54 protein-coding genes and 1 pseudogene (1 of these 55 running past the window's edge) are annotated in these 55,118 nt (G+C 61.6%); 28 read left to right on the forward strand and 27 right to left on the reverse strand.

The features are described 5' to 3' along the window. Nucleotides 1-216 precede the first annotated feature (216 nt). Both gmk and ACIOMR_RS12595 read right to left on the reverse strand, forming a co-directional pair. The gene (gene gmk / locus ACIOMR_RS12590) at nucleotides 217-837 is read right to left on the reverse strand and encodes a guanylate kinase (RefSeq protein WP_003213284.1); all 621 of its coding nucleotides are present in this window, start codon (nucleotides 835-837) and stop codon (nucleotides 217-219) included. 11 nt (nucleotides 838-848) lie between these two features. Next, nucleotides 849-1,712 carry a YicC/YloC family endoribonuclease gene (locus ACIOMR_RS12595; protein ID WP_102604063.1) on the reverse strand — a complete coding sequence of 288 codons (864 nt, stop codon included), beginning with the start codon at nucleotides 1,710-1,712 and terminating at the stop codon, nucleotides 849-851. Between the two features lie 217 nt (nucleotides 1,713-1,929). On the opposite strand from ACIOMR_RS12595, the gene rph reads away from it, so the two are divergent. Both rph and ACIOMR_RS12605 read left to right on the forward strand, forming a co-directional pair. Next, nucleotides 1,930-2,652 carry a ribonuclease PH gene (gene rph / locus ACIOMR_RS12600; RefSeq protein WP_003213280.1) on the forward strand — a complete coding sequence of 241 codons (723 nt, stop codon included), beginning with the start codon at nucleotides 1,930-1,932 and terminating at the stop codon, nucleotides 2,650-2,652. 22 nt (nucleotides 2,653-2,674) lie between these two features. After that, entirely contained in the window at nucleotides 2,675-3,043 is a 369-nt protein-coding gene (locus tag ACIOMR_RS12605) for a DUF4870 domain-containing protein (RefSeq protein WP_003213278.1), read from the forward strand. A gap of 58 nt (nucleotides 3,044-3,101) precedes the next feature. Here the strand turns inward: ACIOMR_RS12605 and ACIOMR_RS12610 are convergent, their stop codons facing one another. Next, nucleotides 3,102-3,881: an exodeoxyribonuclease III gene (locus ACIOMR_RS12610; RefSeq protein ID WP_003176915.1), complete on the reverse strand. Its 780-nt coding sequence runs from the start codon at nucleotides 3,879-3,881 to the stop codon at nucleotides 3,102-3,104. Nucleotides 3,882-3,963: 82 nt separating this feature from the next. Here ACIOMR_RS12610 and pyrE point away from each other — a divergent pair, with 82 nt between their 5' ends. After that, a complete protein-coding gene (gene pyrE, locus ACIOMR_RS12615) occupies nucleotides 3,964-4,608 on the forward strand; it encodes an orotate phosphoribosyltransferase (protein WP_003213276.1) in 645 nt (214 codons plus the stop codon). 168 nt (nucleotides 4,609-4,776) lie between these two features. Here pyrE and argB read toward each other — a convergent pair whose 3' ends face one another. The 4 genes and pseudogenes from argB to coaBC form a co-directional block, all read right to left on the reverse strand. Beyond that, nucleotides 4,777-5,682: an acetylglutamate kinase gene (gene argB / locus ACIOMR_RS12620; protein WP_401194419.1), complete on the reverse strand. Its 906-nt coding sequence runs from the start codon at nucleotides 5,680-5,682 to the stop codon at nucleotides 4,777-4,779. Nucleotides 5,683-5,701: 19 nt separating this feature from the next. Next, nucleotides 5,702-7,123, reverse strand: a pseudogene (locus tag ACIOMR_RS12625) (phosphomannomutase/phosphoglucomutase); the annotation flags it as partial. Nucleotides 7,124-7,375: 252 nt separating this feature from the next. Beyond that, on the reverse strand, nucleotides 7,376-7,831 hold the full coding sequence (dut, locus tag ACIOMR_RS12630) for a dUTP diphosphatase (protein WP_003213270.1): 456 nt from the start codon (nucleotides 7,829-7,831) through the stop codon (nucleotides 7,376-7,378). A 5-nt stretch (nucleotides 7,832-7,836) separates the two neighbouring features. Further along, nucleotides 7,837-9,045, reverse strand: a complete 1,209-nt coding sequence (coaBC, locus tag ACIOMR_RS12635; protein WP_008439425.1) for a bifunctional phosphopantothenoylcysteine decarboxylase/phosphopantothenate--cysteine ligase CoaBC — start codon at nucleotides 9,043-9,045, stop codon at nucleotides 7,837-7,839. 130 nt (nucleotides 9,046-9,175) lie between these two features. On the opposite strand from coaBC, the gene radC reads away from it, so the two are divergent. Beyond that, entirely contained in the window at nucleotides 9,176-9,850 is a 675-nt protein-coding gene (gene radC, locus ACIOMR_RS12640) for a DNA repair protein RadC (RefSeq protein ID WP_087693709.1), read from the forward strand. Between the two features lie 28 nt (nucleotides 9,851-9,878). Here radC and ACIOMR_RS12645 read toward each other — a convergent pair whose 3' ends face one another. Then, a complete protein-coding gene (locus ACIOMR_RS12645; protein WP_008439424.1) occupies nucleotides 9,879-11,471 on the reverse strand; it encodes an ABC transporter substrate-binding protein in 1,593 nt (530 codons plus the stop codon). 458 nt (nucleotides 11,472-11,929) lie between these two features. On the opposite strand from ACIOMR_RS12645, the gene rpmB reads away from it, so the two are divergent. Together rpmB and rpmG are read left to right on the forward strand one after the other, a co-directional pair. Continuing rightward, the gene (rpmB, locus tag ACIOMR_RS12650; protein ID WP_003213263.1) at nucleotides 11,930-12,163 is read left to right on the forward strand and encodes a 50S ribosomal protein L28; all 234 of its coding nucleotides are present in this window, start codon (nucleotides 11,930-11,932) and stop codon (nucleotides 12,161-12,163) included. An 11-nt stretch (nucleotides 12,164-12,174) separates the two neighbouring features. Further along, on the forward strand, nucleotides 12,175-12,330 hold the full coding sequence (gene rpmG / locus ACIOMR_RS12655) for a 50S ribosomal protein L33 (RefSeq protein WP_003176906.1): 156 nt from the start codon (nucleotides 12,175-12,177) through the stop codon (nucleotides 12,328-12,330). Nucleotides 12,331-12,400: 70 nt separating this feature from the next. On the opposite strand, the gene ACIOMR_RS12660 is transcribed toward rpmG, so the two are convergent. After that, the gene (locus ACIOMR_RS12660; RefSeq protein ID WP_003213261.1) at nucleotides 12,401-12,763 is read right to left on the reverse strand and encodes a cupin domain-containing protein; all 363 of its coding nucleotides are present in this window, start codon (nucleotides 12,761-12,763) and stop codon (nucleotides 12,401-12,403) included. Between the two features lie 230 nt (nucleotides 12,764-12,993). On the opposite strand from ACIOMR_RS12660, the gene ACIOMR_RS12665 reads away from it, so the two are divergent. Both ACIOMR_RS12665 and ACIOMR_RS12670 read left to right on the forward strand, forming a co-directional pair. Beyond that, nucleotides 12,994-14,487 (forward strand): aldehyde dehydrogenase, encoded by a 1,494-nt coding sequence (locus ACIOMR_RS12665; RefSeq protein ID WP_003213259.1) that lies wholly within the window; start codon nucleotides 12,994-12,996, stop codon nucleotides 14,485-14,487. Between the two features lie 156 nt (nucleotides 14,488-14,643). Beyond that, a complete protein-coding gene (locus tag ACIOMR_RS12670; protein WP_102370161.1) occupies nucleotides 14,644-15,786 on the forward strand; it encodes an MFS transporter in 1,143 nt (380 codons plus the stop codon). Between the two features lie 124 nt (nucleotides 15,787-15,910). On the opposite strand, the gene ACIOMR_RS12675 is transcribed toward ACIOMR_RS12670, so the two are convergent. Together ACIOMR_RS12675 and ACIOMR_RS12680 are read right to left on the reverse strand one after the other, a co-directional pair. Next, a complete protein-coding gene (locus tag ACIOMR_RS12675; RefSeq protein ID WP_003208738.1) occupies nucleotides 15,911-17,473 on the reverse strand; it encodes a phospholipase D family protein in 1,563 nt (520 codons plus the stop codon). Between the two features lie 62 nt (nucleotides 17,474-17,535). Continuing rightward, nucleotides 17,536-18,960: a PLP-dependent aminotransferase family protein gene (locus ACIOMR_RS12680; protein WP_008439421.1), complete on the reverse strand. Its 1,425-nt coding sequence runs from the start codon at nucleotides 18,958-18,960 to the stop codon at nucleotides 17,536-17,538. Between the two features lie 165 nt (nucleotides 18,961-19,125). Here ACIOMR_RS12680 and ACIOMR_RS12685 point away from each other — a divergent pair, with 165 nt between their 5' ends. Beyond that, on the forward strand, nucleotides 19,126-19,362 hold the full coding sequence (locus ACIOMR_RS12685) for a DUF1127 domain-containing protein (RefSeq protein WP_401194429.1): 237 nt from the start codon (nucleotides 19,126-19,128) through the stop codon (nucleotides 19,360-19,362). Nucleotide 19,363: 1 nt separating this feature from the next. On the opposite strand, the gene ACIOMR_RS12690 is transcribed toward ACIOMR_RS12685, so the two are convergent. Next, complete coding sequence (locus ACIOMR_RS12690; RefSeq protein ID WP_003208746.1) at nucleotides 19,364-20,656, reverse strand: FAD-binding oxidoreductase; 1,293 nt, start codon at nucleotides 20,654-20,656, stop codon at nucleotides 19,364-19,366. A 115-nt stretch (nucleotides 20,657-20,771) separates the two neighbouring features. On the opposite strand from ACIOMR_RS12690, the gene ACIOMR_RS12695 reads away from it, so the two are divergent. After that, a complete protein-coding gene (locus ACIOMR_RS12695; RefSeq protein WP_003208747.1) occupies nucleotides 20,772-21,125 on the forward strand; it encodes a YkgJ family cysteine cluster protein in 354 nt (117 codons plus the stop codon). A 38-nt stretch (nucleotides 21,126-21,163) separates the two neighbouring features. Here ACIOMR_RS12695 and ACIOMR_RS12700 read toward each other — a convergent pair whose 3' ends face one another. After that, complete coding sequence (locus tag ACIOMR_RS12700) at nucleotides 21,164-21,652, reverse strand: Lrp/AsnC ligand binding domain-containing protein (protein ID WP_003206849.1); 489 nt, start codon at nucleotides 21,650-21,652, stop codon at nucleotides 21,164-21,166. A gap of 156 nt (nucleotides 21,653-21,808) precedes the next feature. Here ACIOMR_RS12700 and dadA point away from each other — a divergent pair, with 156 nt between their 5' ends. From dadA to ACIOMR_RS12730, 6 genes are all read left to right on the forward strand, one after another. After that, the gene (gene dadA / locus ACIOMR_RS12705) at nucleotides 21,809-23,110 is read left to right on the forward strand and encodes a D-amino acid dehydrogenase (protein WP_003208750.1); all 1,302 of its coding nucleotides are present in this window, start codon (nucleotides 21,809-21,811) and stop codon (nucleotides 23,108-23,110) included. Then, complete coding sequence (locus ACIOMR_RS12710) at nucleotides 23,082-23,435, forward strand: RidA family protein (protein ID WP_003208752.1); 354 nt, start codon at nucleotides 23,082-23,084, stop codon at nucleotides 23,433-23,435. The genes dadA and ACIOMR_RS12710 overlap by 29 nt, the downstream gene beginning before the upstream one ends. Before the next feature lie 80 nt (nucleotides 23,436-23,515). Continuing rightward, entirely contained in the window at nucleotides 23,516-24,592 is a 1,077-nt protein-coding gene (gene alr / locus ACIOMR_RS12715; RefSeq protein ID WP_003208753.1) for an alanine racemase, read from the forward strand. Between the two features lie 116 nt (nucleotides 24,593-24,708). Then, entirely contained in the window at nucleotides 24,709-25,257 is a 549-nt protein-coding gene (locus ACIOMR_RS12720; RefSeq protein WP_003208755.1) for a cupin domain-containing protein, read from the forward strand. A 182-nt stretch (nucleotides 25,258-25,439) separates the two neighbouring features. Then, on the forward strand, nucleotides 25,440-25,853 hold the full coding sequence (locus tag ACIOMR_RS12725; protein ID WP_305729269.1) for a cytochrome c5 family protein: 414 nt from the start codon (nucleotides 25,440-25,442) through the stop codon (nucleotides 25,851-25,853). 135 nt (nucleotides 25,854-25,988) lie between these two features. Beyond that, nucleotides 25,989-27,911, forward strand: coding sequence for an acetyl-CoA hydrolase/transferase C-terminal domain-containing protein (locus ACIOMR_RS12730; RefSeq protein ID WP_003208758.1), 1,923 nt, complete (start codon nucleotides 25,989-25,991; stop codon nucleotides 27,909-27,911). 130 nt (nucleotides 27,912-28,041) lie between these two features. Here the strand turns inward: ACIOMR_RS12730 and ACIOMR_RS12735 are convergent, their stop codons facing one another. Next, entirely contained in the window at nucleotides 28,042-28,614 is a 573-nt protein-coding gene (locus ACIOMR_RS12735; RefSeq protein WP_008439415.1) for a xanthine phosphoribosyltransferase, read from the reverse strand. A 57-nt stretch (nucleotides 28,615-28,671) separates the two neighbouring features. Then, entirely contained in the window at nucleotides 28,672-30,681 is a 2,010-nt protein-coding gene (gene rep, locus ACIOMR_RS12740; RefSeq protein WP_008439414.1) for a DNA helicase Rep, read from the reverse strand. A gap of 267 nt (nucleotides 30,682-30,948) precedes the next feature. On the opposite strand from rep, the gene ACIOMR_RS12745 reads away from it, so the two are divergent. Continuing rightward, the gene (locus ACIOMR_RS12745; RefSeq protein WP_008439412.1) at nucleotides 30,949-32,619 is read left to right on the forward strand and encodes a bifunctional diguanylate cyclase/phosphodiesterase; all 1,671 of its coding nucleotides are present in this window, start codon (nucleotides 30,949-30,951) and stop codon (nucleotides 32,617-32,619) included. Nucleotides 32,620-32,776: 157 nt separating this feature from the next. Here ACIOMR_RS12745 and ACIOMR_RS12750 read toward each other — a convergent pair whose 3' ends face one another. Then, nucleotides 32,777-34,180 (reverse strand): NorM family multidrug efflux MATE transporter, encoded by a 1,404-nt coding sequence (locus tag ACIOMR_RS12750; protein WP_008439410.1) that lies wholly within the window; start codon nucleotides 34,178-34,180, stop codon nucleotides 32,777-32,779. A gap of 152 nt (nucleotides 34,181-34,332) precedes the next feature. On the opposite strand from ACIOMR_RS12750, the gene ACIOMR_RS12755 reads away from it, so the two are divergent. Next, a complete protein-coding gene (locus tag ACIOMR_RS12755; protein WP_401194437.1) occupies nucleotides 34,333-35,253 on the forward strand; it encodes a LysR substrate-binding domain-containing protein in 921 nt (306 codons plus the stop codon). Between the two features lie 178 nt (nucleotides 35,254-35,431). Then, the gene (locus tag ACIOMR_RS12760) at nucleotides 35,432-37,408 is read left to right on the forward strand and encodes a methyl-accepting chemotaxis protein (RefSeq protein ID WP_401194440.1); all 1,977 of its coding nucleotides are present in this window, start codon (nucleotides 35,432-35,434) and stop codon (nucleotides 37,406-37,408) included. A gap of 116 nt (nucleotides 37,409-37,524) precedes the next feature. Here ACIOMR_RS12760 and ACIOMR_RS12765 read toward each other — a convergent pair whose 3' ends face one another. Continuing rightward, entirely contained in the window at nucleotides 37,525-38,448 is a 924-nt protein-coding gene (locus tag ACIOMR_RS12765; protein ID WP_401194443.1) for an ABC transporter six-transmembrane domain-containing protein, read from the reverse strand. Between the two features lie 114 nt (nucleotides 38,449-38,562). Between ACIOMR_RS12765 and ACIOMR_RS12770 the strand changes: the two genes are divergently transcribed. Beyond that, complete coding sequence (locus ACIOMR_RS12770; protein WP_177035333.1) at nucleotides 38,563-39,147, forward strand: TetR/AcrR family transcriptional regulator; 585 nt, start codon at nucleotides 38,563-38,565, stop codon at nucleotides 39,145-39,147. Here the strand turns inward: ACIOMR_RS12770 and ACIOMR_RS12775 are convergent. Continuing rightward, on the reverse strand, nucleotides 39,134-40,630 hold the full coding sequence (locus ACIOMR_RS12775) for a YifB family Mg chelatase-like AAA ATPase (RefSeq protein WP_087693705.1): 1,497 nt from the start codon (nucleotides 40,628-40,630) through the stop codon (nucleotides 39,134-39,136). The genes ACIOMR_RS12770 and ACIOMR_RS12775 overlap by 14 nt on opposite strands. Before the next feature lie 97 nt (nucleotides 40,631-40,727). Continuing rightward, nucleotides 40,728-41,636 carry a LysR family transcriptional regulator gene (locus tag ACIOMR_RS12780; RefSeq protein WP_003208779.1) on the reverse strand — a complete coding sequence of 303 codons (909 nt, stop codon included), beginning with the start codon at nucleotides 41,634-41,636 and terminating at the stop codon, nucleotides 40,728-40,730. Between the two features lie 263 nt (nucleotides 41,637-41,899). On the opposite strand from ACIOMR_RS12780, the gene cfa reads away from it, so the two are divergent. Beyond that, a complete protein-coding gene (gene cfa, locus ACIOMR_RS12785) occupies nucleotides 41,900-42,982 on the forward strand; it encodes a cyclopropane fatty acyl phospholipid synthase (RefSeq protein WP_401194554.1) in 1,083 nt (360 codons plus the stop codon). Nucleotides 42,983-43,034: 52 nt separating this feature from the next. On the opposite strand, the gene ACIOMR_RS12790 is transcribed toward cfa, so the two are convergent. Next, entirely contained in the window at nucleotides 43,035-43,244 is a 210-nt protein-coding gene (locus ACIOMR_RS12790; RefSeq protein ID WP_371857034.1) for an accessory factor UbiK family protein, read from the reverse strand. 473 nt (nucleotides 43,245-43,717) lie between these two features. Here ACIOMR_RS12790 and glnK point away from each other — a divergent pair, with 473 nt between their 5' ends. From glnK to sutA, 4 genes are all read left to right on the forward strand, one after another. Continuing rightward, nucleotides 43,718-44,056 carry a P-II family nitrogen regulator gene (glnK, locus tag ACIOMR_RS12795; protein WP_002555808.1) on the forward strand — a complete coding sequence of 113 codons (339 nt, stop codon included), beginning with the start codon at nucleotides 43,718-43,720 and terminating at the stop codon, nucleotides 44,054-44,056. Between the two features lie 34 nt (nucleotides 44,057-44,090). Then, a complete protein-coding gene (locus ACIOMR_RS12800; protein WP_008439352.1) occupies nucleotides 44,091-45,431 on the forward strand; it encodes an ammonium transporter in 1,341 nt (446 codons plus the stop codon). A 209-nt stretch (nucleotides 45,432-45,640) separates the two neighbouring features. Continuing rightward, nucleotides 45,641-46,066, forward strand: coding sequence for a secondary thiamine-phosphate synthase enzyme YjbQ (locus tag ACIOMR_RS12805; protein ID WP_003208787.1), 426 nt, complete (start codon nucleotides 45,641-45,643; stop codon nucleotides 46,064-46,066). 103 nt (nucleotides 46,067-46,169) lie between these two features. Continuing rightward, nucleotides 46,170-46,496: a transcriptional regulator SutA gene (gene sutA, locus ACIOMR_RS12810; RefSeq protein WP_003208791.1), complete on the forward strand. Its 327-nt coding sequence runs from the start codon at nucleotides 46,170-46,172 to the stop codon at nucleotides 46,494-46,496. A gap of 255 nt (nucleotides 46,497-46,751) precedes the next feature. Here the strand turns inward: sutA and ACIOMR_RS12815 are convergent, their stop codons facing one another. The 6 genes from ACIOMR_RS12815 to ACIOMR_RS12840 are packed head-to-tail and all read right to left on the reverse strand — an operon-like array spanning nucleotide 46,752 to nucleotide 51,332. Then, nucleotides 46,752-47,450, reverse strand: a complete 699-nt coding sequence (locus ACIOMR_RS12815; protein ID WP_401194450.1) for an HAD family hydrolase — start codon at nucleotides 47,448-47,450, stop codon at nucleotides 46,752-46,754. Further along, nucleotides 47,447-48,346 (reverse strand): tyrosine recombinase XerC, encoded by a 900-nt coding sequence (xerC, locus tag ACIOMR_RS12820; RefSeq protein WP_008439350.1) that lies wholly within the window; start codon nucleotides 48,344-48,346, stop codon nucleotides 47,447-47,449. The genes ACIOMR_RS12815 and xerC overlap by 4 nt, the downstream gene beginning before the upstream one ends. A 2-nt stretch (nucleotides 48,347-48,348) precedes the next feature. Next, entirely contained in the window at nucleotides 48,349-49,065 is a 717-nt protein-coding gene (locus ACIOMR_RS12825; RefSeq protein WP_003208796.1) for a DUF484 family protein, read from the reverse strand. 13 nt (nucleotides 49,066-49,078) lie between these two features. Next, nucleotides 49,079-49,909, reverse strand: coding sequence for a diaminopimelate epimerase (dapF, locus tag ACIOMR_RS12830; protein WP_008439347.1), 831 nt, complete (start codon nucleotides 49,907-49,909; stop codon nucleotides 49,079-49,081). A gap of 4 nt (nucleotides 49,910-49,913) precedes the next feature. Then, a complete protein-coding gene (gene lysA, locus ACIOMR_RS12835) occupies nucleotides 49,914-51,161 on the reverse strand; it encodes a diaminopimelate decarboxylase (protein ID WP_008439346.1) in 1,248 nt (415 codons plus the stop codon). 9 nt (nucleotides 51,162-51,170) lie between these two features. Beyond that, nucleotides 51,171-51,332: a lipoprotein gene (locus ACIOMR_RS12840; RefSeq protein WP_003208801.1), complete on the reverse strand. Its 162-nt coding sequence runs from the start codon at nucleotides 51,330-51,332 to the stop codon at nucleotides 51,171-51,173. A 239-nt stretch (nucleotides 51,333-51,571) separates the two neighbouring features. Here ACIOMR_RS12840 and cyaY point away from each other — a divergent pair, with 239 nt between their 5' ends. The 3 genes from cyaY to rnk all read left to right on the forward strand — a co-directional run bounded on the left by cyaY (nucleotide 51,572) and on the right by rnk (nucleotide 52,667). Then, entirely contained in the window at nucleotides 51,572-51,904 is a 333-nt protein-coding gene (cyaY, locus tag ACIOMR_RS12845) for an iron donor protein CyaY (RefSeq protein ID WP_003208803.1), read from the forward strand. Nucleotides 51,905-51,906: 2 nt separating this feature from the next. Next, nucleotides 51,907-52,125 (forward strand): DUF1289 domain-containing protein, encoded by a 219-nt coding sequence (locus ACIOMR_RS12850; protein WP_003208805.1) that lies wholly within the window; start codon nucleotides 51,907-51,909, stop codon nucleotides 52,123-52,125. Between the two features lie 131 nt (nucleotides 52,126-52,256). Continuing rightward, complete coding sequence (gene rnk / locus ACIOMR_RS12855; protein ID WP_401194457.1) at nucleotides 52,257-52,667, forward strand: nucleoside diphosphate kinase regulator; 411 nt, start codon at nucleotides 52,257-52,259, stop codon at nucleotides 52,665-52,667. An 11-nt stretch (nucleotides 52,668-52,678) separates the two neighbouring features. Here the strand turns inward: rnk and ACIOMR_RS12860 are convergent, their stop codons facing one another. Next, nucleotides 52,679-55,118, reverse strand: the 3' portion of a protein-coding gene (locus tag ACIOMR_RS12860; protein WP_008439344.1) for a class I adenylate cyclase. 398 nt of this gene lie beyond the right edge of the window; the window shows 2,440 of its 2,838 coding nt (coding positions 399-2,838); the start codon falls outside the window, past its right edge; it ends in the stop codon at nucleotides 52,679-52,681.

A 55,118-nucleotide genomic window follows, 5' to 3' on the forward strand; every position in this document is an offset into this window, starting at 1 on the left:
AGCGGTTATCCACGTGTTCTAGGCAGTCTTCAACGGTTACGCGGGCCATGGTATTCCTCGGAGCGAATGCAATATGCGCGCTGCCCGGTTGGGCGAGCGGACTGAACAGTTTAAAAAATCACCAGCGTTTAGGGAAGCGCTGATTTTTCGCAGGCCATCGCAAACGCGCTACAAGTGCCAATGTAAAGCCCCTGCAGCGGTTTTGGGAAGAGCCAATCAGCCGAGCAGTTCGGCCAATAATTTGCCGAAACGCTGCTGCTGACGCTTTTGCTGGAGCTGATTGGCGCGGAAAATCGCTTTCAGATCGTCCAGCGCGTGAGCGAAATCGTCGTTGATGATCAGGTAGTCGTAGTCGACGTAGTGGCTCATTTCACTGACGGCTTCACGCATGCGACCTTCGATGATCTCGTCGCTGTCCTGGCCACGATTGGTCAGGCGCTGGTGCAATGCTTCCAGCGAAGGCGGCAGGATGAAGATCGAGCGGGCTTTGGGCATCAGCTGGCGCACTTGCTCGGCGCCCTGCCAGTCGATTTCCAGGATCAGGTCGTGGCCTTCGTCCAGGGTCTGCTGCAGGTGGCTTTGGGAGGTGCCGTAGAGGTTGCCGAAGACCTCGGCGCGCTCCAGGAAATCACCGTGCTCGATCATCTTGACGAACTCGGTGCGCTCGACGAAGTGGTAGTGCACGCCGTTCACTTCACCCGGGCGCATGGCGCGGGTGGTGTGGGATACCGAGATGCGGATCTGCTCGTCAGCGTCGGTCAGGGCCTTGACCAGGCTGCTTTTGCCCGCGCCCGATGGGGCGGAAATGATGTACAGGGTGCCGGTGCTGTGGGTCATGTCAGGGTGCCTTACTCGATATTCTGTACTTGTTCGCGCATTTGCTCGATCAACACTTTGAGGTTGACCGCCGCCTGGGTACTGCGCGGATCAAAGGCTTTGGAGCCCAGTGTATTGGCTTCGCGGTTGAGTTCCTGCATCAGGAAGTCCAGGCGCCGACCGGCGGCACCGGCAGACTTGAGCACGCGGCGCACTTCCAGGATGTGGGTGCTCAGGCGGTCGAGTTCTTCGGCCACGTCGCTTTTTTGCGCCAGCAGGACCATCTCTTGCTCCAGGCGCACCGGATCCAGTTCGGCCTGCATGTCGGCGAAGCGGTCCAGGACCTTCTGGCGCTGGGTGGCAAGCATCTGCGGCACCAGTTCGCGCAGGGTCACCACGTCTTCTTCAATGGAGGTCAGGCGGTCGCTGATCAGGCGGGCCAGTTCGGCCCCTTCACGCTCGCGGCCGGCCTTGAGTTCTTTCAAGCCTTGGTTGAACAGGGTCAGCGCCTCGGCGTTCAACGCCTGTGGGTCAGTGGCATCGGCCACCAGCACGCCGGGCCAGGCCAGGACTTCCAGCGGGTTGATGGCGGCAGGCTGCTTGATCAGGCCGGCGATGGTTTCGGCGGCGGCGACCAATTGGGCGGCGCGCTCGCGATCCACCTGCAACGGCTTGCCGGTGGTTTCCTCGGTAAAGCGCAGGGTGCATTCCAGCTTGCCGCGGGAGATGCCCTGGCGCAGTGCCTCACGAACCGCGCCTTCGAGGTCGCGAAACGATTCCGGCAGGCGCAGGTGCGGCTCCAGGTAGCGGCTGTTGACCGAGCGCAATTCCCAGCTCAGGGTGCCTTGGACGCCGGCTTTTTCGACGCGGGCGAAGGCGGTCATGCTGTGCACCATGGAGGTACCTCGCGATGCAGTCCCGCAAACAGGCGGGCTGATGGGTAGATTGAAGCCGACAGGCTGCGAAGGCGCAGGATTGTAGCTCAAGGGGACGGGTGGCCCCAAACAGTGGCTTCGGTGCCCGGGTTTGTAACAGGATTTTTTAGCCGTGCCGATCAGGGCTGGCGGCTCTATAATGCTCGGCAGTTTTTCGTCCTCCGTACAGGTATCCCCTATGAAACGTCCAAGTGGTCGCGCTGCCGATCAGCTCCGCTCGATCCGCATCACCCGCAACTACACCAAACACGCCGAGGGATCTGTACTGGTCGAGTTTGGCGATACCAAGGTTATCTGCACCGTCAGCGTCGAAAACGGCGTGCCGCGTTTCCTCAAGGGCCAGGGCCAGGGTTGGTTGACCGCCGAATACGGCATGCTGCCGCGCGCCACCGGCGAGCGTAACCAGCGTGAAGCCAGCCGTGGCAAGCAAGGCGGCCGCACCCTGGAAATCCAGCGCCTGATCGGTCGCTCCCTGCGTGCAGCCCTGGACATGTCCAAGCTGGGCGACGTGACCCTGTACGTCGACTGCGACGTGATCCAGGCCGACGGTGGCACCCGTACTGCCTCCATCACCGGCGCCATGGTTGCCCTGGTCGACGCGCTCAAGGTCATCAAGAAACGTGGCGGCCTGAAAGGCGGCGATCCGCTCAAGCAGATGATCGCGGCTGTATCGGTCGGCATGTATCAGGGCGAGCCGGTGCTGGATCTGGACTATCTTGAAGATTCGGCTGCCGAGACCGACCTGAACGTGGTGATGACCAGCACCGGTGGTTTCATCGAAGTGCAGGGCACCGCCGAAGGCGCGCCATTCCAGCCGGCGGACCTGAATGCCATGCTGGCCCTGGCCCAGAAGGGCATGACCGAAATCTTCGAACTGCAGAACGCCGCATTGGCCGACTGATTCAATCCCAAGGAGCGACGCCATGAGTGACAGCCAACTTCCACTGCCGACACCGTCCAAGGAAGTTCGCCAGTGGGCGATGCTCTGTCATTTTGCGGCGTTCTTCGGGCTGATGTTCCCGTTCGGCAGCCTGCTGGGGCCCTTGATTCTTTGGCAGGTGAAGAAGGATGCAGACCCGTTCATTGATGACCAGGGCAAGGAAGCGCTGAATTTCCAGATCACCGTGGGCATTGCCTGGGCGGTCTGCTTCCTGCTGGGTTTTATCGTGATCGGCTTCGTGTTGATGACCGTGCTGGTGATCGGCGCGGTGGTGATGACGATCATTGCGGGCATCAAGGCCAACAAGGGCGTGGCTTATCGTTATCCGTGGACATTGCGGTTGATCAAATAACCACCGCCCACAAAAAAACCGACAGTGATGTCGGTTTTTTTGTGCCTGGAAAAAGACCTTAGATGGTCAAGGTCCAGTCGTAGTCCACGATCAGCGGCGCGTGCTGCGAGAAGCGCGGCTGGCGTGGCAGACGTGCGCTGCGCACGAAGCGACGCAAGCCTGGCGTCAGCAGCTGGTAGTCAAAACGCCAGCCGAGGTTGAGCATCTCGGCCTGTTCGTTATCCGGCCACCAGCTGTACTGGTCGCCTTCGCGGCTGACTTCCCGCAGGGCATCGACATAGCCCATGTTGCCGACAATCTCGTCCATCCAGGCCCGTTCCGGCGCCAGGAAGCCCGGGGATTGCTGGCTGTCGCGCCAGTTCTTGATATCCAGCTTCTGTTGCGCCACGTACAGCGAGCCACAGTAAATGTACTCGCGACGTTTGCGCCGCTGTTTATCCAGATAACGGGCGAAGTCGTCCATTAGCTTGAACTTCTGGTTCAAGTCTTCATCGCCATTCTGCCCTGATGGAAGCAGCAAGGTCGCAATGCTGACCTTATCGAAATCGGCTTGCAGGTAGCGCCCGTAGCGGTCGGCTGTCTCGAAGCCGAGGCCGCTGATGACCGCCTTGGGTTGCAACCGCGAATACAAAGCCACGCCGCCTTGGGCGGGAACTTCGGCATCACAGGCATAAAGGAAGTAGCCATCCAGTTGGAAGGCTGGGTCGTCCAGTTCAAAGGCGGAGGCGCGGGTGTCCTGCAGGCAGATGACGTCGGCATTCTGGGCTTGCAGCCAACTGAGCAAACCACGCTCGACTGCAGCCTGAATACCATTGACGTTCACACTGATGATCCGCATAAATGGCCCCAAAAATCGCGTGCGTGTATGATACACGCCGTCTACCTAATTAGCTAAATCCGTGGTATCTGAGGCTTTTTTCATGCAGGCGTATCAACGCGATTTCATTCGTTTTGCCATCGATCGCGGCGTATTGCGCTTCGGTGAGTTCACTTTGAAGTCCGGGCGCACCAGCCCTTACTTCTTCAATGCCGGCCTTTTCAACTCGGGTTCTGCCCTGGCGCAGCTGGGTCGTTTCTATGCGGCCGCCATCGTTGAAAGCGGTATTTCCTTCGACGTGCTGTTCGGCCCGGCCTACAAGGGCATTCCCCTGGCCGCCGCGACGGCCGTGGCTCTGGCTGAACATCACGAGCTGGATCTGCCTTGGTGCTTCAACCGCAAGGAAGCCAAGGCCCACGGCGAAGGCGGTAGCCTCGTGGGTGCGCCGCTCAAGGGCGACGTGCTGATCATCGACGACGTGATCACTGCCGGTACGGCGATTCGCGAAGTGATGCAGATCATCGCTTCCCAGGACGGCGCCAAGGCGGCCGGCGTGTTGATCGCGCTGAACCGCCAGGAGCGCGGCAACGGTGAATTGTCGGCGATCCAGGAAGTGGAACGTGATTTCGCGATTCCGGTGGTGAGCATCGTGTCCCTGAACCAGGTGTTGCAGTTCCTGGAAGATGACCCGCAGCTCAAGCAGCATTTGCCGGCGGTCAAGGCTTATCGCGAGCAGTTCGGCGTTTAGAAGATCCATGTGGGAGCGGGCTTGCTCGCGAATACGGCTTGTCAGTTGATATATGTGTCGACTGACCCGCCGCTTTCGCGAGCAAGCCCGCTCCCACATTTTTAGACCGAGTACATAGAAAAGGCCCCGTTCAATCGAATTGAACGGGGCCTTTTTGTTTACCAGCGCTTAGGGGCGCTTGCGGTTGCTGATCAGGGTACCCACACCGGTATCGGTGAAGATTTCCAGCAGGATCGCATTCGGCACCCGGCCATCCAGGATCAACGAGCTGCCAACGCCGCCTTGCACCGCTTCCAGCGCGCAGCGGATCTTCGGCAGCATGCCGCCGTAGATGGTGCCGTCGGCGATCAGGTCGTCCACTTGCTGGGTCGTCAGGCCGGTCAAGACCTTGCCTTCCTTGTCCATCAAGCCGGCGATGTTGGTGAGCAGCATCAGCTTCTCGGCCTTCAGCGCCTCGGCCACCTTGCCGGCCACGAGGTCGGCGTTGATGTTGTAGGACTCACCGTTGGCACCGACACCGATCGGCGCGATCACCGGAATGAAATCGCCTTTCACCAGCAGGTTCAGCAGGTCGGTGTTGATGCCGATCACTTCGCCCACCTGGCCGATGTCGATGATTTCCGGCTGGGTCATCTCCGGGGTCTTGCGGGTCACGGTGAGCTTCTTCGCCCGGATCAGTTCGGCGTCCTTGCCGGTCAGGCCGATGGCGCTGCCGCCATGGCGGTTGATCAGGTTGACGATGTCTTTGTTCACCTGGCCGCCCAGGACCATCTCCACCACGTCCATGGTCTGGGCGTCGGTTACACGCATGCCGTCGATGAAGTGACTCTCGATGGACAGGCGCTTGAGCAGGTCACCGATTTGCGGGCCGCCACCGTGCACCACCACCGGGTTGATCCCGACGGCTTTCATCAACACGATGTCGCGGGCAAAGCCGGTTTTCAGCTCGTCGCTTTCCATGGCATTGCCGCCGTACTTGATCACCAGCGTCTTGCCGACGTAGCGTCGAATTTTTGGCAACGCTTCTGAAATGTCCTTGGCGGTATTGGCGGCGGCTTCGCGTTCGAGGGTCATTCAGGGCTCCGGTAAAAAATCAGAACGGTAATTGGAGATCAGGGGCAACACGTTTCAACTGGGCGTGGAACACGTCCTTGATGCGCTGCAACTCAGCCTCGGTATCCGCCTCGAAACGCAGCACCAGCACCGGTGTGGTGTTGGATGCGCGAACCAGGCCCCAGCCTTTGGCGTAATCGACTCGCACACCATCAATGCTGGTCAGGTCGGCGCCTTCGCCCCATTGCGCATCGTGCAGTGCGTCAATGATGCTGAATTTGCTCTCCTCGGTCACATGGATATTGATCTCTGGCGTAGAAATATCATTCGGGAAGGTCTGGAACAGCTCCTGCGCGGTCGATTTTTCCTTGCTGAGGATCTCCAGCAGACGAGCGGCGCTGTAAATGCCGTCGTCAAAGCCGAACCAGCGCTCCTTGAAGAACACATGGCCGCTCATTTCGCCGGCCAACAGCGCGCCGGTTTCTTTCATTTTCTTTTTGATCAACGAGTGGCCAGTCTTCCACATTAGCGGGCGACCGCCGTATTCCTTGATCAGCGGTGTGAGGCGGCGGGTGCACTTCACGTCGAAGATAATTTCGGCACCTGGGTTGCGCGCAACCACGTCGCGGGCAAACAGCATCAGCAGGCGGTCCGCAAACACGTTTTCGCCGGTGTCCGTCACCACGCCAACGCGGTCGCCGTCACCGTCGAAGGCCAGGCCGACGTTAGCCCCGGTCTCCTTGACCTTGGCGATCAGGTCCACCAGGTTCTCGGGCTTGCCTGGATCCGGGTGATGGTTCGGGAAGTTGCCGTCGACGTCACAGAACAGTGGGATCACTTCGCAGTTCAGGGCTTCGAGCAGTTGCGGGGCGATCACGCCGGCCGCGCCATTGCCGCAGTCCACCACCACTTTGAGGCGGCGCGCGAGTTTGACGTCGCCGGTGATTTGGTCAGAGTAGCGCTGCAGGATGTCGACTTTGGTGATGCTGCCTTCGCCGCTGGTCAGGTCGTTGGTCTTCAGGCGGGTGTGCAGGGCCTGGATCTGTTCGTTGGCGAGGGTATCGCCAGCGATGACGATCTTGAAGCCGTTGTAGTCCGACGGGTTATGGCTGCCGGTGAGCATCACGCCCGACTTGCCGGCCAGTACGTTGGCTGCGTAGTACAGCGCAGGCGTCGGCACCAGGCCCACGTCGCTGACGTGGCAGCCGCTGTCGGCCAGGCCCTGGATCAGTTGCTCGACGAGTTCGGGGCCGGACAGGCGGCCATCACGGCCTACGGAAACGTTGGGCTCGCCCTGTGCCAGGCTCTGGGAGCCAATGGCGCGGCCGATCCAGTAGGCGGTCTCGGCGGTCAGGGTCTTGGGGACCACGCCACGAATGTCATAGGCGCGGAAAATGCTGTCGGGAAATGTCGGGGCGACTCGGGCTGGGTTGCTCATTGCGGGGGGGAACTCCATCGATAAGGGGCTGGGCTGGCCTCAAGGGTGCTGACCGGCAGGCTCAAACTGAAGGGTAAGACGGCGTTTTTGGCATAGAGTTCGTGGTGCAAAAGTGCCATCGGCGCCGAAGCTCCGCCCTTTTGCCCCCTTAATGCCCTGATTTCACTGGGGAAACCTTGCTGGTAAGTTCCGCGCATTCTTCATCCTGAAAGGCCATGCGTTGGCATCAGGCCGGGTGAGGCACCCGGCTTGTTCGGCTAAGTCAATTCAGCTTAGTCAGTGGCTGCCGGAATGCCCGAAGCCACCTGCGCCGCGTTGTGTTTCGTCGAACTCTTCGACCAGCTCGAAGTGCGCCTGCACCACCGGTACCAGCACGAGTTGGGCAATGCGCTCGCCGACGGCGATATTGAACGCGGTCTGGCCACGGTTCCAGCAGGACACCATCAACTCGCCCTGGTAGTCCGAGTCGATCAGCCCCACCAGGTTGCCGAGGACGATGCCGTGTTTGTGGCCCAGGCCGGAGCGCGGCAGGATCAGCGCCGCCAGGCCCGGGTCGCCCACGTAGATCGACAGGCCGGTCGGAATCAGAATGGTCTGGCCTGGTTCAAGCACGGTGTCCTGCTTGAGCATGGCACGCAGGTCGAGGCCGGCGGAGCCTGGTGTGGCGTAGGCCGGCAGCGGGAATTCGTTGCCGATGCGGGGGTCGAGGATCTTGGCTTGCAAAGCGTGCATGGAAATTAAACCTGGTTCAGCCGTTGGGCGATAAAAGAGATCAGTTGGCGGGCAATCTTGCCCTTGCTGGTCTGGGCGAAAACGGTAGCGTGCAACTCGCGGTCGATCACGCTGATGGCATTTTCCTCGCTGTTGAAGCCGATGCTCGGGTTGGCGACATCGTTGGCGACAATCAGGTCGAGGTTTTTGTCTTTCAATTTGCGTGCGGCATAGTCCAGCAAATGCTCGGTTTCGGCAGCAAAACCGACGCTGAACGGGCGGTCCTCACGGGTGGCGATGGTCGCCAGGATGTCCGGGTTACGGACCATTTGCAGGAGCAGGCCGTCGCCGCTTGTAGGGTCTTTCTTGAGTTTCTGCGGCGCAACCACCTCGGGGCGGTAGTCCGCTACCGCAGCCGAAGCGATGAACAGGTCGCAGGGAATCGCCGCTTCACAGGCCGCCAGCATGTCGCGGGCGCTGACTACGTCGATTCGGGTGACGCGATCCGGGGTCGGCAGATGCACCGGGCCGGTGATCAACGTCACACGGGCGCCTGCCTCGACCGCCGCTTCCGCCAGGGCAAAGCCCATTTTTCCTGAGCTATGGTTGGTGATGTAGCGCACCGGGTCGATGTTTTCCTGGGTCGGGCCGGCGGTGATCAGCACGTGCTTGCCGGTCAGGGCCAGGTGCTGGAAGCAGTCGGCGGCGCAGTGGGCCAGGTCGGTGGCTTCGAGCATGCGGCCCATGCCCACGTCGCCGCAGGCCTGGCTGCCGGAGGCCGGGCCGAAAACCTTGAGGCCGCGGCTTTGCAGGAGTTGGGTGTTGGCCTGGGTGGCCGGGTCGCGCCACATGGCCTGGTTCATGGCCGGGGCGATCGCGACGGTGGCGTCGGTGGCCAGTACCAGGGTGGTCAGCAGGTCGTCGGCAATGCCTTGGGCCAGGCGGGCGATCAGGTCGGCGGTGGCCGGGGCGATCAGCACCAGGTCGGCCCACTTGGCCAGCTCGATGTGGCCCATGGCGGCTTCGGCCGCAGGGTCCAGCAGGTCGAGGTGAACCGGGTGGCCGGACAAGGCCTGCATGGTCAACGGGGTGATGAATTCACTGCCGCCACGGGTCATGACCACGCGCACTTCGGCGCCTTGGTCGAGAAGCCTGCGAACCAGCTCTGCGCTCTTGTAGGCGGCAATGCCGCCGCCGACGCCGAGAACGATGCGTTTCCGATACAGACGCTGCATTGGCTTGCCTTTCCAGTTCAGTGATGGCGTTGCGATGCCCCCTCCCCAGGTGAAATCGCACGCAAAAAGATGGCCTAAGATACCACAGCGTCCGCCATGCAACAGCGGCGCACATGCACACGGAGGTGCCATGAGTATTCGCGATTGGCCTGCGGCAGAGCGTCCGCGGGAGAAGCTGTTGGAGCTGGGAGCGGAGAACCTTTCCGACGCGGAATTGCTGGCGATTTTCCTGCGCACCGGGGTGTCAGGCAAAAGTGCCGTGGACCTGGCGCGCCATCTGCTGGCGCAATTTGGCAGCCTTCGGGCGCTGATGGAGGCGAGGCAGCCGGTGTTCAGCCAGCATTTGGGGTTGGGGCCGGCGAAGTTCGCCCAGCTTCAAGCCGTACTGGAGATGGCGCGCCGTCATTTGGCTGAACGCCTGCGCAACGATTCGGTGCTGGAAAGCCCGGAGGCCGTGCGCGACTACCTCAAGGCACTGCTGCGCCACGAGCCTCACGAGATATTCGGCTGCCTGTTTCTCGACGCCAAGCATCGAGTGCTGGGTTTCGAAAAGCTGTTTCAAGGCACCATCGACAACGCCATCGTCTACCCGCGACAAGTGGTGAAGCGCGCGCTGGACTACAACGCCGCGGCGCTGATCCTGTGCCACAACCATCCTTCCGGCAGCCCCGAGCCCAGCATCGCTGATCGAAAATTGACCAAGGTGCTGCAAAAGGCGCTGGAGATGGTGGACGTGCGTGTGCTGGACCACATCATTGTGGGGGAGGGTGACCCGCTGTCGATGGCGGAATTTGGGTGGATGTAGGGGCTGGCATGCCAGCCCCTGGCAGGGGTCAGGGCTTGACGCTGACCTTGGAGTAATCCTGGCGCCCGAACGGGCTCACCTGATACCCCTCGACATTCTTGCGGGTCAGCGCAAACGCGGTCGGGTGCGCCAGTGGCAGCCAGAGCGCCTGCTGCTGGATCTGCGCCTGTGCCTGCTGGTACAGCTTGCTGCGCACACCTTGTTCGCTAGTGGTCTTGCCGGCGCTGATCAGCTTGTCCAGCGCCGGGTCGCAGTAGCGGGCGAAGTTGGTGCCGGACTTCACGGCCGCGCAGGAGAACTGCGGCGTCAGGAAGTTATCCGGGTCGCCGTTGTCACCGGCCCAGCCCATGAACAGCAAGTCGTGCTCGCCGGCCTTGGCGCGGCGGATCAGTTCGCCCCACTCGATCACACGGATTTCAGCCTGGATGCCGACCTTGGCCAGGTCCGCCTGCAGCAGTTGTGCGCCCAGGCTGGGGTTGGGGTTCAGCAGGCTGCCCGACGGCCGGGTCCAGATCGTGGTCTTGAAGCCATCCTTGAGCCCGGCGCGATCCAGCAGTTGCTTGGCCTTGGCAATGTCCTGCGGATAGCCCGGCAGGTCCTTGGCATAGCTCCAGGTATTGGGTGGGTAAGGGCCGTTGGCGGCTTCGGCGGTGCCTTCGAATACGGCCTTCAGATAGCTGGCCTTGTCGAAGGCCAGGTTGATCGCCTGGCGAACTTCCGGCTTGTCCAGTGGCGGATGCTGGCTGTTGATGGCGACAAACGCGGTCATGAAGGCCGCGGTTTTCTCGATCTTCAGGTCGGCGTCTTTCTGGGCGGCATCAATATCCAGGGGCTTGGGCGACAAGGCGATCTGGCACTCGTCGCGACGCAGTCTCTGCAGGCGCACGTTGGCGTCCGGGGTGATCGCAAAGATCAGGTTATCTACCGCAGGCTTGCCGGCGAAGTAATCCGGGTTGGCCTTGTAGCGAATCGTCGCGTCCTTCTGGAAGCGCCCGAAAATGAACGGCCCGGTGCCGATAGGCTGGCTGTTGAGCTTCTCCGGGGTGCCGGCCTTGAGCAGTTTGTCGGCATATTCCGCCGGGTAGATCGAGGCAAAGCCCATGCTCAAGGCGGCGAGGAAGGTCGAATCGGCGTGGTCCAGGGTGAAGCGCACGGTCAGCGGGTCGAGGGCGTCGATCTTCTTGATCAGCGTGGGCAACTGCAGCGACTGGGCGTGGGGGAAGCCGCTCTGGGCGATCTTGTGCCAGGGGTTGGCCGGGTCGAGCATGCGCTCGAAGCTGAAGCGCACGTCTTCGGCGGTCAGGCTGCGGCTTGGCGTGAAGTAGTCAGTGCGGTGGAATTTAACGTCCGGGTGCAGCTTGAAGGTGTAGGTGAGGCCGTCCGGCGACACTTCCCAGCTGTCCGCGAGGCTCGGGACCAGCTTGCCGCTGGTGGCGTCGAAGTCCACCAGGCGGTTCATCAATACGTCTGCCGAGGCGTTGGTGGTGGTCAGCGAGTTGTATTGCACCACGTCGAAGCCTTCGGGGCTGGCTTCGGTGCAGACGCTCAGGGTAGTGGCCGCCTGGGCGTGTGCAGCAATAAAAAGAGGGGCTAGCAATAGCGGTAGGGCAGCGAGGCGCATATTCGGTTTCCTTTGCAGATCGAAGGCCCATCTGCGAGTGCAGTCTGGAAAAGTCCTACCGTAGTGGGCTGATTGACAAATGACTAGCCCATTTTTGCCTGTGCTTTTGCCGCAAATACTGTTTTGATGGCGCCTCAGGTCGTTTTGCCGAGCACTTTGCAGTGCGCGCGGGCGCTGTAAATCATTCTGTGCGACGAGCGGTTAGCTTCTATAGCGGCCCACCCTGGCAACGGTTCAGGCGTCCATGGCCTGGATTTACGCGTATAAAAGTACACGGCCTGTTGTTGCACTTGGGTCTTTCTGGTATAAAGCAGCGCTCTTTTCTAGGGGCCCGGTTCCTTCGCTAGTAGGTGTAGCCGGTAAGACCCTAAAGAAACGCGGCGCCTGGCGCCAAATGACTGAGAGATTAAGCGGCCAACCCATGCCGGGTTGGGCATGTGGTTTTAGAGGGCTGAGGCATGTCGAGAGTCTGTCAAGTTACCGGTAAGGGTCCGGTGACTGGGAATAACATTTCCCACGCAAACAACAAAACCCGTCGTCGTTTCCTGCCAAACCTGCAGCATCACCGCTTTTGGGTTGAAGAAGAGAAACGTTTTGTTCGTCTGCGCGTATCTGCCAAAGGCATGCGTGTTATCGACAAGCGCGGCATCACTGTCGTGCTGGCCGAACTGCGCCGCGACGGCAAAATCTAAGGAGCTAAATCATGCGTGAATTGATTCGAATGATCTCTAGCGCCGGTACTGGTCACTTCTACACTACCGACAAGAACAAGCGTACTACCCCGGACAAGCTCGAAAAGAAAATGTTCGACCCGCGCGTTCGCAAGCACGTGATCTACAAAGAAGGCAAAATCAAGTAATTGGTTTTCTTTCTTGTGAAAAAAAGCCCGTATCTCACGATGCGGGCTTTTTTTTGTGCCTGATAAATGATCAGGCCTTTTCTTCGAACACCACGTAGATCTTGCGGCAGGGTTCCAGCACTTCCCAGGTGCCGCTGAAGCCGGCCGGAATGACGAAGCGATCACCGGCCCGCAAGGTCTTGGCGTTGCCGTCGGCATCGCGCAACACCGAAACACCCTGCACGATCTCGCAATACTCATGCTCGGTGTAGTTGACCTTCCACTGTCCGACTTCACCTTCCCAGACCCCGGCGCTCATCTGGCCGCACGGACTGTTGTAGTGGTTGTAGACGGTTTGCTCCGGGTCGCCCTTGAGGATTTTCTCCGCAGCCGGACGGTAGCGATCAGGCTCGGTCCTGGCCTGGCTGAAGTCGACGATATTCTGGATGTTCATGGGCGTGTCCCGTCTGGCCTGCGGTTGGAGAGCTCAAAGTCTATGTTTATTAAAATGAACATCGCAAGGGCGTTTGCTGCCGTTATGTCAAATATATTGAAACATCCATCGCCGCTGGTTTAGGGTGGCAGCTGCCTTGAGCCGAACAGCTGGCTGGCCGGGCAAGAATTCTTCGAAGGTGCCTGGGTACATCGCCCGGCCCTTGTATTCAATAAGAGGAGGACACTCGCATGACCACCCTGACCCGTGCCGACTGGGAACAACGCGCCAAGGATCTGAAGATCGAAGGCCGCGCCTACATCAATGGCGAATACACCGCCGCCGTTTCCGGCGACACGTTCGAATGCCTGAGCCCAGTCGATGGCCGCCTGCTGGCAACCGTTGCCAGCTGTGACGTCGCCGACGCCCAGCGTGCCGTAGAAAACGCCCGTGCCACGTTCAATTCCGGTGCCTGGTCGCGCCTGGCGCCAGCCAAGCGCAAAGCCACCATGATCCGTTTCGCCGGCCTGCTCAAGGCCAACGCCGAAGAGCTGGCACTGCTTGAAACCCTGGACATGGGCAAGCCGATCAGCGACTCCCTGAACATCGACGTCCCAGGCGCGGCGCAAGCGCTGAGCTGGAGCGGCGAGGCCATCGACAAGATCTACGATGAAGTCGCAGCCACCCCTCACGACCAGCTGGGCCTGGTGACCCGTGAGCCCGTCGGCGTTGTCGCGGCCATCGTGCCGTGGAACTTCCCGCTGATGATGGCCTGCTGGAAACTCGGGCCGGCGTTGTCCACCGGTAACTCGGTGATCCTCAAGCCATCTGAAAAATCACCGCTGACTGCCATCCGCATCGCTGCCCTCGCGGTTGAAGCCGGCATCCCGAAAGGCGTGTTCAACGTGCTGCCGGGTTATGGCCACACCGTGGGTAACGCCCTGGCGCTGCACATGGACGTCGACACCCTGGTGTTCACCGGTTCCACCAAGATCGCCAAGCAACTGCTGATTCGCTCCGGCGAGTCGAACATGAAGCGCGTCTGGCTGGAAGCTGGCGGCAAGAGCCCGAACATCGTGTTTGCCGATGCCCCGGACCTGCAAGCCGCCGCCGAATCCGCGGCTGGCGCCATCGCCTTCAACCAGGGCGAAGTGTGCACCGCCGGTTCGCGCCTGCTGGTGGAGCGTTCGATCAAGGATAAATTCCTGCCGCTGGTGATCGAGGCCCTCAAGGCCTGGAAGCCGGGCAACCCGCTCGACCCGGCCACCACGGTCGGTGCGCTGGTGGATACCCAGCAGATGAACACCGTGCTGTCGTACATCGAAGCCGGGCATGCCGATGGCGCCAAGCTGGTGGCCGGCGGCAAGCGCACGCTGCAGGAAAGCGGTGGCACCTATGTCGAGCCGACGATTTTCGACGGCGTGACCAACGCCATGAAGATCGCCCAGGAAGAAATCTTCGGCCCGGTGCTGTCGGTGATTGCCTTCGACAGCGTGGAAGAAGCCATTGCGATCGCCAACGACACCCAATACGGCCTGGCCGCTGCGGTGTGGACGTCGAACATCTCCAAGGCGCACCTGACTGCCAAGGCCCTGCGTGCCGGCAGCGTATGGGTCAACCAGTACGATGGCGGCGACATGACCGCACCGTTCGGTGGTTTCAAGCAGTCGGGTAACGGCCGCGACAAGTCGCTGCACGCGTTCGACAAGTACACCGAGCTGAAGGCGACCTGGATCAAGTTGTAAGCCTCCAGGAACACCGCTGAAAAAAATGTGGGAGCGGGCTTGCTCGCGAATGAGGTATCACAGTCGCTGATGTATTGACTGGTACACCGCATTCGCGAGCAAGCCCGCTCCCACACTGTTTTGTGTGATCTCCAAATCATCCACAGGAGCGTGGAAATGCGTTGGGCGACCTATTTCGCCGTGTTGGCGTCGGTCTTGAGCGTGGGCCTGGCCTTGGGCGTGAGCATGCCGCTGGTGTCCCTGCGCCTGGAAAGCTGGGGCTATGGCAGCTTCGCCATCGGAGTCATGGCGGCGATGCCGGCCTTCGGTGTGCTACTGGGTGCCAAGGTCTCCAGCGGCCTGGCCTCGCGCCTGGGCACGGCGAACCTGATGCGCCTGTGCCTGTGGGCGGGGGCGATTTCCATCGGCTTGCTGGCGGTATTGCCCAGCTACCCGGTATGGCTGGTGTTGCGGCTGATGATCGGGGTGATCCTGACCATCGTGTTTATCCTCGGCGAAAGCTGGATCAACCAACTGGTGATCGAACGCTGGCGCGGCCGTCTGGTGGCGCTGTATGGCTGCAGCTATGCCTTGAGCCAGCTGTCGGGCCCGTTGCTGCTGGGCGCGCTGGGTACGGACAACGATATTGGCTTCTGGGTGGGTGTCGGCCTGCTGACGTGCTCGCCGATCCTGCTGCTGGGCCGTTCCGGTGCGCCGACTGCCGAGTCTTTCAGCGTGACCTTTGGCGACCTGCTGCGCTTCTGCCAGGGATTGCCGGCGATTGCCTGGGCGGTGGCGTTGTTCGCCGCATTCGAGGCGATGATTCTTACGTTGTTGCCGGTGTATTGCCTGCAACAGGGTTTCACCGCCGAGATTGCTCTGGCGATGGTCAGCACGGTGGTGGTCGGTGATGCGTTGCTGCAACTGCCGATTGGCGCGCTGGCGGACTACCTGCCTCGGCGCACGCTGTTTCTCGGCTGCGCGCTGATGCTGCTGGTGACGAGCCTGGCGATTCCGCTGTTGCTCGATACGCTGATGATCTGGCCGGTGTGGGTGCTGTTCGGGGCCAGCGCCGGCGGGTTATTCACCCTGTCGCTGATCCTGATTGGCGAGCGCTACCGCGACGACGCACTGGTGCGCGCCAATGCGCATATCGCGCAGCTGTGGGGCATTGGCTGCCTGATCGGCCCGCTGGTGGCCGGTGCCGGCAGCCAGTGGATCAGCGGGCATGCGTTGCCGTTGTTGATGGCGGCGGGGGCGTTGGGGTTGGTGATCCTGTTGCTGCGCCAAGGTGCGTTCGGCGCCGCACAACCCGCCTGAACTTGAAATGCGATCACCTGTGGGAGCCGGGCTTGCCCGCGATGGCGGAGTGTCAGCACCGGATACGTAAACTGACACTCCGCCATCGCAGGCAAGCCAGCTCCCACAGGTCCCGTCGCTGTTCTTAAAGCATGCGTTCCAGCCCGACGGATGTAGCAAACCAGGCATTGAACCGGCGCCACCAACTGCCGGGTTCGCGGGTCAGGGTGTGCAGTTGGCCGTTGTCTTCGGTCACCCATACCACCTGGCCATCCTGCAGCTTCGCCTGATAGCTCAACGGGGGCGCCATGCCCTCCAGTGCCAGGTTGCGCACGTGTTCCGCCAGTTCGGGACTGTCCACCAGCACCCCGACTTCGGTGTTCCACAGCACCGAGCGCGGGTCGAAGTTGAATGAGCCGATGAAGGATTTCTCCCGATCAAAGATGATCGCCTTGCTGTGCAGGCTGGAATCCGAACCGTGGAATGTACCTTTGCGGAACAGATGAGGTCCGCTGCCGCCACCGTCTCCCGGCTGGCGACGCAACTCGTATAGCTTCACCCCGTGTTCCAGCAGCGCCTTGCGATAGGGCGCATAACCGCCGTGCACGGCCGGTACGTCGGTGGCTTCCAGGGAATTGGTCAGCAGGCTTACCGATACACCGGCGTCCGCGCGACCGGTCAGGTACACCAGCCCGGGCTGCCCGGGCACGAAGTAAGCCGAAATCATCATCAGCTCATGGCTGACACCTTCCAGCTCGGGCGCCAGTTGGGTGGTCAGGAGCAGCCGTGGATCCGGATCGGCCTTGGCCAGCACCTTGCTCGGCGCATCCCACAGTGCCTGGTTCCAGGCCCAGATCAGCTCACGGCGCCAGATGTCCATGCGCGGCTGGGTCTTGTAGGTGCGCAGGCGGTTGTACAGGGCATGGTTTTGTTGGCGAGACTCGGCAAGGGAATCTTCCAGGCGTACGCGGGCACTGGCCAGGTCGCCTTTGGAAGCGCTGCTGACGAAGTCACCAATGGGTTTGCTCAGGGCACTGTTCCAGTACTGATCGAAACTGTGGCCCAGTTGCTCGGCCACCGGGCCCACGCTGAGCATGTCGATATCGGTGAAGTTGAGGTTGGGCTCGGCGTCGAAATACTCATCCCCCAGGTTGCGCCCGCCAACGATGGCCACGCTGTTGTCTGCCAGCCACAGCTTGTTGTGCATGCGCCGGTGTTGCAGCGACAGGTCGAACAGCCGCGCCATGGCCCGCGTCACGCCGGTGCTGCGGCCCAGGTGCAGCGGGTTGAACAGGCGAATCTGGATCTGCGGGTGGGCGGCGAGGGTGGCGATGATCTGGTCCAGGCCGTCGCTGGTGGTGTCGTCCAGCAGGATGCGCACGCGCACGCCACGGTCGGCGGCCTTGAGCAGTTCATCCACGAGCATGCGGGTGCTGATGCCGTCGTGGACGATGTAGTACTGCAAGTCGAGGCTGGTCTGGGCGTTGCGGATCAGTTCGGCGCGGGCCATGAAGGCTTCGCTGCTGTTGGGCAGCAGGCGGAACCCGGAGCGGCCTTTGTAGGGTGCGGCCTGGGCCTGGATCGAGCGGCCGAAGGAAGATTCGCTGGCCGGCAGCGCCTCGCTGGGTGTGCGTGGCGCGTCGATGGTGGCGCAGCCGCCCAGGGCCAGGATGCCCAGCAGGAAAAACGGTAATAGCCGGTGGGTCATCAATGACATGGGTTCCGAATCAGGGCGATTGTCGGCATATGACGGCTATTTCCCGTAAAAGGTCAGTCCATCGCTTCGGCCAGCAACCGGATGGCGGTCGCGCCGACCTTGCGTACAGCCTCTTCAATCTGCGGCGTTGGTTTGGCAGCGTAGTTCATGCGCAGGCAGTTCCTGTACTTGCCGGAGGCGGAAAAGATACTTCCCACTGCAATCTGTACACCTTCATCCACCAGCAGCCGGTTGAGTTTCAGGGTATCGAAGCCTTCCGGCAGTTCCACCCACAGCATGAAACTGCCCTGGGGGCGGCTGGCGCGGGTGCCCGCCGGGAAATAGCGGCTGACCCAATCGAGCATCAGGTCGCGATTGCGCTGGTATTGCGTGCGCATCCGCCGCAAATGTGGCTCGAAATGCCCACCTTTCAGAAACTCGGCAATTGCGATCTGCGGCTGGGTCGCGGTGGAACCGGTGCTGATGTATTTCATGTGCAGCACACGCTCCAGATAGCGACCGGGTGCGACCCAGCCAATCCGCAGGCCGGGTGCGAGGGTCTTCGAGAAAGAGCTGCACAGTACGACGCGGCCATCTTCGTCGAAGGACTTGATGGTGCGTGGGCGCGGGTAGCTGTAGGCCAGTTCGCCATACACGTCGTCTTCGATGATCGCCACGTCAAAGCGCTGGGCCAGGGTCAGCAGTGCGCGTTTGCGCGACTCCGGCATGATGTAGCCCAGTGGGTTGTTGCAGTTGGGGGTCAACTGTATGACTTTGATCGGCCATTGTTCCAGTGCCAGTTCCAGCGCTTCCAGGCTGATACCGGTGAGTGGGTCGGTGGGGATTTCCAGGGCTTTCATGCCCAGGCCCTTCAGGGTTTGCATGGCGCCGTGGAAGCTTGGCGAGTCGACGGCAACGATGTCGCCGGGCTCGCAAATGGCGTGGATGCTGGCGGACAGGGCCTCGTGGCAGCCGGTGGTGATCACCAGGTCCTGGGGCGTCAGTTGGCAGCCTGAATCGAGCATCAGGCGGGCAATCTGTTCACGCAGGTCCAGGTTGCCGTGGATAGTGTCGTAATACAGCCCCGGCATGTCCTGGCGCCGACTGATCCGGGCGAGGCTGCGTAGCAGGGGTTTCATGGTCGGCGACAATACATCCGGCATGCCCCGGCCCAACTGTATGGCGTCTTTGCGTGGCACCGCGCGGATCAGCTCCAGCACTTGGTCCCACTGGGAAATTTCCACCGGGCGCTGGGCCGGGCGGCCTACGGCGGGCAATGCCGGCAAGTCGCGGCCCACCGGTACGAAGTAGCCGGATTTGGGTTTGGGCATCGCCAGGCCGTTGTCTTCCAGTACGCGGTAGGCCTGCTGCACGGTGCTCAGGCTGACCCCATGCTCCACACTCAAGGCCCGAACTGACGGCAATCTGTCGCCCGGGCGATAGAAGCCCTGCTCGATGCGCGTGCCCAACAGTTCGGCGAGGTTGACGTATAGGGTCATGGCGGTGCTTCCCGGTTACCAGTACAGATAGGCCGAAAATACAGGATTCAGCGGCCGATAGGCAGTATCTGTATGGATTTAATACAGGGTGGTTGAATCTGTCATGGTTTTACGCGCCGGCTCATCCTACGTACTCATGGCAACACGTTAATGAGGGGCAGGAAAATGAGCGGTATGAGCGATGTGCGGTTGGCGTTACACAGTCAGGAACTGGAAGCCGGGCAGGAGCGGCGCATGGCGGCGCGTATCAAGGCCCCCACACTCAGTTCATGGGCGTTGTTCTGGCACCGCATGCATACGCGCAAAACCTTGCTGGAGCTGACCCCCGAGCAACTGCGAGACGTGGGCCTGAGTGCCGAGCAGGCGCGCCGGGAAGGCTTGAAGCCCTTCTGGCGCGGCTGATTCAGACCAGTTCTTTCAATCGGTGCCAGAGCATTCCCAGCGCCAGCAGCGGCGAGCGCAAATGCTTGCCGCCCGGGAAAGTGATGTGCGGCACCTTGGCAAACAGATCAAAGCGCCCGCTTTGCTGGCCGCTGATGGCTTCGCCCAACAGTTTGCCTGCCAGGTGGGTGGCGTTGAGGCCATGGCCGGCATAGGCCTGGGCGAAATACACATTGGGCTGGTCGGCCAGCCGGCCAATCTGCGGCAGGCGGTTGGCGCCAATGCCGATCATCCCACCCCACTGGTAGTCGATTTTCACGTTGGCCAGTTGTGGGAACACCTGCAGCATTTTCGGACGCATATAGGCACCGATGTCCTTCGGATCCCGTCCGGAGTAATGGCAGGCACCGCCGAACAGCAAGCGTCGGTCGGCTGACAGCCGGAAGTAATCCACCGTCACCCGCTGGTCACACACCGCCATGTTTTGCGGCAGCAACTCGGCTGCCTGGGCTTCGCTCAAGGGCTCGGTGGCGATGATGTAGCTGCCGGCGGGCAGCACCTTGCCGCTCAGATGCGGGTTGAGGCCGTTCAAATAAGCATTGCAGCCCAGCACCAGGGTCTTGGCGCGCACATTGCCCTGGGCGGTGTGTACGTTGACCTCCGGGCCGTAATCGATCCGCACCGCCTCGGAATGCTCGAACAACTGGACGCCCAACTGCTGTGCAGCGGCTGCCTCGCCGAGGGCCAGGTTCAGCGGGTGCAGGTGGCCGGAGCCCATGTCGATCATGCCGCCAACATAGCGGTTGGAGCCGATCACACTGCGCATCTCGCTGGCTTGCAGCAGGCGCACTTCATGGCGATAGCCAAGGCCTTGCAGCTCTTCGGCGTCGGCGGCCAGGTGTTCCAGGTCGCGGGGTTTGTTGGCCAGGTCGCAGTAGCCCCAGGTCAGGTCGCAGGCGATCTGCGAACGTTCGACCCGCTGGCGCACGATTTCCACGGCTTCCAGGCCCATCAATTTCATCTGGCGCACGCCCTCGGTGCCGATGACGTTGGTGAACTGATCCAGGCCATGACCGACGCCACGAATCAGTTGCCCGCCATTGCGCCCGCTGGCGCCCCAGGCAATCTTGCGGGCTTCCAGCAGGACCACGCTGAAACCCCGTTCAGCCAGTTCCAGAGCGGTGTTGAGCCCTGAAAAGCCGCCGCCGACCACGCACACATCGGCCACGATTTCACCTGTCAGCACCGGATAATCAGGCTGCGGGAAACTGCTGGCGGCGTAGTAGGAATTGGCGTGCCGGGCGCTGGCGGTCATGGGGAGCATCCCTGTTTGGAAAATTTGACGCAGGATACAGCGGTCGGGCGAAGCTGTCTCACCGGGGGCTTTTAGGGCAGAATCCACGCCTATTCGCCGTTCGGTCCCTGTGTCGATGAGTTGCAACAGTCAGAAAGTCAACGCGCTGCGCCGGCAGATTCCCTCGTTCGAGTGTGTCCCGGGTTGCCACGACTGCTGTGGGCCGGTGACCACGTCCCCCGAGGAAATGTCGCGCCTGCCGCGCAAGACCGCTGCCGAGCAGGAAGCGGCGATGGACGAACTCAACTGCGTGCACCTTGGCCCCAATGGCTGCACCGTGTACGACGAGCGCCCGCTGATTTGCCGCTTGTTCGGCACCACGCCGACCTTGCCATGCCCCAACGACCGCCGCCCGGTGGAGTTGATCCACCCACGGGTGGAAAAGCAGATTCATGCGTACATGGCGTCGACGCGTCAGGTATTGGTCTAGCGGATGTCCCCGCTCCCACATTGGCCTGTGGTGCTGTCTTAATCCGGGATCGGCAGGTTCAGGCTCTCTTTCACCTCTTCCATCACGATATAGCTCTTGGACTCCCGTACGTGGGGCAGCTTGAGCAGGATATCGCCGAGCAATTTGCGGTACGACGCCATCTCCGAAATGCGCGCCTTCACCAGATAGTCGAAATCCCCCGACACCAGGTGGCACTCCAGCACGTGGGGCAGTTTCAGCACGGCGCGTCGGAACTCTTCAAAGGTGTCGCCGGACTTGTAGTCGAGGCTGATCTCGACAAACACCAGCAGGCTGCCCTTCAGATGCTGCGGGTTGAGCCGGGCGTTGTAGCCCATGATGATCCCTTCGCGCTCCAGGCGCCGGACCCGCTCGGTGCACGGCGTGGTCGACAGCCCGACCTTTTCCCCCAGTTCAGTAAACGAAATTCGCCCGTCGGCCTGCAGGATGCGCAGGATGTTGCGGTCGATCTTGTCCAGCTCCCGCTTGGTCTGAGTGTTGGTCCGCATAGGGGATGCTCCTCCGTGAAAAGGGTTTTTGCCGAGAATTGTCGCCAAATATAGGCAGTTATATAGTGAAATGCACTGGTGATTGCTTTTTATACTGCCCACATCTTTGTGCTGAACAACAAACGTCAGCGGTCAAGCCGTGATGAGGGAATAAAAATGCGCGTTCTGGTCTTGGGTAGCGGTGTCATTGGCGTGGCCAGTGCCTACTATTTGGCACGAGCTGGTTTTGAAGTGGTCGTGGTCGACCGTCAGCCGGCTGTGGCCATGGAGACCAGTTTCGCCAACGCCGGGCAGATCTCGCCGGGCTACGCCTCGCCATGGGCTGCGCCGGGTGTGCCGCTCAAGGCTATCAAATGGTTGCTGGAGCGCCATGCGCCCCTGGCGATCAAGGCCACCGCCGATATCGACCAGTACCTGTGGATGGCGCAGATGCTGCGCAACTGCACCGCCAGCCGTTATGCGGTGAACAAGGAGCGTATGGTGCGCCTGTCCGAATACAGCCGCGATTGCATCGACGAGCTGCGTGCCGAGACCGGCATCGCCTACGAAGGGCGCACCTTGGGGACTACCCAACTGTTCCGTACGCAGGCTCAGCTGGACGGTGCTGCCAAGGACATCGCGGTATTGAAAGAGTCCGGTGTGCCTTACGAGCTGCTGGACCGCGCCGGGATTGCCCGCGTCGAGCCGGCCCTGGCGAGCGTCACCGATATTCTTGCCGGTGCCCTGCGCCTGCCGAACGACCAGACCGGCGACTGTCAGATGTTTACCACCCGCCTTGCCGACATGTGCAAGCAACTGGGCGTCGAATTCCGCTTCGAGCAAGATATCCAGCGCCTGGACTACGCCGGTGACCGGATCAACGGCGTGTGGATCGACGGCAAGCTGGAAACTGCCGACCGCTACGTGCTGGCCCTCGGCAGCTACTCGCCGAAATTGCTCAAGCCGCTGGGAATCAAGGCGCCGGTGTACCCGCTCAAGGGTTACTCGATGACCGTGCCGATCACCAACCCGGCGATGGCCCCGACCTCGACCATTCTCGATGAGACCTACAAGGTCGCGATCACCCGTTTCGACAACCGTATCCGCGTCGGTGGCATGGCCGAGATAGCCGGTTTTGACCTGTCGCTGAACCCGCGTCGGCGGGAAACCCTGGAGATGATCGTCAACGACCTTTATCCTCAGGGCGGTGATTTGAGCCAGGCCAGTTTCTGGACCGGCCTGCGCCCGACCACGCCAGACGGCACGCCGATTGTCGGTGCTACCCCGTTCAAAAACCTGTTCCTGAACACCGGTCACGGCACCCTCGGTTGGACCATGGCTTGTGGCTCTGGTCGTTTGCTGGCCGATTTGATGGCGAAGAAAACCCCGCAGATCAGCGCCGAAGGCCTCGATATTTCCCGTTATGGCAACCACCAGGAGTCCGCAAAACATGTCAATCCAGCGCCAGCTCACCAATGAGCGCATGAGCCAGATCGTTGTTCACAGCGGTACCGTGTATCTGGCAGGGCAGGTCGGCGACGACATGAGTGCCGGGATTGAACAGCAGACCCGCGAAACCCTCGTCAATATCGAGCGTTTGCTGGACCTGGCCGGTACCGACAAGACCAAGCTGCTGTCGGTGACCATCTACCTGAAAGACATCGACGCCGATTTCGCCGGAATGAACGCGGTATGGGACAAGTGGCTGCCAAAAGGCGTCGCGCCGGCCCGTGCCACGGTTGAAGCGAAACTCTGCGAACCGGAAATCCTGGTGGAGCTGTCGGTTGTGGCCGCTCTGCCGTAAGCAAAAAATCCTCTCCCGGTGCCTGCGTTGTCAGCGGGTACCGGTTTTTTCTTCCCTCCGCCGCCTAGAAGCCTGCCGCCATGCGTCCTGCCCGTGCCCTGATCGACCTCCAAGCCCTGCGCCATAACTACCAACTGGCCCGTGAAGTCACGGGTGGGGCCAAGGCCCTCGCCGTGATCAAGGCGGATGCCTACGGCCACGGTGCCGTGCGTGTTGCCCAGGCGCTGGAAGCCGAGGCGGACGGGTTTGCCGTGGCCTGCATCGAGGAAGCGCTGGAGCTGCGGGCCGCCGGGATTCGCGGGCCGGTGCTGTTGCTCGAAGGTTTTTTCGAAGCCGACGAGCTGCCGCTGATCATCGAGCATGATTTCTGGTGCGTGGTGCATTCGCTGTGGCAACTGGACGCGATTGAACAGGCGCAACTCAGCAAGCCGCTGACCGTCTGGCTCAAGCTTGATTCGGGCATGCACCGCGTTGGCTTGCACCCCAAGGATTATCACGACGCTTACCAGCGCCTGCTGGCCAGCGGCAAAGTCGCGAAGATCGTGCTGATGAGCCACTTCGCCCGCGCCGATGAGCTGGACAGCACCAGCAGCGAAGAGCAAGTAGCGGTGTTTGAAGCGGCGCGCCAGGGCTTGTCGGCCCAGGTCAGCCTGCGCAACTCGCCGTCGGTGCTGGGCTGGCCGAACGTTTCCAGTGACTGGGTACGCCCGGGCATCATGCTCTACGGCGCCACGCCGTTTGGCGAAGGCCAGGCCATCGCCGCGCGTTTGCAGCCGGTGATGACCCTCGAATCGAAAGTCATCTGCGTACGTGAACTGCCAGCCGGCGAGCCGGTGGGCTACGGCGCCAGGTTCATTACCCCGAAACCGATGCGCATCGGGGTAGTTGCCATGGGCTACGCCGACGGCTACCCGCGCCACGCACCCACCGGCACCCCGGTGCTGGTGGCCGGCCAGCGCAGCCAGTTGCTGGGCCGTGTGTCGATGGACATGCTGTGTGTCGACCTGACCGACGTGCCCCAGGCCGGGCTCGGTTCCACCGTCGAATTGTGGGGCAAAAACATCCTCGCCAGTGACGTTGCCACCGCCGCCGACACCATTCCGTACCAGATCTTCTGCAACCTGCGCCGAGTGCCACGGCTCTATTCCGGCGCTTGAGCGGCACCCACGAATGGCAGATCCCGGGATTTAGGCCAAAGTGTTGTAAATACTGAACGCTGTCGCCATGATAACGCTCAATTACAACAACGCCTGAATCCTAGGAGGCTCCTGCATTGGACGTCGGCGAACGACTGCAATCCATCCGTAAACTGAAAGGTCTTTCCCAGCGTGAGCTAGCCAAGCGCGCGGGCGTCACCAACAGCACCATTTCGATGATCGAAAAAAACAGTGTCAGCCCCTCCATCAGCTCCTTGCGCAAGGTGCTGGGCGGCATTCCCATGTCGATGGTGGAGTTCTTTTCCGAGGAGATCCTCCAGGAAAAACCGACCCAGATCGTCTATAAAGCCAATGAGCTGATCGATATCTCCGACGGCGCCGTCACCATGAAACTGGTGGGCCGCGCGCACCCGAGCCGGGCGATTGCGTTCCTCAACGAGATCTACCCGCCAGGTGCTGATACCGGCGAAGAGATGCTCACCCACGAGGGCGAGGAAACCGGGATCCTGGTAGAAGGTCGCCTGGAACTGGTGGTCGGCCTTGAAACTTTTGTGCTCGAAGCCGGCGATAGCTACTACTTTGAAAGCACCAAGCCGCACCGTTTTCGCAATCCGTTCGAAGTGCCGGCGCGACTAATCAGCGCAGCCACACCCGCGAACTTTTAAGAAAAGAGGCGTCCTGCCTATGTCGCAGAGACGCCCGTAGCAGCATTCTGTCTTGCTGAATCTCCCCTTGGTTAATAGGGTTGTTTCGGCGGGGCGGGCTAACCGTTATACTTTCGCCGCCTGCGAAACCGTGGCCGCAGGCGTGAATAGCCACCATTGAGGGTGAACGCGTGAACCTAATTATGAAAATGCTGGCTGCACCAGCAACCGTACTGGCCCTATGGGCTGTCAGCGCTCAAGCTGCGACCAATGATGAAATTGCCAAGCGCCTGGAGCCTGTAGGCCAGGTGTGCGTCCAGGGGCAAGAGTGCAAGGGGATGGAAGTGGCAGTGGCTGCGGGCGGCGGCGGTGCGAAATCGCCGGATGACGTAATCGCCAAGCACTGCAACGCTTGCCACGGTACCGGCCTGTTGGGCGCACCGAAAATCGGTGACACCGCCGCCTGGAAAGACCGCGCGGACCATCAGGGTGGCCTCGATGGCCTGCTGGCCAAGGCCATTACCGGTCTGAACGCCATGCCGCCAAAAGGCACCTGCGCCGATTGCTCGGATGCCGAGCTTAAAGGCGCGATCGAGAAGATGTCGGGTCTGAAATAAACCGATCTTCGCCAAAAGAGCCGCTGACCAGCGGCTTTTTTGTGCCCGCGATTTGCCTTTTGAGGCTGTTCTTTGCAGCAAAGACCCGGCAAGCTCGGTCCAACCCCAATTCATGGAATGTTCGGGAGAAGTCGGATGGTGCAGTTGTGTTCAATCGAGCAAGCAGTCGACGACGTACTGGCACGGCTGCCGGCGCATATTCACATGGGCATGCCCCTGGGCCTGGGCAAACCCAACCTGTTCGTCAACGCGCTGTACCGGCGTATCGCCAAGCTGCCGGACCGGGCGCTGACCATCTACACAGCCCTGGCCCTGGGTCGCCCTACCTTGGGCGATGGTTTGCAGAAGCGCTTTCTCGAGCCCTTTATCGAACGGGTCTTCGGTGACTATCCCGAGCTGGACTTCCTCGCCGCACTGCGCAAGGACAGCCTGCCGTCGAACATTCACGTGCAGCAGTTCTTCATGCAGCCCGGCAGTTTGCTCCACAGCCTTTCGGCGCAGCAGGATTACGTCAGCAGCAACTACAGCCACGCTGCCCGTGATATCAATGCCGCCGGCCTGAACCTCGTCGCGCAACTGGTGGCCAGCAGCGCCGAACATCCGGATCGCCTGAGCCTGAGCTGCAACCCCGACATCACCCTCGACCTGTTGCCGATGATCGCCAAGCGCCGCGAGGCCGGTGAAACCATCCTGGTGGTGGGCCAGGTTCACAGTGATTTGCCCTACATGCCCGGCGACGCCGAGCTGGGCATGGATGAGTTCGACTTCCTGATCGACGAGAAGGACAGCACCACGCTGTTCTCCACCCCGAACATGCCGGTGGGTTTCCAGGATCACTTTATCGGTTTGCACGCCAGCACCCTGGTGCGCGACGGCGGCACCTTGCAGATCGGCATCGGCTCCATGGGCGATGCACTGACTGCGGCCTTGCTGGCGCGCCAGGCCGATAACGAGGCGTATCGCCTGTTGCTCACCGACCTGGATGTGTACCAATGGGCACCGCTGATCAGCCACGAAGGCGGCGTCGCGCCTTTCGCCCGTGGGCTGTACGGTTGCAGCGAAATGTTCGTCAATGGCCTGCTGGTGCTGGCCGATGCCGGGATTGTGCGGCGCAAGGTATACCCGGACGTCGCGACCCAGGAGCGGGCCAACGCCGGCACCCTGGACGAAGCGGCACAGACCGACGGCATCTCTGTGCATGGCGGCTTCTTCCTCGGGCCTCGTAGCTTTTACGAGCGTTTGCGGGACTTGCCGCAGAGCAAGCGCCTGGAATTCAACATGACCCGCATCAGCTACATCAACGAGCTGTACGGCCAGGAAGAACTCAAGCGTTTGCAGCGCCTGGATGCGCGCTTCATCAACAGCGCGTTTACCGTGACCCTGTTGGGCGCGGGCGTGGCCGACCAGTTGGAAGACGGCCGCGTGCTCAGCGGTGTTGGCGGGCAATACAACTTTGTCGCCCAGGGCCATGCGCTGGAAGGCGCGCGCTCGATCCTGATCCTGCGCAGCTGGCGCGAATCGGGCGGCGAGGTCAGTTCCAATATCGTCTGGGAATACGGCCACTGCACGATTCCCCGGCACCTGCGAGATATCGTCATCACCGAATACGGCATCGCGGATTTACGCGGGCAGACTGATGCCAGGGTGATCGAGGCGCTGCTGAATATCACCGACTCACGGTTCCAGGAAGATTTGATCGAACAGGCGCAGAAGGCCGGGAAGTTGCCGAAGGATTTCCAGCTGGATCCGCGGTTTGCCGACAACACGCCGGAGCGTCTGCAGGGGATTCAGGCGCGGCATCCACGGCTGTTCCCGGAGTATCCGCTGGGCAGTGACTTCACCGATGAAGAGCGGGATTTGTTGCGGGCGTTGAACTGGCTCAAGAGCAAATTCAAGCTGACGGAGATTCTGGAGCTGGGCAAGGCGGCGCTGGATGCACCGGAGCCGGAAGCGTTTCCCGAGCATTTGGTACGGATGCGACTGGATAAGCCGGAGGGGTTGAAGGAGGACTTGTATCAGCGCCTGTTGCTAGCGGGCCTACAAGCTACCGCGCACTAACAAACACAGGAGATCAAATGTGGGAGCGGGCTTGCTCGCGAAAGCGGTGGATCAGTCGACCTATCCGGTGACTGACACACCGCTTTCGCGAGCAAGCCCGCTCCCACATGTTTAACCGTGCCCGCACCGATTACTCGATAAAGGTCACAACCCCACCCGCCAACGACTGCACCCGCGCCAGCGACTCAACCCGGTAACCCTGGGCATCCAGCTCCGCACGGCCGCCCTGGAACGACTTCTCGATCACAATCCCCAAACCTGCAACGGTCGCGCCGGCCTGTTTGATGATCGAGATCAGCGCCTGGGACGCCTTACCGTTGGCCAGGAAGTCATCGATGATCAGCACGCGGTCGCTGCTGGTCAGGTGGCGCGGGGAAATCGCCACGGTGCTTTCGGTTTTCTTGGTGAAGGAATACACCGTCGCCGACAGCAGGTTTTCGGTCAGGGTCAGGGACTGTTGCTTGCGGGCGAAAATCACCGGCACGCCGAGGTTCAGGCCGGTCATGATCGCCGGTGCAATGCCCGAGGCTTCGATGGTGACGATCTTGGTGATGCCCGAATCCTTGAACAACGCAGCGAACTCGTCGCCGATCAGTTTCATCAGCGCTGGGTCGATCTGGTGGTTCAGAAAGGCGTCGACCTTGAGTACCTGATCGGAAAGCACGATGCCTTCTTCGCGAATTTTCTTGTGCAGTGCTTCCACGAAAGCTTCCTCTGTTGGCGCAACACGCGCCGAAAGTAGATTAAAAAGTAGTCGATTCTAGCGCTTTAACATCGCGCGTATATCCGCCAGGGCGGTATTGCCGCGAACGGCTTTGACTTCGGTTGGTGTGTCGTCGTTGCCTTCCCACGCCAGGTCATCCGGCGGCAGTTCGTCGAGGAACCGGCTGGGGGCACAATCGATGATCTCGCCGTACTGCTTGCGCTTGGCGGCAAAGGTGAAGGCCAGGGTCTGACGCGCGCGGGTAATGCCCACGTAGGCCAGGCGCCGTTCTTCTTCGATGGTGTCGGCTTCGATGCTGGAGCGGTGCGGGAGGATTTCCTCTTCCATGCCCATGATGAACACGTAGGGGAATTCCAGGCCCTTGGACGCATGCAAGGTCATCATCTGCACGCCTTCGGCGCCGTCTTCCTCTTCCTGCTGGCGTTCAAGCATGTCCCGCAGCACAAGCTTGCCGATGGCGTCCTCGACGGTCATCTCGCCTTCTTCGTCCTTCTCCAGGGTATTTTTCAACGCCTCGATCAGGAACCACACGTTGCCCATGCGGTAATCGGCAGCCTTGTCGCTGGAGCTGTTGGTGCGCAGCCAGTTCTCGTAGTCGATGTCCATGACCATGCTGCGCAGGGCGCTGATCGGGTCTTCGCCGGCGCACTGCTCGCGCACCTTGTCCATGAAGCGCTTGAAGCGCGCCAGGCGGTCGGTGAAACGAGTGTCGAGGTGCTCGCCCAGGCCGATTTCGTCGGTGGCGGCGTACATCGAGATCTTGCGTTCGGTGGCGTAGTTGCCGAGCTTTTCCAGGGTAGTCGAACCGATTTCCCGGCGTGGGACGTTGATCACCCGCAGGAAGGCGTTGTCGTCGTCCGGGTTCACGATCAGCCGGAAGTAGGCCATCAGGTCTTTCACTTCCTGGCGTCCGAAAAAGCTGTTGCCGCCCGACAGGCGATACGGAATCTGGTGGTGCTGCAGCTTCAGCTCGATCAGCTTGGCCTGGTAGTTGCCGCGGTACAGGATCGCGAAATCGCTGTAGGGCCGGTCGGTACGCAGGTGCAGGGTGAGCAGTTCGACGGCCACGCGCTCGGCTTCGGCGTCTTCGTTGCGGCAGCGGATCACGCGGATCTCGTCGCCGTGGCCCATCTCGCTCCACAGTTGCTTTTCAAACTCGTGGGGGTTGTTGGAGATCAGCACGTTGGCGCAACGCAGGATGCGGCTGGTGGAGCGGTAGTTCTGCTCCAGCATCACCACTTTCAGGGACGGGTAGTCGTCCTTGAGCAGCATCAGGTTTTCCGGGCGGGCGCCGCGCCAGGCGTAGATCGACTGGTCGTCATCGCCCACCACGGTGAACTGGTTGCGCTTGCCGATCAGCAGCTTCACCAGCAGGTATTGGCTGGCGTTGGTGTCCTGGTATTCGTCCACCAGCAGGTAGCGGACTTTGTTCTGCCACTTTTCGAGGATGTCGGCATGTTCCTGGAACAGCTTCACCGGCAGCAGGATCAGGTCGTCGAAGTCCACTGCGTTGAACGCCTTGAGCGTGCGCTGGTAGTGGGTGTAGACAATGGCGGCAGTCTGCTCCTTGGGGTTGCGCGCAGCTTCCAGGGCTTCGGCGGGCAGGATCAGGTCGTTTTTCCACGAGCCGATCATGTTCTTGATCTCGTCGACGCCGTCGTCGCCCGCGTATTCCTTCTGCATGATGTCGGTCATCAGCGCCTTGACGTCTGTCTCGTCAAAGATCGAGAAGCCCGGCTTGTAGCCCAACCGCACGTGCTCCTTGCGGATGATGTTCAGCCCCAGGTTGTGGAAGGTACACACGGTGAGGCCACGGCCTTCGCCACCCTTGAGCAGGGTGCCGACGCGCTCTTTCATTTCCCGCGCCGCCTTGTTGGTAAAGGTCATGGCGACGATGTACTGGGCACGGATGCCACAGCTCTGGATCAGGTGCGCGATCTTGCGGGTGATCACGCTGGTCTTGCCGGAACCGGCACCGGCGAGCACCAATAGAGGGCCGCCGACGTAGTTCACGGCTTCTTGCTGCCGGGGATTGAGTCGGGACATACGAAATTCAGGAGGTCATTGATCAAAAGGGCGGGCATTTTAACAGGCTGGCAAGATTCTGCTGCCTCTGAACGACAGTGTGACGTACCACTCGATCTAAATTTGCCGGTTTTGTTACTTTGCCGCAGGATGTGCAGGGTATTTAGGACTATTGTTCGGTCTAGAGCTGCACAGTGCGCATTTGATAACCCATATCATTGGTCATTATCGGGGCGCACGTCATAATGCCCGCCGCCAACGAAATTTTGCAGAGTCTAGGGAGCTAGCTTGTCTACGCCTGTCGAACCCTTGCGTTTGCTGCTACTGGCCGATGAGCCAGCGTGGGCAGCGTTATTGCGCGAGTGCCTGGCGCCGATGGGCGACGGAGCTGTGCTGATCAGCGCGCCAAACTGGGAGTCTGTGAGCAACCTGTTCGACGACGATCACAGCGCGGTGCTGTTGACCACGGCCAACCTTCAGCCCGGCCCCGGTCGCTGCAGCTTGCCAACGGTATTGCTGTTGGAAGAGGAACCCCTGGTTTCGCCCCTCGGCGTCAGCGACTGGCTGATCCTGAATGCATTGGATGTCGATACATTGCGCCGTTGCCTGCGGCATGTGCGCGAGCGCGGTGTGCTGGAAAACACCCTGCAACGCCTGGCCGAACAGGACCCGCTGACCGGTATCGCCAACCGCCAGGGCTTCCAGACCCTGCTGACCGCCCGCCTGGCGGAAAACGAAGGCCGTGGCGTTGCCCTCGGCCACCTCGACCTGGACAACTTCCGTCACGCCAACGACGCCCTCGGCCACCAGGCCGGCGACCGGCTGATCCTGCAAGTGGTCTCGCGGCTCAAGAGCCAGCTGGAGGCCGGCGATCAACTGGCGCGCCTGGGCAGCGACGAATTTGCCCTGCTGATCGACACCCGCCGTGCGCCCCAGCGCGCCGAATGGATGGCCGAGCGCATCGTCGAAGCCATGGCCGAACCCTATTGGGTCGATGGCGAAAGCCTGCTGATCGGTTGTAGCCTCGGCGTGGCCCATGCCCGCGCCAAGGCCGGCGCCGACCCGTTGATGTGGCACGCCCACATCGCCATGCAGCAAGCCAAAAGCACCCAGGGCTGCACCTTTCATATCTTCAACGAACGCATCAACCGCAATGCCCGCAGCCTCGCCGACCTTGAAAGCGAGCTGCGCCGGGCGTTGCGTCGTGACGAACTGGAGCTGCATTACCAGCCCCGCCTGGACCTCGACGATGGGCATATCGTCGGCCTGGAAGCACTGGTGCGCTGGCGCCACGGTGAGCGCGGCCTGTTGCCGCCGAGCGAGTTCGTGCCGCTGGCCGAGCAGAGCGGCTTGATCGTGCCGCTGGGCTACTGGGTGATTTCCCGGGCCCTGCGCGACATGCAGGACCTGCGCGAACGCGGGATTGCGCCGTTGCACATGGCGGTCAACCTGTCGTTCCGCCAGTTTCAGGACAGCCAACTGCTCAGCACCCTCAGCCGGCTGATTGCCGAGCGCGGCGTGGAAGCCCAGTGGCTGGAATTTGAGCTGACGGAAACCGCCGTGATGCGCCGCAGCGACCTGGTCAAGCAGACCATGGATGCGCTGGGCCGCCTGGGTGTGCGCTTTTCCCTGGATGATTTTGGCACCGGCTTTTCGTCGTTCGTGCACCTCAACAGCCTGCCGATTGCCTTGCTGAAGATCGACAAGAGCTTTGTCGGCGGCATGGAAGAGCGCGAAGAGAATCGCAAGCTGGTGCACGCGATGATCAACCTGGCTCATAACCTGAACCTGGAAGTGGTCGCCGAGGGCGTGGAAACCGCCGAGCAACTGGCGTTGCTGCGGTTGTTCGGCTGCGATCAGGCCCAGGGTTACCTGATCAGCAAGCCGTTGCCGTTGGCGGAACTGGTGGACTACCTGACGTTTGGTGACAGCCAGGAACTGGTGGGCGGCGTGATCTGACCGTGTAAACCCGATCAAAATGTGGGAGCCAGCTTTTGTGGGAGCTGGCTTGCCTGCGATAGCATCACTGCGATGTGTCTGACCTACCGAGGTGCCTGCATCGCGGGCAAGCCCGGCTCCCACATAAGCCAACTCCTACACTGACCGAGTAGAGCCGTTACTCCGGCTGCGCGGCTTGAAATCCTTGGTGGGTTTCAGGCTCCTGGCGAATCATCCGCTTCATCTTCCGTTCAAACGCCCAGGTCAGGCTGACTGCCGCGCACGCCAGGCCCAGGGCCAGGCCCCACCAAACGCCCGTCGGCCCCCAGCCGAGATTGAACGCCATCAACCATGCGGCCGGTGCGCCGATCAGCCAGTAGCAGCCCAGCCCGACCAGGAAGGTGGTCTTGGCATCCTTGAGTCCGCGAATGCAGCCCATGGCGATGGTCTGCACGCCGTCGAACAGCTCAAACCATGCGGCCACCGCCAGCAGGCTGACGGCGAGGTTGATCACGTCGCGAAACGCCGGGTCATGCTGGTCGAGGAACAGGCTGATCAGTTGGTGCGAGAACAACCACAGCACCGCTGCAAAGCCCAGCATCACCACTGCGCCAAAGCCTATGCCAACTCGCCCGGCCAGCCGCGCTTCCAGCAACTGCCCGGCACCATAATGCTGGCCGATACGCATGGTGATCGCGTACGACATGCCCGCCGGCACCATGAACGCCACCGACACGATCTGCAGGGCGATCTGGTGCGCAGCCAGCTGCGTGCTGCCCATGGTGCCCATGCACAGCGCGGCGAACGCAAACAGCCCGACTTCCACCGCATAGGTGCCACCAATCGGCAGGCCCAGGCGCCACAGTTCCCGCAGGTAATGCAGGTTGGGCCGCAGCAGACCCTTGCGCAGCGGATACGCGTCGTAGGCACGGTTGTATTTGATGTACCAGATCAGCGCCAGGGCCATGCAGTTGGCAACGATGGCGGTGACCAGGCCAATGCCCACCAGCCCGAGTTTCGGCAGGCCGAACATGCCTTCGATCAACGCGTGGTTGAGCAGGTAGTTGATCACCGTGCCGCCCAGGCTGATCACCATCACCGGCGTGGCCTTGCCGATAGCACTGGTGAAGCCGCGCAGGGCCATGAACGTCAGGTAGCCGGGCAGGGCGAACGGCAGGATGGTCAGGAACTGGCCGGCGGACGCGACGTTGGTTTCGGTCTGGCCGAACATCAGCAGCACTGGCTTGAGGTTCCATAGCAGCAAACCAGCCACCAGCGCCATCAACCAGGCCAGCCATAGCCCGGCCTGGGTCAGGCGGGTGGCGCCTTCGATGTCGCCGGCGCCCTGGCGGATCGCCACCAGCGTGCCCACGGCAGCGATCACGCCGATGCAGAAAATCGACACGAACGAATAGCTCGCCGCACCCAGGCCTCCGCCGGCCAGGGCCTCGGGGCTCAGGCGGGCCATCATCAGGGTGTCGGTCAGCACCATCAGCATGTGGGCCAACTGTGAGGCAATCAGCGGCCCTGACAGCCGCAGAATGGCCCAGAGTTCGGTACGTGCCGGATGCTGCATGATCATCACGCTCAAAAAGTCAGGGAAGGGTGGAAGGGTTGATTCTCGGCGCTCACAGCGCATTGCACAAAGGGATAAATCCGATGGTTCGCATGATTAAAACTCATGCCTGAATGATTCTGGTAGGGTTTCGATATTGCGCCGTCGGAGTTTTCGCCATGTCTCGTCGTCTTCCTCCTCTTTACGCCTTGCGCGCGTTTGAAGCTGCGTCCCGCTACAACTCGTTCACCCGGGCGGCGGAAGAGTTGTCGATCACCCAAAGTGCGGTGAGCCGGCACATTCGTACCCTGGAAGAGCATTTCGCCTGCCGCCTGTTCCAGCGCAGCGGCCGCACCTTGCAACTCACCGAGGCAGCGCGCCTGTTGCTGCCGGGCGTGCGTGAAGGCTTTGCGGCCCTGGAGCGCGCCTGCCATACCTTGAATACCGAGGACGACATCCTGCGCATGAAGGCGCCGTCCACCCTGACCATGCGCTGGCTGCTGGCGCGGCTCAGTCGCTTCCGGCACCTGCAGCCGGGCAATGAAGTGCAACTGACCAGCGCCTGGATGAGCGTCGATGAGGTGGATTTCAACCAGGAACCATTCGATTGCGCGGTGTTGTTGAGCAACGGGCATTTCCCGCCGGACTGGGAAGCCAGCTACCTGTTTCCGGAGTTGCTGATTCCGGTGGGCGCGCCGAACCTGTTGAGCGACGGACCCTGGGACGTTGCACGCCTGGCCTCTGCCGAACTGCTGCACCCGACGCCGGACCGGCGTGACTGGCGCAACTGGCTGGAGCGCATGGGGCTGTCATCCCAGGTTTCGCTCAAGGGCGGGCAGGTGTTCGACACCTTGGAGTTGGGCATGATCGCCGCCGCCCGAGGGTACGGCGTGTCCATGGGCGACTTGCTGATGGTGGCCGAAGACGTGGCCCAGGGCCGCCTGAGCCTGCCATGGCCCACCGCTGTGGCCAGTGGGGAAAATTACTATCTGGTGTGGCCGAAGACCCGGCCGGGTGGCGAGCGTTTGCGACGGCTGGGTGACTTTCTCCAGGGCGAAGTGCAGGCCATGGAATTGCCCCAGGTCGAGCGCCTCGACTGAGTGGATTGCGCACCGGCCAGCAATCGTTTGCGCGATACCCCTGTGATTCGCTCAAGTATTGAGCCTGCCCGCCGAAGTAGGGTTGTTGGAACTACCGTTCTGCAACGTTTCCCCTATTAGAATTTTGCCGAGCAGCGCTATGAGATCAGGATGATCCTGGCCTCGGCCAGGAGCCTTCATGTCTCAACCTCGCGCCCGGATTGCCTCTCAACTGGGGCTTGCCCTCGCCGTGATACTGGCTGTCGTCATCAGCGGCAGCACGGTATTCGCGTTGCGTTCGCTGGATTCCGCCAACCTCGACACCCGCGAGGAGCACCTGGCCAGCGAGGCCCGCTTGCTGGCCGACCAACTCAATACCTTCCACAGCACCTTGCGCGAAAGTACCCAGCGTTTGAGCGGGCTGTTTGAAAAGCGCTTCAGCGCCGGCTTGAGTACGCGCCCTGAGCAACCGGTGACGGTGGCGGGCGTGCAGACGCCGGGCCTGTACCTGGGCGAGGAAGTGCTCAACAACAACTTCGCTGAAGTCGATGAGTTCAAGCAGATGTCCGGCGGCGTGGCGACCTTGTTCGTACGCAGCGGCGAGGACTTTATCCGCGTCAGCACCTCCCTGACCAAGCAGGATGGCAGCCGCGCCATCGGTACGGCGCTGGATCACCAGCATCCGGCCTATCAACGCTTGCTGGGCGGGCAGGGCTACGTTGGCCGTGCGGTATTGTTCGATCGCTCCTACATGACCCAGTACAGCCCGGTGCGGGACGCCAGCGGCAAAGTGATTGCGGTGCTGTTTGTCGGCTTCGACTACACCGATGCGCAGAACGCCCAGTTCGACAACCTCAAGCGTTTCCGCATCGGCCAGACCGGTTCCCTGGCGCTGCTGGACGAACAGAAGCACTGGCTGGTACCGCCCGCTGGCGTGCAGGCGCTGGATCAGTCGATTCCGGTGATGCTCGACCTGGCCGCCGAACCTGGAAAAGGCCGTTTCTGGAGCGACAAGAACGAAGACTTCTACAGCGTTGCCGTGCCGTTTGAAGGCGGCCCGTGGTCGGTGGTGGCGAGCATGCCGAAAGCCGAAATTCGCGCGGTGACCTGGTCGGTGGGGATTCGCCTGGCGATCGGCAGCTTGCTCGCGATGCTGCTGGCGGTGGGCGCGGCGGTCTGGTTGCTGCGCAGCAAGTTGCAGCCGTTGGGCGACCTGGTGCGTCAGGCCGAAGCCCTGGGCGCCGGTGATTTGAGCGCACGGCTGAACGTTTCCAGCCATGACGAAATCGGCCAGTTGGCCCGCAGTTTCAACCAGATGGGCGAAGCGCTGTCGACCATGGTGTCGCATATCCGCAAGGCGGCTGAAGACGTGAACAGCCGCGCCCAGGCACTGTCGGGGTTGTCCGGCGGTGCGTACGAAGGCATGGAGCAACAGTCCGGCGAGATCACCAGCATGGCCGGCGCGGTGGAAGAGTTCAGCGCCACCTCGCTGAATATTGCCGACAACATGGGCAACACCGAACGCCTGGCGCAGGACAATGCCCAGCAAACCAGGATCGGCCGTACCTCGATGCAAGAAGCGTCGTCGTCCCTGGAACACATCGCCACCGCGCTGAACAGCACGGCCACGGTGATCAACACCCTGGGCCAGCGCTCCCAGGAAATCGGCGGGATCGTCGGAGTGATCACCGCGATTGCCGAACAGACCAACCTGCTGGCGCTCAACGCCGCCATCGAAGCGGCGCGGGCCGGTGAGCAGGGGCGCGGGTTTGCGGTGGTGGCCGATGAAGTGCGCAACCTCGCATCGCGCACTCGTCAGGCCACGGATGAGATTTCCGGGATGATCCAGAGTATCCAGCAGGAAACCGGCAACGCCATCAGCACCATGGAGCAAGGCAACGTGCTGATGCAGGAAGGCCTGGCTCGCAACGCTGACGTCGCCTCTGCGCTGGCGCGGATCGACGAGCAAAGCCGCTCGGCGGGCCAGCAGTTTGCGGCCATTACCACGGCGACCCAGGAGCAGAGCAGCACGGCGACCCTGCTGAGCAGCAACTTGCAGAGCATCGCCCTGGCCAACAGCGAGCAGCGTGAAGTGGTGTCCAACCTTGCGATCACCGCCAAGGAACTGGAGACCCTGGCGGCGGGCTTGCGGCATGAGGTTGACCGGTTTCGTTGATTGACTGTTCGGGCCTCATCGCGGGCAAGCCCGCTCCCACAGTTGACCGTGTTGTTCTGGAGTACGCGGTCCACTGTGGGAGCGGGCTTGCCCGCGATGACGGCCGACCCGACGCGTCAAACGTCGGATCGGTCGCCCAGCCCCGGGTCCACACGCTTGCCAATGTCCTTGAGTCGCGCCAGTTGGTCGACCATCCCTGGCGCTTCATCCAGGCTGCTGACAAAGGTCCACAGGTAAGTCATCACCGCATACACATGGCCGGCCTTGACCGCCGGCGACAGCGCCAACTGGCTGATGGCGACCACAAACAACAGCGCCGCCAGCGTGCCGATAAACAGGAACGCAGCGGCCTCGCGGTCCGACAGCCAGATGCGCAGGCGTGACAGCACCTGGTAGTGGCGCTGCAAGGTCTGTGCGCCGACCTTTTCCACCAGGCCGATTTCCTTTTCCAGGCGGTCATTCAAGCGCTCATGCAGTTCCTGATTGCGCCGGGCGAAACGTGGCAACAAGGTTGTGCACAGCGCCAGCGCGGTCAGGCACGCCAGGCCGATCCACGGCTCGATCACCAACAGCATCACTGCCGCACCGACGATGGAAACCAGCGCCGTCGCGATGATCGGCACGTGTTTTTCGAAGAAGTCGACAAAGTCCCGCGCCAGCACCACCCGCGCCGCCGCTCGTGAAGTGCTGTGGTTTTGCAGGCGCTGGTTGAGAATCACCGGCACCGCAAGGTCCGCGTAGATGCGGGTGAAGGTGCGTGTATCCAGCGCCCGTCGCGCCGCCCCGACCACCCAGAACGCCAGCACCACGGCGGCGTAGAACAGCGCGCTGCCGGCGTCGCCGCGGATGATCGAGTCCACCGCGAACCCCGCAAACAGTGGGTAGGCCAGCAGCAATGCGTTCTCCAGGGCCACCAGCGACAAGGTGCAGGACAACTTGCCGGGATAGGCCTTGGCGATCGCCTTGAGGGTTTGGCTGGCGGATTGTTGCCCGATCTTTTTGCTTTCTTCGATCAGGATCTGGGGTGTTACGGATGACATGGGGTGCACCGAGAGTGAGATAAACGCTATTATTGAGCGACTGCTCAAGTATCCTTGAGCGACCGCTCAAAAAGCAAGCGCCGTCGATCTGCCGGTGCCTGAAGGAAAAGCCTCATGTCGCGTATCGACCGTAAAGACCAGATCATCGCCGCCGCCCTGGAGCTGTTTCGCAGCAAAGGGTTTGCCGATGTTTCCACCCGCGACCTGGCGGAGCATGCCGGGCTGTCCCGCAGCCACGTCTATCACTACTTCAGCGACTGGAAAGAACTGCGCCGCGAAGCGTTCGTGCGGTTCGCCAACGAGCAACTGGACGAGGTGAGGGCGCCGCTGGTGGATCTGCCGCCATTGGAAGCCCTCGAAGGTTTCCTGCGTGACTGCCTGCCCTCCACGGCAGACGCCGGTTGGGCGCTATGGCTGGATGCCTGGGACGAAGCCATGCATGACGAGCCATTGGCCCAGGCCTACCTGGTGATCAACGCCCAATGGCAAGCCATGCTCGCCGAGATCATCGAGCAAGGTGTGGCGGCCAAAGTGTTCCGCTGTGAGTCGCCCAAACGAGCGGCGCGGCAGCTCTTCGCCGTGGCCATGGGGTATGCCGATGACTTGATGCTCAAACCCTCCGTTGAATCCGCTGAAGCGGTGATGGATGAGGTGATGGAAGTGGCGGGGCTGCTCCTGGCGTTGCCTAGGACGCGCTAGCAGGGCGGTACTGCAAGGCCTCCGCCAGATGATGGCGGGCGATGGCTTCCACTTGTTCCAGGTCGGCCAGGGTGCGGGCGACCTTGAGCAGGCGATGGGCTGCCCGCAACGACAGCGTCAGCCGTTCGCAGGCGCTTTCCAGCCAGCCTTCATCAGCCTTTTTCAGTTTGCAGTGCTGGCGTAGCCCCGGCAGGTCGAGAAACGCATTGGCGCAGCCCTGGCGCCGTTGTTGGCGGTCCCGGGCATCGGCGACGAGGACGGAGGCGCTGGCGGTGTCATCACCGGACTGTATGCCCGGGTTCAGCGCGGTGCTTTCCCGGGCGACGGTCACGTGCAGGTCAATCCGGTCCAGCAGCGGCCCCGAGAGTTTGTTGCGATAGCGCTGAATCTGCTCCGGCGTGCAGCGACAGCGCCCACTGGGCTCGCCCACATAGCCGCAAGGGCAGGGGTTCATTGCCGCCACCAACTGAAAGCGCGCCGGGAAACGCACCCGGTCGCGAGCGCGGGAAATCACGATATGCCCGGACTCGAGCGGCTCACGCAGCACCTCCAGGACCTTGCGATCAAACTCCGGCAACTCGTCGAGAAACAACACACCGTGATGGGCCAGGGTTATTTCCCCCGGCTGCGGTTTCGAGCCGCCGCCCACCAGCGCCGGGCCGGATGCCGAATGATGCGGCTGGCGAAATGGCCGGTGTGGCCAATGGCTCAGCGGCGCCAGGCTGACCACCGATTGAATCGCCGCCACCTCCAGCGCTTCCTGTTCACTCAAGGGCGGCAACAACCCCGGCAGACGGCTGGCGAGCAACGTCTTACCGGTGCCCGGTGGCCCGCTGAGCAACAGGTTGTGGGCGCCCGCCGCAGCGATCAACAGCGCACGCTTGGCTGCCAGTTGGCCCTGCACTTCACTCAGGTCCGGGTAGGGTTTGTTCAAGTACATCAGGCCGCTGGAGACGAAGGGCTCGATCGGCACGTGACCGTTCAGGTGCGCCACCACTTGCAGCAGATGATCCACCGCAATCACCTTCAACCCCGAAGCCAGGCAGGCTTCCTCGGCATTGGCCCGTGGCACGATCAAGGTGCGCCCGACCTTGCGCGCCGCCAGGGCTGCCGGCAACACACCTTTCACCGGCCGCACCTCACCGGACAGTGCCAGCTCGCCCAGGCATTCCACGTTGTCGAGGGTCAGCGCCGGTACCTGCACGCTGGCGGCGAGAATCCCCAGGGCAATCGCCAAATCAAAACGCCCGCCGTCCTTGGGGAGGTCGGCGGGTGCGAGATTGAGGGTGATGCGGCGGGACGGGTATTGCAGCGCAGAATTGAGAATGGCGCTGCGCACGCGGTCTTTGCTTTCCTTGACGGCGGTTTCCGGCAGGCCTACCAGCGTCAGCGACGGCAAGCCGTTGGCCATGTGCACCTCGACAGTGACGGCGGGCGCTTCGACGCCTATCTGGGCGCGGCTGTGGACGATGGCGAGGGACATGCTGGTTCCTTGAAATGAGTGGCCGCTTCCTGCGGTTTTTCAAGGGTAGTTGAGTGATGGCGACGCGCGGCGGCGAGGTTTTACAGAACGTATCGCGCTAGCGGTCCGACGGCGGCACACACAGAAACTCTTTCGCCAACGTCAACCACGCCTGCGCCGCAAACGACAATTTGCACTGGCGCCGCCACGCCAGCATCAGCCTCCAGTTCAGCGCCGGCGACTGTATTTCCGCGATGCTGAACTGGCTCGCATCAAGGGTTTCGCAGAATGCCCGGGGCAGCAGGGTGATGCCCACGCCCAGTCGTACCAGGGAGGCGATAAAGTCCCATTGGCTGCTGCGGCCACTGATCCGCGGCTCAAAACCGGCTTGTGCACAGGCATCAAGTACGAATTGGTTCAGGGTGAAGGTGTCATCGTAAAAGATGAATTCGCAGGCTTGCAGTTCGCTCAGCTCTACCGAGCTGCGTCCCTGCCAGGGAGAGTCATGGGGCGCGAGCAGGCACAGTGGCGATTCGAACAGGGGCATGGATTCGAATTCGGACCAGATGTCCGCCACGCGCGGCGAGTCCAGGATGGTGCCGAACTCCAGCGTGCCCTGGCGCAGATCCTGGATGGTGATATTGCCGCCGCTTTCGAACAGTTTCAGTTCGATCTTCGGGTAACGGGCGTGATACTCCGCAAAAATCGGCGCCAGTGCGAGGTGGGTAGAGGGCGAAAGCCCCATGCGCAGGGCGCCGCGCCCGACATGCTGCAAGTCTTGCAGCTCTACCGTCATTTCATCGTGCAGCGCGATCATTTCCTTGGCGCGCTTGAGCACAATTTCCCCGGCGTCCGTCAGGGTGAAGCGTTTTCCCATGCGGTCGAGCAGCTTCAGGCCAAGGCTCGACTCCAATTGCTGCACCATCTTGCTGACTGTTGGCTGGGTCAGGTGCAGCTTCACAGCGGCTTTGGTAAAGCTCTGCTGGTCGACGACTTCTACGAAATAACGGAGCGCCCGGATGTCCATCTTGCATTCCAATTTTGCATGGTTTTCATAATATTAATTCATTATATCTTTAAAAAATGGCTGGATAAGATTTGTTACATCTGTTCCCAGCCAGCGCTTCCATGACGCCTTAAGGGCCTTGCCAGACGCTTCCATGGCCAGATTTCTCGCAGTGTATGAATCAAAGGCAACGCTATTTCTGGAGAGCAACTGTGCTTAACAAAACGCGTCATTCTTTTTCCGGTTCTGATGAGATGTCTCAGGGAGCGCGCTTCGTTAAGGAGTTGCTGGCGCAGGCGCAGATCGAGGTCAACGGGCCATCGGCTGCCGATATGCAACTGCACCACAGTGCCACATTTGATCTCGCCCTGGCCAAGGGCAATCTTGGCCTTGGCGAGGACTACATGGATGGCGGCTGGGACGCCGAGGCACTTGATGAGTTTTTTTACCGCCTCATGCGCTCCGGCGTGATCGACCAGGCCAACCCGGCCACCTTGTTGTTTCACGCGTTCAGCTCCCGCTGGCTGAACCTGCAAAACAAGAAGCGCGCCTGGCAAGTCGGCGAAGCACATTACGACCTCGGCAATGACTTCTACGCACGCATGCTCGACTCGCGCATGACCTACACCTGTGGCTACTGGAAAGATGCCACCACCCTGGAGCAGGCGCAGTTCGCCAAGCTGGACCTGATCTGTAAAAAACTGAGGCTCAAGCCGGGCATGCGCGTGCTGGATATCGGCTGTGGCTGGGGCAGTTTCATGAGCCATGCGGCCGAGCACTATGGGGTCGAGTGTGTCGGCGTGACCATCTCCAAGGAGCAAGCGGAGTGGGGGCGGGCCAAGTATTCACATCTGCCGATCGAGTTTCGTCTGCAGGACTATCGGGATATCGACGAGCAGTTCGACCATATCGCCAGTGTCGGCATGTTCGAACATGTGGGGCGCAAGAACCATCGGGCGTATATGGAGGTCGCCAACCGCTGCCTGAAAGACGATGGGTTGTTCCTGCTACACACTATCGGCAAGAACCAACGCAACAGCACGCCGGATCCGTGGATCGACAAATACATCTTTCCCAACGGTGATTTGCCCTCGATCGGGCAGATCGGCGACGCCATGGACGGGTTATTTGTTGCCGAGGATTTGCACAACTTTGGCGCCGACTACGACAAGACGCTGATGGCCTGGTGCGAAAACTTCGAACTGGCGTGGCCGGATTTCGCAGACACCTTTGGCCAGCGTTTCTACCGGATGTGGCGCTATTACCTGCTGTCGTGTGCAGGGGCGTTTCGCGCGCGGGATATCCAGCTGTGGCAGTGGGTATTGTCGAAGAAGGGGGTTGTCGGCGGGTATCAGCGGGTGAGCTGAGGGTTGCAACGGTTTAACGGGGACAGGCGAAACCTGCCCCGGTTGGGCCGGCTTATTCGGCGGCAGGCGCCAATCGCGCTTCCAGCTCCGCCACCTTGGCCTCAAGGCTTTCCAGTCGCGCCCGAGTGCGCGCCAGCACCACCATCTGGCTATCAAACTCTTCCCGGCTTACCAGGTCCAGCTTGCTGAAACCGCTTTGCAGCAGTGCCTTGAACTGGCTTTCAATTTCATTGCGTGGCAGCGGCGTGTCGCTGCTGAACAGGCGGGAGGCGTGGCCGCTCAGGGCGTCGAGGAGGTCTTTGGGCGCGAGCATGGGAAATCGTCCGGAAAATCTGTTGGCCGGCAGTGTATCACGCAGCGTCTATAGTCTTTTCCAGCCCCTGCGGCGCACGCTTTTCGCGCATGAGGACGGGCGGTCGCGCACCGTTTTCGTGCGTATCTTCGCTGTCGTGGCGCCCGGTAGGTGGGCACAGGCGAACAAAGGACTGATTTCAGTGATTTTTACGGAGCTGGCAAGCTTTCTGCTTAGACGATCATGACCCATGCACTGATGCAGTCGCTGTGACGATGCAGTGCGCCGACGGACCAGCGGTACATGTTTCGTCACCAGTGGTTAGCGAGCGTCGCAATGGCAAATGCCAGGGCGACGAAGCGTTACAAAGCCAGGCACTGCGCTTAGACTTGAGACGGGTTTGTTTTCCTGGGGCAAGTCCACCAATTCGGGAGAGAGTTTTCATGAAGCTAGTCACTGCCATCATCAAGCCGTTCAAGTTGGACGATGTACGCGAGTCACTGTCCGAGATCGGCGTGCAGGGCATTACCGTTACTGAGGTCAAAGGCTTCGGTCGGCAGAAGGGTCACACCGAGCTGTATCGCGGCGCGGAATACGTGGTCGATTTCCTGCCAAAGGTGAAGATTGATGTCGCCATTGACGACAAGGATCTTGACCGGGTTATCGAGGCGATAACCAAGGCCGCCAACACCGGCAAGATCGGTGACGGCAAGATCTTCGTGGTCAATCTGGAACAGGCTATTCGCATCCGTACCGGCGAAACCGATACCGACGCAATCTAGGCCGCCAAACCCCAACGCCCCAGGAGAAAACAATATGACTCTGCGTAAATTCGCAGGGCTAGGAGCCCTGTTGTCCCTCGTAATGCCGGCCCTGGCCATGGCGGCGGACCCAGTACCTGCTCCAGTCCTCAATTCCGGCGACACCGCGTGGATGCTCACGTCCACCGCGCTGGTGCTGTTCATGACCATTCCAGGCCTCGCGCTGTTCTACGGCGGCATGGTTCGCTCCAAAAACATTCTTTCCGTGATGATGCAGTGCTTCGCCATCACCGGCCTGATCACCATCCTGTGGTTCGTGTACGGCTACAGCATGGCGTTCGACACCACCGGTATGGAAGCAGGCGTCGTCAACCTCAACTCGTTTGTGGGTGGCTTGTCCAAACTGTTCCTCTCGGGTGTGACCCCGGCCAGCATCACCGGCCCGGCGGCGTTGTTCCCTGAGGCCGTGTTCGTGACCTTCCAGATGACCTTCGCGATCATCACCCCGGCGCTGATCGTCGGTGCATTCGCCGAGCGGATGAAGTTCTCCGCGATGCTGATCTTCATGGGCGTCTGGTTCACCCTGGTCTACGCACCGATCGCCCACATGGTATGGGGCGGTCCGGGTTCGTTGCTGGGCGACTGGGGCGTGCTCGACTTCGCAGGCGGCACCGTGGTGCACATCAACGCCGGTGTGGCCGGCCTGGTAGCGTGCCTGGTACTCGGCAAGCGTAAAGGCTTCCCAACCACCCCAATGGCCCCGCACAACCTCGGTTACACCCTGGTGGGCGCGGCCATGCTGTGGGTCGGCTGGTTCGGCTTCAACGCCGGCTCCGCTGCTGCCGCCAACGGCACTGCCGGCATGGCGATGCTGGTGACCCAGATCGCTACCGCTGCTGCGGCCCTGGGCTGGATGTTCGCCGAGTGGGTCACCCACGGCAAGCCGAGCGCACTGGGCATCGCCTCGGGTGTGGTTGCGGGCCTGGTGGCAATCACCCCAGCCGCTGGCACCGTGGGCCCGATGGGCGCCCTGGTGATCGGCCTGGCTGCCGGTGTGGTGTGCTTCTTCTGCGCCACTACCCTGAAACGCAAACTGGGCTACGACGACTCTCTGGACGCCTTCGGCGTGCACGGTATCGGCGGTATCCTCGGCGCGATCCTGACCGGCGTGTTCGCCGCACCGTCGATGGGTGGCTTCAACGCCGCTACTACCGACATTGCCGCACAGGTCTGGGTTCAGGCCAAAGGCGTCGGCTTCACCGTCATCTACACCGCTATCGTGACGTACATCATCCTCAAGGTGCTGGACGTGGTGATGGGCCTGCGGGTGACCGAAGAAGAAGAGGCGGTTGGCCTCGATCTGGCGCAACACAACGAGCGCGGCTACAACTTGTAAGTACGCGAAAAAAAGATGCCCGGCTTGCCGGGCATTTTTTTGCCTTGGGTTTGTCTGTGGCTAAAGGTGTATGGGTTTTTTTGCGACTTTGTGATGGGATCCGCACTGCACTTTTCAGTGTGCGAATGTCTTACAGGCATGTAGGCGTATTCGGCACTTTGTTTTTTCCCTGAGCGCGCTAGAATGCGCGCCGATAGGCGGAGAACTGTATGTGGCAACAGACCCTGATAACCCTGCGGGCCAAGCCCCGGGGCTTTCATCTGGTGACGGACGAATTGCTCGCCGGCCTGCCTGAATTGAAGGCCTGTCGGGTGGGACTGTTGCATTTGTGGCTGCAGCACACCTCGGCCTCGTTGACGGTCAACGAGAATGCCGACCCGGCGGTTCGCCGTGACTTCGAGCGTTTTTTCAATGCGCTGGTGCCGCAAGGCACGGCGGGATATGAACACAACGACGAGGGTCCGGATGATCTGCCGGCGCACTTCAAGGCCAGTCTGCTGGGCTGTCAGCTGAGTTTGCCGGTAAGGGCCGGCCGCTTGGCGATGGGGACCTGGCAAGGTGTTTATCTGGGCGAGCACCGTGATCATGGCGGTGCTCGTAAAGTCCTCGCCACCTTGCACGGTGATGGGGCATAAGCCACTGGTTAACCGGTGGATGTTGATTTTTTTCCGGCGGCCGTCGACAGGCGGCGAAGCTGGGCTATAACTAATCTGCTTTTCGCAAGTCATGAGGTAGAACATGAGCGACGATGATCTGGAAAACGACGACCTCGAAGTAGGCGACGACGACGAAACCGAGGAAGGTCTTGAGGCGGCTGCCGAAGACGTGGCTGACGACGACGGTGGCGACGATGCACCGGTCCCGGCAGCCAAGGGCAAGGCCAAGGCTGCAGTGTCGGTTGACGAGTTGCCGAGCGTAGAAGCCAAGAACAAAGAGCGCGATGCGCTGGCCCGGGCGATGGAAGAATTCCTCGCCAAAGGCGGCAAAGTGCAGGAAGTCGAGGCTAACGTGGTGGCAGATCCACCGAAGAAGCCGGATAACAAGTACGGCAGCCGGCCTATCTAAGGCCTGCTGTTTGCTTGCTGAAAAAGCCCGCCGTCGCTGCGGGCTTTTTCATGGGCGCTACAAAATGGTCAGGGCCAACACCCATCCAAGGATGAAGAGCGTGTGTGGCGAGGGAGCTTGCTCCCGTTGGGGCGCGAAGCGGCCCCTGGTTGGGTCGACGCGGTCTTTCAGAAAGGCCGTCGTGGCTGGTTCAGGGGCCGCTTCGCAGCCCAGCGGGAGCAAGCTCCCTCGCCACAAAAGCCCTTCATCATCAGGTTATGCGTTCCAGCGGGCTAGCACGTCGGGTAGCTCGGTCAGGCTGCGAATCTCGGCATCCGGCAATTTCTCGGCCTCCCAGGCCTTGCCTGCCGGGTTGAACCACACCGCCCGCAGCCCCGCCTGCTGCGCACCGGCAATGTCATCCCCTGGATGGTCACCCACATGCACTGCCGCGCCCGGCGCTACGCCACCGCGCTGCAAGGCTTCCTGAAACAACCGCGCATCCGGCTTGGCAATACCAATGTCTTCAGCCCGGAGTGCAAAGTGGAAGTAGTCCGCCAACCCCACACGTTGCACATCGGCATTACCGTTGGTAATCACCCCCAGCAGATAGTCGCGGCGCAGTGCTTGCAGCATCGGTTCCGCTTCGGGGAATACGGTGAGTTGATGCCGGGCATGGATGAACGCTTCAAAGCACACATCCGCCATCTGCGCCGCTTCCGGCAGCGGGTACCCGGCTTCCTCGAAGGCGTATTGCAGCACCTTGTGACGCAACACGCTGATGCGATATTTCAGCTCGGGATGACGCTCCAGCACCTGCCGGCGAAGGCTGGCAAACTTCTCCAGGGGCAAGTCGCCCACCTTGGTGGCGTGGGTCGCCAGCCACTCGCGCATCGATGCCTCGGCGCTGATGATGACCGGCACGTTATCCCAGAGCGTATCGTCCAGGTCGAAGGTGATCAGCTTGATGCTCATGAGTCACTGCCCTTAATGCGTTTGGCCCGTGGATGGGCGCTGTCGTACACCGTTGCCAGGTGCTGGAAGTCCAGGTGGGTGTAGATCTGGGTGGTCTTGATGTCGGAGTGGCCCAGCAGTTCCTGCACCGCACGCAGGTCCTGGGAGGACTCCAGCAAGTGGCTGGCAAAGGAGTGCCGGAGCATGTGCGGGTGCAGGTTCTGCCCCAGCTCGCGCTCGCCGGCGGCCTTGACCCGCACTTGTATGGCCCGGGGCCCGAGGCGCCGGCCTTGCTGGCTGATAAACACCGCGTCGTCCGCCGGGTTGGCCAGGGCGCGCAGGGGCAGCCATAGCAGCAAGGCTTCGCGGGCCTTCTTGCCCACCGGTAATACGCGGGTCTTGCTGCCTTTGCCGAGCACCTGCACCAGGCCATCCGCCAGGTCCAGTTGATCGAGGTTAAGCCCGGTCAGCTCCGACAGGCGCAGGCCCGAGGAGTAGAAGAGTTCGAGGATCGCCTGGTCGCGATGAGCCAGGAAGTCGTCCTCCACGGCGCCGTCGAGCAATTGCAGGGCACGGTCGGTGTCGAGGGTCTTGGGCAGGCGGCGTTCACCCTTGGGCGGCGCCAGGCCGTTGGCCGGGTCGTGGTCGCACAGGCCTTCGCGGTTCAGGTAGTGATAGAGGCCGCGTACCGCCGACAGCAGGCGCGCCAGGCTGCGGGAGGATTGGCCTTGCTGGTGCAGGCGGGCGATCAGGCTGCGCAGACCCTGGATGTCCAGGGCCTTCCAGCTGCCGATGTGTTGTTTCTCGCAGAACGCCAGGACCTTGTTCAAGTCCCGCCGGTAGGCTTCCAGGGTATGCGGCGACACCTGGCGCTCGCTGCGCAGGTGAGCGCAGTAGGCGTCCAGTTGTCGTTCCATGGCTAGCGCACCGCGCGCAATGCGCTGGTGAAGCGTGGCAGGACGCGGCCCAGCACTTCGGCGATGTAGCTCAGGAACAGCGTGCCCACCGAGCTTTTGTAATGCTGTGGATCACGGCTGGCGATGGCCAGCACGCCATGCAAACCTTGATGACTGAGGGCAACCACGGCGGTGGAGCCGATCTGCTGGCGCTGCTCGGCGCCAAACAGGAAGTCCAGCTCATGCTCGCGCAAGGTGCCGCTGATGGTCTTGCCTTCGGACAGCAGGCCGCCAATCGCGGTCTGGGCATCGCTGCCGCTGACCCAGCGACCCACCGGCATCGGGTTGTCGCTGAACAGGATCAGGCTGACAAAGGGCACCTGGAAGTCCTGGCGCAGGCTGTCTTCGACGGCAATCACCGCTTCTTCCAGGCTGGCGGCGTCCATCAGGGTCAGGACCAGGCGGCGGGTCTTGTCGAACAGGCGGTCGTTGTCGCGGGCCACATCCATCAGCTGCGAGAGCCGATGGCGCATTTCGATATTGCGCTCGCGCAGGATCTTCATCTGCCGCTCCACCAGCGACACGGTATCGCCGCGCTGGTGGGGAATACGCAGGGCCGGCAGCAGTTCTTCGTGTTCAACGAAGAAGTCCGGGTTAGCCTCCAGATACGCCGCAACGGCTGCGGCCTCCAGACTTTCGCTTGGGGATGCTTGCGCGGGTACTTGAGGCTTATCAGTCATTAGATTTGCTCACTCATAGACGGACCTGTCCTTCGTAGACGCGGGTGGCCGGGCCGGTCATTTTCACCGGTTGGCCGGGGCCTGCCCATTCGATGGACAGGCGTCCACCGGGCAGGTCGATCAGCAGCGGCGAATCCATCCACCCCTGGCTGATCGCGGCTACGGCAGCGGCGCAGGCGCCGGTCCCGCAAGCCTGGGTTTCGCCGGCCCCGCGTTCCCACACGCGCAACTGCGCACGGGAACGGTCGATGACCTGCAGGAAGCCCACATTGACCCGCGCGGGAAAGCGCGGGTGGTTTTCGATCTTCGGCCCCAGTTCATGCACCGGCGCGTTGTTGATGTCATCCACCCGCAGCACGGCATGGGGGTTGCCCATGGACACGGCAGCCAGGTTGACGGTCTTGCCGTCCACGTCCACCGGGTAGCTCAGGGCTTGCTCGGTGGCCTGGAACGGAATGTCCGCCGGCACCAGCCGTGGCGCGCCCATGTTGACGCCGATCTGGCCGTCGCTGCGAATATCCAGCTCGATGATGCCGCTTTTGGTCTCGACGCGAATCTGCCGCTTGGCGGTCAGGCGCTTGTCCAGGACAAAACGGGCGAAACAGCGGGCACCATTGCCGCACTGTTCCACTTCGGAGCCATCGGAGTTGAAGATCCGGTAACGGAAATCCACTTCCGGGTTACTCGGCGCTTCCACCAGCAACAATTGGTCGAAGCCGACACCGGTGTGCCGGTCGCCCCACAGCTTGGCGTGCTTGGGCAGGATGTGCGCGTGCTGGCTGACCAGGTCGAGGACCATGAAGTCATTGCCCAGCCCGTGCATCTTGGTAAAACGCAGCAACATGACCTTACTCCGGCAGCAGGCTTTCGCCAGCAAACAACTCGGCTACCGTCTCGCGGCGACGCACTTCAAACGCTTGATCACCGTCCACCAGCACCTCGGCGGTACGCCCGCGGGTGTTGTAGTTGGAGCTCATGACAAACCCATAGGCACCGGCCGAATGCACGGCCAGCAGGTCGCCTTCTTCCAGGGCCAACTGACGTTCCTTGGCCAGGAAGTCGCCGGTCTCGCAGATCGGGCCGACGATATCGTAGCTGCGGCCTTCGCCTGCGCGTGGCTTGACGGCCGTCACATTCATCCAGGCCTGGTACAGCGCCGGACGGATCAGGTCGTTCATCGCCGCGTCGACGATGGCGAAATCCTTGTGCTCGGTGTGCTTGAGGTACTCGACCTGGGTCAGCAGCAGGCCGGCGTTGGCGACGATGTAGCGGCCCGGCTCGAACATCAGCGTCAGGTCGCGGCCTTCGAGGCGCTCGCGCACGGCCTTGATGTAGTCGGACACCAGCGGCGGCTCTTCATCGCGATAACGCACACCCACGCCGCCACCGAGGTCGATGTGGTGCAGGTAGATGCCGCACTCGCCGAGGCGGTCGACCAGCGCCAGCAGGCGGTCGAGGGCGTCGAGGAACGGTGGCAGGCTGGTCAGTTGCGAGCCGATATGGCAGTCGACACCCAAGACTTCCAGGTTCGGCAACTGCGCGGCGCGGATGTACACGTCCTCGGCGTCGGCAATGGCGATGCCGAACTTGTTCTCTTTGAGACCGGTGGAAATGTACGGGTGAGTGCCGGCGTCGACGTCCGGGTTGACCCGCAGGGAGATCGGCGCGCGAACGCCCATCTCGGCGGCCACCACTTGCAGGCGCTCCAGCTCGTCGGTGGATTCGACGTTGAAGCAGTGCACGCCAACTTCCAGGGCGCGGCGCATGTCTTCGCGGCTCTTGCCGACACCGGAGAACACAATTTTGTCAGCCTTGCCGCCGGCGGCCAGTACACGCTCAAGCTCGCCCCGGGACACGATGTCGAAACCGGCGCCCAGGCGCGCCAGGACATTGAGTACACCCAGGTTGGAGTTGGCTTTTACGGCGAAGCACACCAGGCTCGGCGTGCCTTCCAGCGCATCGGCAAAGGAGCGGTATTGCGCTTCGATGTGGGCACGGGAGTACACGTAGGTCGGGGTACCAAAGCGCTCGGCGATGGCGGACAGCGCGACACCTTCCGCGAACAGCTCGCCGTCCCGGTAGTTAAAAGCGTCCATGATGTTCCCTTAGTAGGTGTCGTGCTTGTGCGCTTTGGTTTGCGACGATTGCGCCTGTTCATTCGGGTCTTTGCTGTCATCGGGCAGATACAGCGGGCCTTTTTGACCACAGGCACTAACGAGGCAAGCGACCGCGACGAGCGCAGCAAGGGAAGAGATCAGGCGCTTCATGGCGAAATCCTTGAATATGCATTAATTGCGCCCGAGTATACCGACCACCCGCCGGATTGCCTATGCGCCGAAATACCCGTCCGGCGGCGCTTTGCCGAGTTTGTTGCGATTGTGCTTACACCAATCGAGGATAATTCACACGGCTGTGGGTAATGAAATCGGTATCCTTTGCAATCATGATGGCGCGTCCGTATTGTGCGGCGCTTGAGCGAGACCAGACACTTTTCGAGGTTCCCACAATGAGTTTGACCGAAGCGCGTTTTCACGACCTGGTGGATGCGACCCAGCAAGCGCTGGAGGATATTTTCGACGACAGCGGTCTGGATGTGGACCTGGAGAACTCGGCCGGTGTGCTCACCGTCAAGTTTGAAAATGGCACCCAATTGATTTTCAGCCGCCAGGAGCCCCTGCGTCAGCTATGGCTGGCGGCGCGTTCCGGTGGTTTCCACTTCGATTACGATGAAGAAGAAAAACGCTGGACCCACGACACCACCGATGAGCTGCTGAGCGAAATGCTCGCGCGCCTCACCCAGGAACAAGCCGGCGTCGAGCTGGACTTCGACGAGATCTGATCGTGACGCAGCCCGTTCCCGTACGCCCGCCCAAGCCGCTGTTCAGCAATGTCAGCCCGGCGGTGCCGTCACCTTGTATCAGTTTATGTCGGCTGGATGAGCACAAAGTCTGCCTCGGTTGCTTCCGTCATGTGGAAGACATCCGCGAATGGCGCTCTGCCGACGATGCGCGACGCCGCGTGATCGTCGCCCAGGCCGAGCAGCGCAGGACCTGCGCCTGAGGCCGTCTTGTTTATTTATTGTGCTGTGGTAGTGTCCGGATACACCTCAACTCATCGAGGTCCGTGAGAACCCCGCCTTTTCCTGGCGGGGTTTTGCTTTTTTGTGCAGAAAAAAGGAGTCTGCCTGAATCATGACCGCACCTTCCATCATCCTCACCCGTCTTGACGTGCAGCGTCTTGAGCAACTGATCGACCGTGTCGGCGAGGCGTCGCCGGGCGTTGAAGCCCTGCAACACGAACTCGACCGCGCCGAAGAAGTGGTTGGCCACGATGAAGTGCCTGCATCTGTCGTGACCATGAACTCCAGCGTGCATTGCCGTGAACAAGGCAGTGGCAAGGACTATCACCTGACCCTGGTCTACCCCAAGGACGCGAACGCCGACGAAGGCAAAATCTCGATCCTGGCGCCGGTGGGCAGTGCATTGCTGGGCCTGCAAGTCGGCCAGCACATCGACTGGCCAGCACCGGGTGGCAAGACCCTCAAGCTTGAATTGCTCAGCGTTGAAGGCCAGCCAAAAGACGGCGGCGTGTTCTCTCTTTAAGCCGAGTGGCGTTAAACCTGGTTCAGCGCTTCATTGAGCGCCAGTTCCAGATCAGCCTTGTAGCGCAGGTACAGATTGCTCGGGCTTTGAACATCACCGAGCAGGCCGGACAGGTCCAGATCGGTGATGTAGCAGCGGTAACGCTCGGCTTCCCGGCGTTGCCCGACGATTTGCTGGGCGACCACCGCAAACAGTTGGTCGCCAAATTCCAGCTCGGAAAACTCTCGTTGATTGCAGTACAAGGTGATCCCCACCTGGCCCGGTGCTGCCTTGCCGATAATCGCCTGCACGTCGTAGAACGGCTTATTGGCCGGGGTTTGCGGCGCTGGGCGCGGTTCGGCCCGACGTGCGCGGCCGCTGCCTGACGGCAACAGCTGGTAATACAGGATTTGCACCGCGCCGAAGGGCTGTTGCGGGTCCAGCGGCAGCAGCGCGTCGCGGCGATAAATGATCGACTGCAGGAAGCGCTGCAACGGCACCAACAGGCTTTGCTCGTCGTGGAACGGCAGGCGCTGCTGCCAGAGCGCGTTGAACTCATCCAGCACGTACAGCTCGGCAACTCCGTCGTTGATCCGGTAGAACACCTGCACACAGTCGGGCAGGCCCATGGGCAGCAGCAGCGCCAGGTCGTGGTCTTCCAGGGCCATGGTGTCCAGGTGCAGCGGGCTGTAGCTGGCCAGTTCCTCACTGAGGTAGGCGATCAGCGCGTCCTGGGTCGCCAGTGACACATGGTTGGCCTGGCCGGGTGTCAGCTCCATCACGTGGTAGTGCTGTTGCACCTGCACCAGGTAGCGGTGGTTTTCCTGGCCCAGCAGCAGGTTTTGCGCGGTGTCGAAGATTTCCTCCACGCGCTGGGCAATGAACTGCGCGCGGTTGTGGCAGAAACAGCGCACCCGCAAGCGCGGCAAGTGATTGGGCGGTAGCTGATTGAGGTAGTCGCGCAGGCAATCGAGCAGCGCGTGGGGGCCGTCATAGCGGCTGACCATCACCTCGTTCCAACTGTTGAGCGTGACCTGGTCCAGGGTCAGCACCAGGTTTTCCCGTACGCCCGCGTAACTCAGGGAGTCGGTGCGCTCGGTGGTCATCAGGATGTTCAAGTCCCGGTGATGCTTGAGCGGGTCGACGCCGACGTTGATAAGCAGCAGCACTTCCTCGGGCACTGCCGAGCGCAGCAGGCGGTCTTCATCGACGCTGGCCAGGGGCAGGACGACGGTTTGTTGCAGGCTGCCCAGCAGGTTGAACAGCTCGAATTCGGTCATGTCACTGCTGCCGGGATGCAGCGCCAGGCGGGTACTGCTGTCGATCACGCCGTTGCGGTGGCACCAGGTGAGCATTTCCAGCAAATCGCGGCTGCGCTTGATCGGCGCGAAGTGCTCCCATTCCAGAGCGGTCAGGCTGCCGTTGTACAAGCCCCAATGATGCTGGCCGGGCTCTTTGCGGTTGGGCGACTGCACCAGGGTCAGGGTGTCTTCGGCAAGGTCGGGCGCAATGCCGGGGTTGATGAACTCGACCTTGCCGGCCTTGCGCTCGAAGGCGGCGTACAGGCGCCGGCCCAGCACATTGAGATCGCGCTTGTTGATCAGGCTGACGGTCTGTTCGGTGCGGGCAAACTGGGTCAGGAAGCGATAGCTGTAGTTCAGCTCGTTGACCAGCGCCCGGCGCTCGGAGGCCACCTGGCGGACTTTCCATTGGCTGCGGCTGTCCAGCAGGGCAAGTTGGCGCTGGTCCCAACCCCATTCGCTGGCCAGGCGCTCCAGCAGCAAACGCTGCCACCCGGTGCGCTGGCCCGCGCTGAGCTTGCGGTTGACCTTCAGGTACAGGCTGCGCCGCACCAGTTCCAGGCGTTCCGGCTCATTACGGGCCTTGAGGTACTCCTCGATCCGGCGGTAGACGACGATGTACGGGTCCAGCTCGTCCAGGTCCAGCTGATTGGCAAACACAGCGCGCTTGAAGCGCAGGCTCAGGCACTGCACCTTCGGGTGCTCGCTGGCGTAGACCTCGGTCAGCAGGAGTTTCAGTACTGATTTGTAGGGCGATTCGATGCCCTTGAACAACTGCCACAAGCCGGCACCGATAAATTCACCCGGCGGGATGTGCGCCAGGTGGCCCAGGTCGAGGGTTTCATCGGCGCGAATAAAGCGTTTGGAAATCAGCGCGTGGGTGAAGTCGGCATAGCGGGTTTCTTCGTACACCGGCACCAGCCACCAGATCGGCGTGCGCCCGGCCAGCCAGATGGCGGTGCGGTAGAACTCGTCCAGCAGCAGGTAATGCTGGCTGGTGCCGCAGTCTTCTGAACTCAGTTGGCTGTCGCGCTCGCCCTGGATAAACCGCGTCGGCTCGATCAGGAAGAAGTGCGCCTCGGCGCCCATGCTCAGGGCCCAGGTTTCGAGCAGTTGGCATTTCTTGCGCAACTCGGCCAGCTCGTTCTCGCTGAGATCGGCCGCATGGCAG

The organism is Pseudomonas sp. NPDC087814, assembly GCF_044742865.1.
GTDB lineage: Bacteria > Pseudomonadota > Gammaproteobacteria > Pseudomonadales > Pseudomonadaceae > Aquipseudomonas.

Bases quoted from the DNA above. Each gene is read 5' to 3' on its own strand.
- gmk (WP_003213284.1), bottom strand. From the start codon at position 837: ATGACCCACAGCACCGGCACCCTGTACATCATTTCCGCCCCATCGGGC.
- ACIOMR_RS12595 (WP_102604063.1), bottom strand. From the start codon at position 1,712: ATGGTGCACAGCATGACCGCCTTCGCCCGCGTCGAAAAAGCCGGCGTC.
- rph (WP_003213280.1), top strand. From the start codon at position 1,930: ATGAAACGTCCAAGTGGTCGCGCTGCCGATCAGCTCCGCTCGATCCGC.
- ACIOMR_RS12605 (WP_003213278.1), top strand. From the start codon at position 2,675: ATGAGTGACAGCCAACTTCCACTGCCGACACCGTCCAAGGAAGTTCGC.
- ACIOMR_RS12610 (WP_003176915.1), bottom strand. From the start codon at position 3,881: ATGCGGATCATCAGTGTGAACGTCAATGGTATTCAGGCTGCAGTCGAG.
- pyrE (WP_003213276.1), top strand. From the start codon at position 3,964: ATGCAGGCGTATCAACGCGATTTCATTCGTTTTGCCATCGATCGCGGC.
- argB (WP_401194419.1), bottom strand. From the start codon at position 5,682: ATGACCCTCGAACGCGAAGCCGCCGCCAATACCGCCAAGGACATTTCA.
- dut (WP_003213270.1), bottom strand. From the start codon at position 7,831: ATGCACGCTTTGCAAGCCAAGATCCTCGACCCCCGCATCGGCAACGAA.
- coaBC (WP_008439425.1), bottom strand. From the start codon at position 9,045: ATGCAGCGTCTGTATCGGAAACGCATCGTTCTCGGCGTCGGCGGCGGC.
- radC (WP_087693709.1), top strand. From the start codon at position 9,176: ATGAGTATTCGCGATTGGCCTGCGGCAGAGCGTCCGCGGGAGAAGCTG.
- ACIOMR_RS12645 (WP_008439424.1), bottom strand. From the start codon at position 11,471: ATGCGCCTCGCTGCCCTACCGCTATTGCTAGCCCCTCTTTTTATTGCT.
- rpmB (WP_003213263.1), top strand. From the start codon at position 11,930: ATGTCGAGAGTCTGTCAAGTTACCGGTAAGGGTCCGGTGACTGGGAAT.
- rpmG (WP_003176906.1), top strand. From the start codon at position 12,175: ATGCGTGAATTGATTCGAATGATCTCTAGCGCCGGTACTGGTCACTTC.
- ACIOMR_RS12660 (WP_003213261.1), bottom strand. From the start codon at position 12,763: ATGAACATCCAGAATATCGTCGACTTCAGCCAGGCCAGGACCGAGCCT.
- ACIOMR_RS12665 (WP_003213259.1), top strand. From the start codon at position 12,994: ATGACCACCCTGACCCGTGCCGACTGGGAACAACGCGCCAAGGATCTG.
- ACIOMR_RS12670 (WP_102370161.1), top strand. From the start codon at position 14,644: ATGCGTTGGGCGACCTATTTCGCCGTGTTGGCGTCGGTCTTGAGCGTG.
- ACIOMR_RS12675 (WP_003208738.1), bottom strand. From the start codon at position 17,473: ATGACCCACCGGCTATTACCGTTTTTCCTGCTGGGCATCCTGGCCCTG.
- ACIOMR_RS12680 (WP_008439421.1), bottom strand. From the start codon at position 18,960: ATGACCCTATACGTCAACCTCGCCGAACTGTTGGGCACGCGCATCGAG.
- ACIOMR_RS12685 (WP_401194429.1), top strand. From the start codon at position 19,126: ATGAGCGGTATGAGCGATGTGCGGTTGGCGTTACACAGTCAGGAACTG.
- ACIOMR_RS12690 (WP_003208746.1), bottom strand. From the start codon at position 20,656: ATGACCGCCAGCGCCCGGCACGCCAATTCCTACTACGCCGCCAGCAGT.
- ACIOMR_RS12695 (WP_003208747.1), top strand. From the start codon at position 20,772: ATGAGTTGCAACAGTCAGAAAGTCAACGCGCTGCGCCGGCAGATTCCC.
- ACIOMR_RS12700 (WP_003206849.1), bottom strand. From the start codon at position 21,652: ATGCGGACCAACACTCAGACCAAGCGGGAGCTGGACAAGATCGACCGC.
- dadA (WP_003208750.1), top strand. From the start codon at position 21,809: ATGCGCGTTCTGGTCTTGGGTAGCGGTGTCATTGGCGTGGCCAGTGCC.
- ACIOMR_RS12710 (WP_003208752.1), top strand. From the start codon at position 23,082: ATGTCAATCCAGCGCCAGCTCACCAATGAGCGCATGAGCCAGATCGTT.
- alr (WP_003208753.1), top strand. From the start codon at position 23,516: ATGCGTCCTGCCCGTGCCCTGATCGACCTCCAAGCCCTGCGCCATAAC.
- ACIOMR_RS12725 (WP_305729269.1), top strand. From the start codon at position 25,440: ATGAAAATGCTGGCTGCACCAGCAACCGTACTGGCCCTATGGGCTGTC.
- ACIOMR_RS12730 (WP_003208758.1), top strand. From the start codon at position 25,989: ATGGTGCAGTTGTGTTCAATCGAGCAAGCAGTCGACGACGTACTGGCA.
- rep (WP_008439414.1), bottom strand. From the start codon at position 30,681: ATGTCCCGACTCAATCCCCGGCAGCAAGAAGCCGTGAACTACGTCGGC.
- ACIOMR_RS12750 (WP_008439410.1), bottom strand. From the start codon at position 34,180: ATGATCATGCAGCATCCGGCACGTACCGAACTCTGGGCCATTCTGCGG.
- ACIOMR_RS12755 (WP_401194437.1), top strand. From the start codon at position 34,333: ATGTCTCGTCGTCTTCCTCCTCTTTACGCCTTGCGCGCGTTTGAAGCT.
- ACIOMR_RS12760 (WP_401194440.1), top strand. From the start codon at position 35,432: ATGTCTCAACCTCGCGCCCGGATTGCCTCTCAACTGGGGCTTGCCCTC.
- ACIOMR_RS12765 (WP_401194443.1), bottom strand. From the start codon at position 38,448: ATGTCATCCGTAACACCCCAGATCCTGATCGAAGAAAGCAAAAAGATC.
- ACIOMR_RS12770 (WP_177035333.1), top strand. From the start codon at position 38,563: ATGTCGCGTATCGACCGTAAAGACCAGATCATCGCCGCCGCCCTGGAG.
- ACIOMR_RS12775 (WP_087693705.1), bottom strand. From the start codon at position 40,630: ATGTCCCTCGCCATCGTCCACAGCCGCGCCCAGATAGGCGTCGAAGCG.
- ACIOMR_RS12780 (WP_003208779.1), bottom strand. From the start codon at position 41,636: ATGGACATCCGGGCGCTCCGTTATTTCGTAGAAGTCGTCGACCAGCAG.
- glnK (WP_002555808.1), top strand. From the start codon at position 43,718: ATGAAGCTAGTCACTGCCATCATCAAGCCGTTCAAGTTGGACGATGTA.
- ACIOMR_RS12800 (WP_008439352.1), top strand. From the start codon at position 44,091: ATGACTCTGCGTAAATTCGCAGGGCTAGGAGCCCTGTTGTCCCTCGTA.
- ACIOMR_RS12805 (WP_003208787.1), top strand. From the start codon at position 45,641: ATGTGGCAACAGACCCTGATAACCCTGCGGGCCAAGCCCCGGGGCTTT.
- sutA (WP_003208791.1), top strand. From the start codon at position 46,170: ATGAGCGACGATGATCTGGAAAACGACGACCTCGAAGTAGGCGACGAC.
- ACIOMR_RS12815 (WP_401194450.1), bottom strand. From the start codon at position 47,450: ATGAGCATCAAGCTGATCACCTTCGACCTGGACGATACGCTCTGGGAT.
- xerC (WP_008439350.1), bottom strand. From the start codon at position 48,346: ATGGAACGACAACTGGACGCCTACTGCGCTCACCTGCGCAGCGAGCGC.
- ACIOMR_RS12825 (WP_003208796.1), bottom strand. From the start codon at position 49,065: ATGACTGATAAGCCTCAAGTACCCGCGCAAGCATCCCCAAGCGAAAGT.
- dapF (WP_008439347.1), bottom strand. From the start codon at position 49,909: ATGTTGCTGCGTTTTACCAAGATGCACGGGCTGGGCAATGACTTCATG.
- lysA (WP_008439346.1), bottom strand. From the start codon at position 51,161: ATGGACGCTTTTAACTACCGGGACGGCGAGCTGTTCGCGGAAGGTGTC.
- ACIOMR_RS12840 (WP_003208801.1), bottom strand. From the start codon at position 51,332: ATGAAGCGCCTGATCTCTTCCCTTGCTGCGCTCGTCGCGGTCGCTTGC.
- cyaY (WP_003208803.1), top strand. From the start codon at position 51,572: ATGAGTTTGACCGAAGCGCGTTTTCACGACCTGGTGGATGCGACCCAG.
- rnk (WP_401194457.1), top strand. From the start codon at position 52,257: ATGACCGCACCTTCCATCATCCTCACCCGTCTTGACGTGCAGCGTCTT.